Raw genomic sequence first — 57,671 nt, forward strand, 5'->3', positions numbered from 1 at the left:
TGAGCACAATCGGCTAAATCCAGACGTTTCATCATCTTTAAAGAAACCCGTTTTCTTAGCGCTCGGTGCGGGTTTGCTTAGCTTTGGCAGTGTATCAAACTCATAAGTCAACGGGCACAAGTCCGTTGATTTTATATTTAGGCTATGTGTATCACCCAACACATCGTAATAACACACCTGAGTAAAGGCTTGGGTGTCTTTGCTTTTTAGAAAGCCCGTTGCCGCTTGCGTATTGGCGGAGAACAAAACAAACAGCATCACCAATATGGAGGCGATAGCATTATGTGCAGTAACATCTGCAGCAATATCGCTTATCTTCGAACGCCAAAGCTGCATTTTGTGTTTTTGATTTTGTTTTGAATTTTCTAACAACACCGAAACCTTCCGCTTAATCAAACTGCTTTAGTTAAAATACACATTCGTGAGTAAACCACAAACTCTGCCGTCGACATTTACATTATTAACATTTAGCGCCACACTTTCTTTACTTAACTTGTCGTCTACTCAATAATTACTATCGTATGCGAGTTAAATTATTGAACTAATTACCTTAATTAATGGATAAGGCAATGACTATGAAAAAAGTAATACTTAGCCTTTGTGCGATGCTTTTAATCAGCTTTACTGCACACGCAAGTAATCAAGTGCCAATAGATAATGGACTTATCTCAATGAAAAGTCATTACGACGTTACCACTACTGCCGATAGATTGGTTGATGCCCTCAAAGAAAAAGGCATGACCACCTTTGCACGAATTAAGCATTCTGAAGCAGCCGGAAACGTCGGCATAACGCTGCGCCCGACCGAACTTGTGTTATTTGGCAACCCCAAGGTAGGTTCTCCGCTAATGGTCTGCCAGCAAAGCGCGGCTATCGACCTACCACAAAAAGCGCTTATTTCGGAAGATGAGCATGGTTTGGTTTGGCTAACTTACAACGACCCAAACTACTTAAAAGCGCGACACAACATCATGGGTTGCGATGAAGTCATCGGCAAAATAAGTAAAGCGCTGAATATGTTTGCAACCAAAGCCACCCAACCATAATTTGCTCTGCGAACAAGGAGTGTAATCTAGTTGTACTCCTTGTTTCGTCTAATCACTAAATATTAAATATAAGATCTCACTCAAATAGCCACCTCGCCGTTAACCTCACCTTATTCTACTTTTTGCTATTTTAAATTTTACGTTATGCACTGTACTTTATAGGTATCTTCTGGCTTCAATTGATACTTCCGGCATTATATTGCCATCATTTCCTTTCACTACTGCTTAAAATTCAACCTAAAAGTGGCACACTATCAAAACAAGTGTTCATGTTTTTTCTCTGTATGAAGATTATTCTCTCTACAAAGAAAGGTCGTCTTGTATAGACACTGAGAATTTTTAAAGGCAGACAACATGAAATACACTTTATTTGCATTAGCTTTAACACCTGTACTTCTGACAGGCTGTGGCGGTGGTTCAAGCTCTAGTGACCATGGTGCCCAGCAAGATTTGAACAAGGCACCAAGTGTCACTCAAAACACTAATTCACCGTCAGCTAACAGCGATATCGACACTACTATCGATAAGCTAGATAATAAACAGAACTACAATATCCCTGTTAGTATGGTGGCTAAGGCTCAATATCAAAAACTGCAGAATAAAGAAGATGCTCACTTAAAGTCTATTCAACATTCCAATGCAAAAAACATGTCATTGAAACAAAAACAAATAGCGCAAGCCGAAGTAGATAAGTGGTTAGCTGAAGATAATCACCAGCAAATCGCCATGACATTTGAAGATGCAGGCTTTACCGAACAGCAGGTATACCAACTTTGTGATACTATTCAAACCTCAAGTAGTACCATTTTTACATGTACAATTGAACCAAAATTTAAAGGTCGACGCTCTACCGTATATACCATGCACAATAGTAGCTGGTTTCGTGTAGATGCGAATACTACTGGATTTGTAAAAATGACTTACAATCCAACTAATAACAAAATGGTACTAACAAAGATTTTTTCTAGTGACGATGCCGATACACTGAAAGATATAACGAATCTTAAAACGGTAGACTTAAATGGTGTTAGTTCCTCATCAGTTTATATCACTGAAAACAAAGAGAAAAATGAAGTCACGGTCACTATTGCTCTAACCATGAACAACCCGATTATAAAAGAATTAAAAAGCATGTATCTAAATGATAATAATGCCCATGCAATTACACAGCTGAAATTATCAGACAATAAAAATTTCAGCATTGCCTTTACCAAAGGGCTAGAAACATCTGAAGCAAATGGGGATGACTTAGCGGTATTTAATAGCAATATCCAAGAAATTATTACCGTAGCAGGTCAATAATCCCAACACCAATAACCTCTATCAACATGATGACCGCTCTTTGAGCGGTCATTTTTTTATGCTAGTTAGAAATCAACCACAGCGTTTCCGCTACTGCCACCGCCGTTGCTAACAAAGCGATGGTTTTCCAAAACAACAGCGGGTTTCTCTTTATTAGTGGGCTGTCTTTTAACTCTTTTTGCAACACACTATTAGGCATATACAAGTCGGCAATAAAATCACCAAGCACTTGATAACGTCGATGTGGAAGGTGATGAGTGGCTTTACGAAACACTAAGTCAACCCAAGATGGAATGTCCGTTCGATAATCCACTAAAGAACGATATTCCCATTTAGTATGCCTTGCCGCTTGTAAATTTTGACTGGTGGTGGGTTTATAAGGCAACTCACCGGTTAGCATTTCAAAACCAATCACCGCCACTGAAAACAGATCTGACACTATGCTCGCTTTACCCGAATCGATATATTCAGGAGCAATGTAATTGACTGCGCCCAACGGGGTAGAATCGCGGGATTCGGGCGTAATTTCTTCTAGCCCTTTTACTTTTACCGCGCCAAAATCAATAATTTTCACCTCGGCTGCGGGAGTAATCATGATGTTTTCTGGCTTAAGATCTCGGTGCACCATATCTGCACGCTGGAAAACTCGCAGTGCTTTGATAATCTCATCTAACAGAGTGCGGGTTTCTTGTAAGCTTGCTTTCGGATTATCATACATCCACTGACGCAAGGTAATCCCCTGAATATACTCACATATTTGATAGACAAAACGACTGTCGTTGGGGCTTGGATATACCCGCATCACTCGCGTATTCTTGAGCTGAGCCCCTACCCACTGTTCGTTAGCAAAGGCTTTTAGATAATCAAGATCATCGCGATAATGCTCAGAGGGCGCTTTTAATACTCGTCGCTTGCTCGTCAATTCGTCTTCAACCAAATACACATGACTACGCGAACCTGAATACAGCACCTTAAGTACTCGAAATTGTTCGAGTTTATTGCCCTCTTGCAAAACAGGCGGAATCGAGCGCGCCAGCATAGAAAACTGATGTTCCGGTAAGGTGTGCGCAGGTAAGTCTTTCACATCGAACACCAATGCACTTAAGTTATCTTGGCTGCCTTGCTCAAAGGCGTCATGACAAAGTAAGTCGCAAATTTCTTGCGGTGTATATTGACTCGAACTGGCTAAGGGAGTGATATCAATAGTGTCATGTACCCCATCTGAGGTAAGGATAAATCTATCTCCTTTTTGTAAACTCACCTTCTGGTAGTCCACATCAAGGTTAGAATCCATGCCTAAAGCTCGGGTCAGGTATGCGTGATTGGCTAAGTTGGTTCTTTGGTGATCTTTGGTGAGAAGTTGCAGTTGTCCATCTCTGAACAAGTGAATACGCGTGTCCCCTACATGGAAAAGATGAGCGGTATTGGATTTAATGACCACACAACTAAAGGTTGTCACTAATCCGTTGTGAGTTAGTGCTTGCTTGCTCCCTTCTTCATACAGCCACGTATTAATAGCCGTTAAGATTTTACCTGCTGAATGTTTGATACTCCAACTACTTGGGGTGGCAAAGTAATCATTCACAAACTGCACCACGGCGGTATGACTTGCTCTTTGACTGTGGTCACTGCAACTCACGCCGTCGGCAATACAGGCCACGATTCCCTTGTGTGTGAGTTCGTCAGCACTATCAGGAATCTTTAATAAAATAGCATCCTGATTTTGCGTGCGAGCGCCAACTAGCGACGCCCCCGCATGTTGTAATTTAAGTGTAGAGATTGGCATATTCATCAATAATCACTTATTAGCATAGAGCCCAACCTTGATGTGAAAGCAGCTGTTGAATATAGCTACCATCCACCAAGATTGAGCTCTATTCCTGGCTAGTTAGAGACGTCGATTAAGGTCACACTACCGTCCTTATTCACCTCAGCAATTTTACCGGTCGGCTCCTCCATGAAAATCAAAGTCACAAAGCCCAATACGGCCGTTGCCGCAATCACGTAGAAGAAGGTTTGATAATCAACAAAAGAGAGAATGGTTAAATAAGTCACCGCGCCCACATTACCGTACGCGCCTGTCATACCGGCAATCTGACCTGTCATTCTGCGTTTAATTAGAGGAACCGTTGCAAACACCGCACCTTCACCCGCTTGTACAAAGAATGAACATAGCATAGCCGCGGCTACTGCAAGCCATACTGGCCAGTGACTGCCCACTTGCCCCATCAAGAAGTACCCAACTGCAAGACCTGCTGTAAGGATTAATAGTGTTGGTTTACGACCAAATTTATCGGAAATCCAACCGCCACCGGGACGCGACATTAAGTTCATAAAGGCATACGCCGATGCCACCATACCGGCAAGTACCGGAGTCAGTTCAAAGGTTTCAGCAAAGAATAGCGGTAGCATAGACACCACGGCTAACTCAGAACCAAAAGTTGCGAAATACAGCACGTTCAGCACCGCAACTTGCTTGAATTTATATTGGTGGATCTCTTCTACAGGCTTTTCAAATACGGTTTTATTCACTTTCCATACTTGGCTCACTTCCAACAAATAAAGCGCCGCCAAGCCTGCATAGATACAGTTTACGATAAAGTCTGACAGCATACCGATGCCGCTAGGAGACAGTTTCCATGCCAATAAACCTAACACCGCATACATAGGAATTTTCATGATCAATAGGAAGAAGAAGTCGCCCTTTGAAGTCACTTCCATTGCAGTCACATGCTTAGGTTTAAAGTAAGTCGAGCCTTTTGGTGTATCGGAAACTGAACGATAAAAGATAACCGAGAACACTAAGCTCATTAGGCCTGTAATCGCTACCGCGTAGCGCCAGCCTTCATCACCGCCAAACAAGATAGCGATAGTCGGTAGAGTAAATGCTGCCGCAGCAGAACCAAAGTTACCCCAGCCGCCATATATGCCTTCAGCGGTACCCAACTCATTGTGCGGGAACCATTCTGAGACTAGGCGAATACCAACCACAAAGCCTGCACCAATAAAACCGAGTAAGAAACGGGCAATTGCAGCCTGTATAAAGGAGTCAGCAAAGGCAAACATAAAACACGGGATGGAACACACCGCCAGTAGCGCTGAATAAACCAATCTTGGGCCAAACCTATCGGTCAGCATACCGATAACCACACGTGCTGGTATGGTAAGGGCTACGTTTAAAATCAATAAGGTTTTGATCTCTTGGGTACTCAGCCCTAGTGTCTCTTTTACCATTTGCAATAAAGGTGCAAAGTTAAACCAAACCACAAAGGTAATAAAAAAAGCCATCCAACTTAAATGTAAGACTTTCATTTTTCCGCTAAACGAAAACAGAGAAAATTTACTGTTATCCATAATATAAATCCTTTTTTTGTTGCTTAATTTAAGCGACAGCTTCCTGCTTAAAGGGTGAAAAATTGACTTGCTCGCCGTTCATTACAATGAAAGGCGCTGCAGTGACAGGCATTACGCTGCCACCGCTTCACTAACCTGAATTTGAATAGCTCCATCAATAAGACGAACCGGATAGGTTTTTATCGTGCATTCTGGTTTTTCAATGCATTGCCCCGTCTGCAAATTGAAGTGCTGTTTGTACAAAGGAGACGCCACGCAAGGCTCACCTTCAAAGCAACCTATGATGCCTCGTGAAAGCACTTGCGCTTTACCAATTGGGTCATAGTTTGAAATAGCGTACAGCGTGTTGGTGCGCTGATAGTTAAATACCGCTATCTGTCTGCCATTAACAAGAGCACAGACTCCGACATTGGGAGCGATATCTTGTATATCGCAGATCGTTTGCCAATTATTCATATTCTCTCTCCTTGATAAAAATGACGTCTATTTCGCATAAATTTATATTGTCGGTTTTAGCCACTAGTTCACCTCAACCACATCGATAATTTGTTCACTACTTTGGGTATTAGATGAGGAATCAACAGTGCTACTAGGGAATCGCTGCTCACGTTCCGACACAAAGCTCAGCGTGTCATCACGTTGCTCACTATTGATAAAATGGCTAAATCGCTTCAGTTTTTCTGGAGACTGCAAAGTGGTTTTCCACTCACATTGGTATTGAACGATAGTGTTTGCCATCTCTTTTTCAAGCTCTGCCGCAAGGCCTAGTTTGTCTTCAACAACCACTTCTCTTAGGTAATCTAAACCGCCTTCAAGGTTTTCCATCCATACCGAAGTACGTTGCAGGCGATCAGCGGTGCGAATATAAAACATCAACATGCGGTCGATATATTGAATCAGGGTGGCTTCGTCTAAATCAGTCGCCAGTAAGTCAGCATGACGCGGACGCATGCCTCCATTACCACACACATACAAGTTCCAGCCGTTTTCGGTGGCTATAATGCCAACATCTTTAGACTGAGCCTCAGCACATTCTCGGGTACAACCTGAGACCGCAAATTTAATTTTGTGCGGAGAGCGCAGGCCTTTGTAGCGGTTCTCTACATCAATGGCTAAACGCACACTGTCACCCACGCCGTAACGACACCAAGTGCTACCCACACAAGACTTCACAGTACGTACAGATTTTCCGTAGGCATGTCCGGTTTCAAAGCCGGCATCCACCAGTTTTTGCCAAATAATCGGTAAATCGTTGAGCTGTGCACCAAACAGATCCACACGTTGACCACCGGTGATCTTGGTGTACAGATCAAACTCTTTTGCCACTTGTCCTAACACAATCAGGCGATCTGGGGTGATCTCTCCTCCAGCAATGCGTGGCACCACTGAATAAGTACCGTCTTTTTGCATATTGCCTAGGTAGATATCATTGGTGTCTTGCAGCTCCATATGCTCGTTTTGCAAAATATAGTCATTCCAAAACGAGGCTAATATTGAGCCCACGGTTGGCTTACACACTTCACAACCATGGCCTTTGCCATATTGGGCTAAAAGCTGTTCAAAGGTTTTGATCTGATTGACTCGAACAATGTCGCTAAGCTCTTGACGCGAATAGGCAAAGTGCTCACAAAGGTCGTTATTCACTTCCACGCCTAAGCTCAGTAATTCCGCATCAAGCACTTGTTTTGCCAGTGCACTACAACCGCCACAACCTGTTGAGGCGTTAGTGGTCTCTTTAAGCGAAGCTATAGTGTTACAACCCGCCTGCACCGCCTGCTTGATATCGCCTTTAGTGACATCAAAACATGAACAAATCACCGCGCTATCAGGCAAGGCATCCACGCCCATTCCCGCAGACTCTTCGCCCGCAACATTGGGTAAAATCAATACCGATGGATTGGCAGGCAAAGGCATATCATTTTGCTTCATCTGCAAGAGCGTGCCATACGCCTCAGCATCGCCCACCAGCACCGCGCCAATGATCTTTGAGCCATCTTCAGAGACAATTAAACGCTTATATATTTGATCGATTTCATCACTAAAGGTGTACGACTGAGCGCCTTCAGTTTGGTCGTGAACCTCACCAATACTAGCCACATCTACGCCCAGTAATTTCAATTTGGTGCTCATATCCGCGCCAGTAAATGCTGCGCTGTCAGCCTCATTCTCATCTTGTAATAAATGCTGAGCGGCCACTTTCGCCATTTGATAACCCGGTGCGACCAAACCAAAAATCTTGCCATCCCACAGGGCACATTCACCTATCGCATACACATCTTTGGCACTGGTTTGGCAGTAGTCATCAATCACTATCCCGCCACGTTCGCCAATTTCAATATCGGCTTGTCTTGCCAGTTCATCTTGCGGACGAATGCCTGCCGAAAACACAATCATGTCGGTTTCTAGATGCGAACCATCGGCAAAATTCATGCGGTAACGGGCGTTTTCTCCTGCCACAATTTCAGTGGTGGCTTTTTCGGTGTGTACCGAAACGCCTAACGATTCGATTTTTCTGCGCAGCAGTGCGCCGCCGCCAGCGTCTAACTGCACTGCCATCAATCTTGGAGCAAATTCCACAACGTGTGTTTGTAGTCCAAGCTCTTTAATAGCATTGGCCGCTTCAAGCCCCAGCAAACCGCCACCCACAACTACGCCGCTTTGACTTAACTTGCTCGACTCTTCAATAGCATCTAAATCTTCTAAAGTGCGGTACACATGACAGTGTTCACTGTCGTTACCTGGAATGGGTGGCACAAATGGGTAAGAACCTGTCGCCAGCACTAAGGTGTCATAAGGCTCAACTCGGCCGCTCTCAGTGATGACTTGCTTAGCTTGCGTATCAAGCTTTACCACCTTGTCACTGACGACAAATTTAACCCCGTTTTCGTTGTAATATCCTTCATCGGCAAGCATCAACTCTTGCGCGCCATTGCCGGTAAAGTAAGAAGTAAGATGCACGCGGTCATAGGCAAGACGAGGCTCTTCTGAAAAGGTAATGATCTCCAAATCATCGTTTTTTTGCTGTAACAAGTTTTCGATATATTTGTGGCCAACCATTCCGTTACCAACAACGACTACTCTTTGCTTATTCATAATTTTCATTCCTTGAAATCTAAATTTATCTCACGTGAGCGTGGGGTTACGCCGTCAATGGCAACACTTGTTTGCGTTTAGTTTGCTGTAACTGATGCTGAGTCAGCTGGCTAAGCCAATTCATCTGCTCTGCAATAGACACCACTTCACCCACCACAATAAGCGCTGGGGATTGAATTTGATGTTGAGTTTTAAGTGCGGTGAGCTGATCCAGTTTGCCAATATGTACGCGCTGATTAGGCGTACAACCATTTTCAATGAAAGCAACTGGCGTTTCTTTACTCATCCCGCCCGACAGCAGTTTTTCCATCAACATATCGGTTTTACTTAGGCCCATATAAAAAACCAAGGTTTGCTTGAGCTGCGCCAGAGCATCCCAATTAATATCTAACTTCTTATCTGCATGCGCAGTAATAAAAGTACAGCCTTGCGCCAAACCACGATGCGTTAAAGGAATATTGGCATAGCTAGTACAGCCCGACGCGGCAGTAATACCGGGAATAACATCCACTTCGACACCTTGCTTGGCAAGCATTAGCATCTCTTCACCGCCACGACCAAACACAAACGAGTCACCGCCTTTCACTCGGCAAACGTGCTCACCTTTTAAGGCTGCATCCAATAGCAAATCATTAATATCTGGCTGAGTCGCACTGTGTTTGCCCTTTGCTTTGCCGACAAAAACGGTCTTTGCATCTTTAGGAAACAGGGCTCTAATTTGTTCGCTGACTAGATTGTCATACATAATAAATTGAGCTTGGGTGATCGCTCGGTATGCTTTTACTGTGAGAAGATCTGGGTCACCAGGGCCGGCTCCAACTAGGGTTACACGCCCTACATAATTTGCTTGTCTTTGCATCATATTGCTCCTCAATCTCTTCACCGCATCTTGTTTCGCGTATCGCTTATTTAAAAACGACTAATTTTGTCAGTGCTTCTGAGAGGGAGCTTGCAATTTAGATACCAACATTAAATAAACAGTCAGAAATAAATTAATAAGCCATTAATAAACAACAGGTTATGAGGTGTACATTTTATTAACTAAACCAATAAAACTAATCAACAAACATCCAGAGCAACAGAAAATGACCCTTTGCGGTGCAATAAGACTCAACTTGGTGCATATAAAAGTAAACCTCATTATTTATAACTCAAAAACAATACCACTTTAGTGGTAGATGTATTTTCAAGTATTTGATAATAAAGTGTTATTTTTATATTTATTGAATTTTAGCAACTTGGTTTGATTTTTGCTTGTTAACCAATAGAGATAAAGATACCAATTAAGGATTAGCTATGACTTCGCAAGATGAAGGATGGATCAAAACGACCTGTGCATACTGTGGTGTAGGCTGCGGAGTAGAAGCAAGGCCTAAACTGTCTGGCGAGCTTGAAATAAGAGGCGATAAATCCCATCCGTCCAATTACGGTAAGCTCTGCACTAAAGGCATTGCCCTTGGAGAGACGGTCATTCACGACGGACGCTTACTCTCTCCTACCTTAAAAACAGAGCAAGGTGATCAAGCAATCACTTGGGACGAAGCCACCGCAAAAGTCGCAGCAGGCTTTGCTCGCACCATACAAGAGCACGGCGCAGATTCGGTAGCGTTTTATGTCTCAGGACAACTGTTGACTGAAGATTATTACGTCGCTAACAAGCTCATCAAAGGTTTTATGGGTACCGCCAACATCGACAGTAACTCACGTCTGTGTATGGCCTCTTCTGTCGTGGGGCACAAGCGAGCATTTGGTAGCGATACTGTGCCGATCTGCTACGAAGATCTTGAACAAGCAGAAATGGTGGTGATAGTAGGCTCAAACCTTGCGTGGTGTCATCCAGTGTTATTTCAGCGATTACGCACTGCAAAACAGTCCAATCCAGCGCTCAATATCGTCGTTATCGACCCAAGAAGAACCGACACCTGTGATATTGCCAATACTCATCTAGCTCTGGCATCAGGCTCAGACGTTGCGCTCTTTAATGGGCTGTTGTCCCAGCTTGCTAATAGCGAGGCTCTAGATGATGCCTTTATTGCCTCGCATACCTCTGATTTTGATAGCGCAGTAAGCAAGGCGCATGCTCAATCTGATATTGAACAAATCACTCAATTAAGCTCGCAACAGTTGGAAGACTTTTACCAAAACTTCGCCAATACCGAGCGCGTGGTGACTATCTACTCACAAGGGGTGAACCAATCCAGTAGTGGTTCAGATAAAGTAAATGCCATTCTTAATTGTCATCTTGCGACTGGCAAAATTGGTAAAGCAGGCAGTGGTCCCTTTTCTGTGACTGGTCAGCCAAACGCGATGGGTGGTCGAGAAGTCGGCGCGCTTGCCAACACACTCACCGCGCACATGGAATTTGATAACCCTGAGCATATCCGCTTAGTCAGTGATTTTTGGGATACAGATAATCTAGCGACAAAACCGGGGTTAAAGGCCATTGAACTGTTTGACGCCATTGAATCCGGCAAAATAAAAGCGGTTTGGATCATGGCGACTAACCCTATGGTTAGCCTGCCAAATTCGGCCAAGATTAAATCCGCGCTGAGTCGATGTCCGCTAGTGGTGGTGTCCGACTGTATTGCAGATACTGAAACCACACGTTTGGCTGATATCGTATTGCCTGCGCAAGGTTGGAGTGAAAAATCGGGTACGGTCACTAACTCGGAGCGTCGCATCTCTAGGCAGAGACGCATTCTTCCAAGCCCAGGGCAAGCTAAACCAGATTGGTGGATCATCAGTCAAGTAGCAACAAAAATGGGTTATCAGCATGCCTTTAACTACCAACACGAAGGCGAGATTTTTCGAGAATACAGCCAATTAACGTGTGTGGGTAATGACAAAGGTCAGCGAGATTTGAATCTGATTGGCTTAACTTGCTTAAACGATCAAGGTTATAGCCACTTAACCCCGCAGCAGTGGCCCGTTAGTGCTCAGCAACAACAAATCGTTAATCAAAGGCTATTTAGTGATGGGCGTTTTTATACCAAAGATGAAAAAGCGCGATTTATCCCCGTTACTTTTAAATCCCCTATCGCTACAACAGACAAGCAAACGCCTTTAATATTAAACAGCGGGCGCGCGCGCGATCACTGGCACACCATGAGCCGTACCGGTCTATCAGCAAAACTTGCCGAACATGCCAGCGAACCTTATGTACAAATTCACCCAGATACCGCAGTCAAATTTGCCATTCAAGATGGGCAACTGGCTTGGGTTGCCAATGCACAAGGTAAGAGCTTAGTGCGCGCTTGTGTCACTACTGACGTTTCTACCCAGCAATTATTTATGCCAATTCATTGGAATGACACTACCGCTAAAAATAGCAAACCTTGCACCCTGATAGCCAACACCACAGATGCTATTTCTGGACAACCCGAATTTAAACATTCCCCGGTCACTATTGCGCCATTTATAAGTCGCAGTTGCGCCATTTTTATCTCTAATAAAACCATTTCATTGAGCGGCGTGGATTATTGGGTAAAACAAAAAGTAGCAAACGGTTATTTATATCGCATCGAATCTCACAGCTCAGTGAGCCAATTAGCTTCTCTATTAAAACCACATTTGCAAACTCAAAATCTGCGACACATCAGCAATGAATCTAGCCAAGAGGGAGCGCGTTGGATCACTTTAAATGAAGAGAGGCCGACACAACTTCTTTGCGTACAAAAGAGCTTTAATAACAATGAAATAGAAGAGATTAAACAGGCCTTTAATCAACCATTAACGTTAATTGAAGCCAACGAAATCATTCATACATCGAGCCTAAAAAAGGCTCAATTAACACCCGTATAACCTGACAGATTTTGGCGTTATTTTGCTTATATAAAAAGTAAGAATGATTAGCATTAAACACTATTGATAATCAATCTCATTTTTATCCTATGTAATAATCATCTAATTGCTTAATATATTCAAGCAAAGCAATGCCTTATCAGAATACTTAACTATACTTTTGCGTAACGTTACATTTCCTCCAACACGCAGTATGGAGGCTCGGAAAAGGATTTATACCGATGAGACTGTTTGTATTAGCAATTTTAGGGTTTAGTGCCAGTGTCTTTGCGCAAGATGATGGCACAACACAAGATGCCCAATTTGAAGTAGGTAAAGCCAAGGCAAAAGTATGTATGACGTGCCATGGTGAAGACGGCATTTCAACCTTAGATCCCTACCCTAACCTTCGTGGTCAAAAGCTTGGGTATCTGATCTCCTCCCTTAAAGATTATAAAGCCAGAGAGCGAACCAGTGGCCTAGCCATTTTAATGCAGCAACAAGCTGACTCGCTATCTGATCAAGACATTGAAGACATTTCGTACTTCTTCTCAAAGATCGGTCAAGAACCTCAGCAGTAAAGGATTAACTGATGGAAAACGAAACCACGGTGTACAGCACCAAGGTCGTCAAATATTTTGTAGTGGCGTCCGTCACATGGTCAATCATAGGTATGATTGTTGGGGTGGTACTTGCCGCACAACTGTATTGGCCGGTACTTAATTTTGATTCTGAATATTTTCAATTTGGTCGACTGCGCCCCTTACATACCTCGGGGGTAATTTACGGATTTGTGGTCAATATTTTGATGGGTGCTTCGCTGTATATTGCGCAGCGCACAGGGCAATGTGGGCTATTTAATAAAAGCCTAGCATGGATGGTATTTTGGGGTTGGCAGTTGGTTCTGCTACTGGCCGTGTTATCACTACCTCTGGGCTACACCACATCAAAAGAGTATGCCGAACTTGAATGGCCAATCGACCTTCTTATCGTATTAGTTTGGGTGCTGTACGCCATCCTTTTCTTTGGCACTATAGCCAAAAGAAAGGTCAATCACATCTTTGTTGCAAACTGGTTTTTTGCCGCATTTATTATTGTGATTGCACTGATCTTCGTCATCAATAACCTTGCGCTACCTGCCTCACTCACCAAGTCATATTCGGTGTTTGCCGGCGCGCAAGATGCCATAGTGCAATGGTGGTGGGGACACAATGCAGTGGGCTTCTTGCTGACCGCAGGCGTTATCGGTATGAACTACTACTTCATACCTAAAGTCTCTGAGCGACCAATTTATTCCTATCGCCTTTCTGTGATTCACTTTTGGGGATTAGTCGGTTTTTACACTTGGGCAGGCACGCACCATCTTATTTACTCTTCTGTGCCTATTTGGGTGCAAAATATTGGCATAGTGATGTCATTAATTTTGTGGCTGCCATCTTGGGGTGGCGCATTTAACAGTGCCATGACCCTATTGCAAAATAAGCAAAAACTGAAAAACGACTACATCATGATGTTTTTCTTCTCCGCCATCCTTTACTACTGTCTGGCGACCTTTGAAGGCCCATTACTGGCAATTCGTTGGTTTAACATGATGGCACATAACACCGAATGGATTATCGGCCACGTACACTCAGGCGCTTTAGGCTGGGTAGGCATGTCGGGTATCGCGGTGTTCTACTACTTCATCCCGAAACTGTGGGATAAAGACAAGCTCTGGTCTACTCGGCTGATCAAATGGCACTTTTGGTTAGCCCATGCAGGGGTGGCAATTTATGCCATTGCATTGTGGGTGGCAGGCATTGGTGAGGGCTACATGTGGCTTGCTCAAAATGAAAATGGCGAACTAATTTACAGCTTTGTAGAGGCGATGAACTTTAAAGCGCCATGGCTATTCCTGCGTTTCTTTGGTGGTGCCTTGTTTGTACTTGGCTTATTCCTGATGGTGTTCAACCTGTATAAGACCGTCACTACACCAAAGTTTGTACTTAAAAGGGAGGCATCATAATGAGTAAGGATTTCACACAGTCAGTTTTTATTCTGATCATTGCCACCATAGTGGTAGCCTCGTTTTCTATCTTGGTTCTGATTGTGCCAAACATAGTCAGGGGCCCGGAGTTGGCAGCAAATAGCCAAGCCAAACCTCTGACCGCGATTCAAGTAGCAGGACGTGATATCTACATCAGTGAAGGGTGTCACGTTTGTCACACGCAGATGGTGCGCCCTATAGAGCCTGAGGTAAAACGTAATGGCCGCGCCAACCAAGAACCGGATGACATCTATGAGTTTCCAAACCTTTGGGGCTCAAAACGTACTGGCCCAGACTTAACTAACCTAGGTCGAAAATATTCTGACCAATGGCATGTTTTGCATTTAGTGAATCCCAGAGACGTTATCCCAACCTCAATTATGCCGTCCTATCCATGGCTGTTTGAGCAAAAGCTTTCCGGTGATGATATTACCGATAAAATGCGCACTCTGCGCACCCTTGGGGTGCCGTATAGCGACAACGAAATTGCCGATGCTCGTCTGCAAGTTCGCGGTAAAACCAAAGGCGAAGCGCTTATTCATTATCTACAAAGTTTAGGGGTTGATACAGCAGAGGAGATCCAATAATGAGTAATTTCTGGAATCTATGGGCTGTTATCTGCACGATTGTTTTTTTGCTATTAATGGTCAGTATCATCGTCAAATATTGGCGAAAAAACCATGACGCTGATGCCAATAAGGCGTTGGGTACCTTTGATGGTATCGATGAAAATGACGCCCCTCCGCCAAAACTATTATTTATTAGTTACTTTGTGGCTTTTTGTTTATCAGTCGGGTTTTTAGTGCTTTATCCCGGTCTTGGTAACTGGGAAGGGCTAATGGGTTGGAAGCAAAGCGATGATAAATTAAGTTCACCAACCACTACCCTTGATCAACAAATTGCCTCAGTAAGCGATACTTCACTGGCTAGCCTGGCGCAAAATAGTGATATTACAGATTCAGGGCGAATACTGTTTCAAACCCATTGTGCCGCGTGTCATAGAGACAACGCTCAAGGTCAGAAGCACTTTCCTAACCTAATTGACAATGATTGGCTCTATGGTGGTAGCGATGAAGCCATTCTTCACTCCATCGAAAAAGGTCGTAATGGCGCGATGGCGGGCTACAACGAAGTACTCAACGAAGATGAAATATCAAAACTTTCATACTTCTTAGCATCGTTGAACCAACGTCATACCGATGTTCCGCCCGTGAAAGTGGAACTTGGGAAACAGCTGTTTAAACAATATTGTTCGGCTTGTCACGGCGATGGCTCTGAAGGCAACGTTGATATTGGTGTACCGGTGCTCTCTGATGATATCTGGCTACACGGTGGTAGCATCGAAGAGATCCAGCATACCATTAAGTTTGGTCTGAACAACGTGATGCCGGCCTTTGATAAGCAACTGACTCGCAACGAGATTTTAGCCATTGGCGCCATGCTAACGAAATCTCGAATCGATGCAGATGCGCACATTGCTAGCCTAGATAGTGAGGCGATTAAGCGCGGTGAATACTTAGCACATGCCGGAGATTGTGTCGCTTGTCACAGCGCCGAAGGCGGCGAACCTTTTGCGGGCGGACTGCCGTTTGTAACACCATTTGGCACCGTTTATTCAACCAACATAACCCCTCACGCCAGTGAAGGTATTGGTGAATACAGCTATGAAGACTTTAAAGCAGCATTGGTTGATGGTAAAGGTCGTCATGGCTATTTATATCCAGCAATGCCTTACACCTCATATCAATATGTTAAAGAACAAGATATGCAAGATATGTGGGAATACCTGCAGTCGATCACAGCAGTAGCAAGACGCAACGACGACAACAGCATGATATTCCCATCTAACATTCGACTTGGATTATTGAGTTGGAATATTGTCTTTATGGATACCGCACCACTTCAATATGAAGTGCCGGCAGAAATCAAAGACAGCGTTGATGATGTTGAAAAATGGCAACAAGGCAAATATTGGGTGGCAGGTTTAGGGCACTGTTCTGAATGTCATTCACCTCGAAACCTTGCGCAAGCTATCATCAGCGATCGTATCTTCCAAGGTAATATCATTGATGGTTGGAATGCGCCGGATATCACTGCCAATGAGCTGTATATCGATGGCTGGGATACGCAAGTACTTACTGACTTCTTACACACTGGACACTCCGATAAAGGAACCGCTTTTGCAGGTATGGCCGATGTGGTGAAAAACAGTTTGAGCTTGATGACCCGAGATGATGTTGAAGCGATGGCGTATTACCTCATTAAAGGTGACACCAATAACTTTGTTAGTGCGGATGCAAAACCTCTACAGCCGAAAGGCTTTGATGAAAGCGCCTACAATTCAGACATCTATCCTATCTATCAGCAAACCTGTGGAGCCTGTCATGGCGCTGATGGTAAAGGACGCAATCCAATTGCACCGGCACTGCTCAATAACGGCATTATCATGCACAGCGACCCATTTAACACCATAGCGGTCACCGTGCGCGGACTAGAGCCAACCTATTTGGTAGAAGATAAAAACTTTATGCCAATGGTGAGTTTTGAAGATGTGCTCTCTGATCAAAAACTGGCAGAGCTGATCACCTTTGTTCGCTACCATTTAGGGGCGAGAGACATTGTCGTTTCAGAAGAAGATGTCAAAGAGGTACGAGAAACTCTTGAAAAAGCAGGTTATGCAGGCGGTGTGCACACCACTCCAGATATGTACGACCAGCGAGATCGCAACATTAATATCAAATAGTATTGATATTGTGAAATAGTCACATTAAGTGATGAGAAAAACCCCAAAATTTCTTTTGGGGTTTTTTATTAGCGGAAACTTTCCATAATCTAAGCGTTGTTTTAGGAGCGGTTTCTAAAACCTTGTTCTAAAGCCCACTAGCTGTGATTATTTTTTTACTCGTTCTAGGACAGAAGAATCGGTATGTGCAAAAGCGTTGCCGTAAATATCGAGTGCGGTTGTTTGCGAGTAAGTTAATGTATCGCCATCGATTTTAATATTCATCGTAAAATCAGTCGTTGATGCATTTGCCGTCATGTAATTAGACTCTGCAATACCACGAGCGGCTACTTTTAGACTCATCTCGTTGCCCGCAGGGCCTTCAGCTGTTACACAAGTGGTTCTAGGCACACAGTAAGAGTTGTAAACCATGTGGTTGTCTTTATCGTAAATTAGGTATCCACGCTGATCGTGGAATTTTGTATCATCTAATTTACGGAAAACTTCTTGCTTGTAGTAAAGTGCTACTAGATATTGCTCGCTGGCATTTTTCGCATCAGCCGCGACTTCAAAAGTCATTACTTCATAGAAAGGGGTAATTGCAGGAGCCCCTTTACCTTGAGTTGTTCCTTCTTGTGCAGGGGAAATATCAACACCACCACTTTCCACTGATTTCCAAGTACCGACAAACTGAGCTAATGGTCCAAAATCTAGGCCATTAATAACGGTGTTATCGTGATCAGCGAGGGCGCTACAAGGGGCTAATAAAGCGAGTGCAATTATAGACTTAAGTTTCATGTCGTATCCATTTATTGTTGTTGTTAATGACCTCGCAATAGTAACGAAACCAAATAATAAATAAATTAACGAAAGCCACTTATCTGACTACAGTAGCAAACAAATATGTAACCACATATGAATGAAATAAAAACATAAACGATTATCTTTTTGTTTGCTTATTTTATCTAATCCGAAAAAAGGAAATAAAAACAAAACTTAATGTCGGCATCATATTTATCTAACATTCTTAGAGCCTAAAACTGTTGCAACACATCAGACCAAAAAATGTAAACGAATGGCAATTAACGTAACAGTTCGCTTGAAATATATGCACATACCGACTAGCTACTCAACTTACATCGAAATTTAAAGCTAGTGTACTTGGTCACTCCTTCTTGAATGTGCACATTTTTCGCTTTGACAATACGTTTTGGTAATACCCTCTAAGTTCATTACTTTCCAACATTGCAATGATATCTTGCATGTCTAGTTTTTCATCGACGGGAGTGATTAGCTAATTAATACCAATCACACTAAGTAAGTGATCAGAACTAGCGCAGGAAAAATGCTCGAGAACAAGGCAGAATTTTTCGATAAGTAGTGATTCTACAATCAAAAATTCTAACGCCGTTATCGAGCATTTTAACAAGCTAGAATGAGCAGTTATTTAGTACGATTGGTATAAAACCCTTGAACTGAACCTGATGTGCCCAAATCTAAGATATAGAAACTAGGTTAATTTTTATTATCGATAAAACAATGACCTAACTAGGGAACTTTTTCTCGGATCTTTCATCTATTATTTATCGCTTTGCTCGCAACAAGGAACAATTACATGCCAGCGCAGTCTTTCCAGCAACTACAACGCTACTTAGAAACCCAAGTTATTGGTCAGGACAATCTTGTTAAACAACTGCTTGTCGCACTTCTCGCCGATGGTCACATTTTGGTAGAGGGACCTCCTGGATTGGCAAAAACTCGCGCCGTAAAATCTTTGGCTGACTGTATTGAAGGGAGTTTTCATCGAGTTCAATTTACCCCAGATTTACTACCATCAGATTTAACAGGTACCGATGTTTATCGTCCAGAGACCGGTGAATTTCAGTTCAAGCCCGGCCCTATTTTTCATTCATTAGTTCTAGCGGATGAAGTGAACCGTGCTCCCGCTAAAGTACAAGCAGCCATGCTTGAAGCTATGGCTGAAAAACAAATCAGTGTCGGACAAACTACATATCCACTGCCTGAACTGTTTTTAGTGATGGCAACACAAAACCCCATCGAGCAAGAAGGTACCTACCCGTTACCTGAGGCACAACTAGACCGCTTTTTACTGCACCTAGAAGTGGATTATCCAAATGCACAAAGCGAGTTGGATATTTTGCGCTTAAACCGCGGCGAAGCGTTGGGTGAAGTGAGTACCTTTACCCACAAATTGTCACAGCAAGATATTTTTGAAGCGCGTCGTCAGGTACTGTCTATTCACATGGCAGAAACCATCGAGAAATACATCATACGTTTGATTATGGCGACCCGTGAGCCAAGCGCTTATAGCGAACAACTCAGCAACTGGATAGAAATGGGCGTAAGCCCGCGCGCCACCATTGCACTCGACCGTGCGGCTCGTGCCAATGCATGGCTTTCCGGGCGCGACTTTGTTAGCCCAGAAGACATCCATGCCGTCATCTACCCAGTGCTTCGTCATCGCTTATTGTTGACTTATCAAGCTCAAGCAGAAGGCATCAACGGCAATAAAGTCATCGAAGAGCTTCTGCGCACTGTAGCATCAGCATAAGGCAACAAGCATGTTTGAAGGTTTAAAAGCGCATGCTTTTTGGGGCAGGAGTGCCCATCGTTCGCATAAAACAGAGCAGACGTTATCGTCTGCTCACCTGCCCGACAGCACCAATGGCGTAACTGTCAGTATTGACGAGCTGAGTTTTTATCAACTGCACGGAAAACGCTGGCAACCACCAGCCAAAAGCCTATGGTCACAACTCAATGGGCAACATTCTAGCTCACGCAAAGGGCGCGGAATGACGTTTTCGGAAGTGCGTCAGTACCAAGCAGGCGACGATGTGCGCCAAATAGATTGGCGCGTAACCGCACGCACAGGTAAAGTGCACACCAAACTGTTCACCGAAGAGCGTGAACGCCCCGTGATTTTATTTCTAGATTTAACCCCCAGCATGTTCACTGGCACACAGTTGCTGCTTAAATCAGTACAAATGTGTCACCTTGCCAGCTTATTAGCATGGATAGCCATCGCCAACAAAGATCGCGTCGGCGCTTTCATCCGCTGCGGCAACCACATCACAGAAATAAGGCCATCCACATCTAAAGTCGCCCTACTGCAACTGCTCAATAAACTGTGTGAAGTGCATAACCAGGGGCTATATGGTCAGCTTGATAGCGTCAGTTCTGAACAAAACGATTCTATGCAACTTATCGCCAATCGCTGCAAAAAAGGTAGTGAATTAATCATTTTAAGCGATTTTTCTGCCTTCTCCGAAGCTGACATTAAACTGGTCACCCAGATATCAGCCCACAACAGAGTAAGAGCAATCCAAATATACGACCCAATAGAAATGGGGGACACCCATGCTAAAGGCGTACAAAAACTGCAAGCAAAAGAGCATATCGTTTCTGTTAACTTATCCAGTCGTAAAGCCAAAAATGCCATTAAAAATGCGTTTGAACAGCAGCAGCAATTATTGACTGAACAATTAAGTCAGTACGGTATCGCACTTTCTCAGATTTCAAGCGGTACCCCGGTTTTACAACAACTTTTACATCATTCACTTAAGTAATTATCCATGACCCAAACCAACCAAGCACACACACTCCCTCTTAAATCACTTCACCTGCCACCCGAGCCAAGCGCTTGGCCTTTGGCTTGGGGATATTGGGGGGGATTGGCGTTAATTGTGATTGTGCTACTGGCCGCTTTTATTACGCATAAGAAGATACGCAACCGTAATCGAGCTAAAAAGGCGGCTTTACACATACTCAATCAACCCGCGCATCAACTCACTATCTCGGAAGCACAAGAGTTATTGCGCCAAGCGGCATTGAGTTACTTTCCACGTGAAGATATCGCTAATTTGACCGGCGATGAGTGGCTGTCCTTCTTAGACTCGCAGTTATCTACGCCTCGCTTTATGGCTAAAAACGAACAATGGCAAATAGGACTTTATTCTTCTGGCGTGAATGAACACCACACTAACCTTGCGCTAATCGAGGACTGTGCTTATTGGCTTGAGCATGCCCTTCCTCCTAAAAGAAAATATCGGAATTGGAATGAATCATGAGCGGTTTTACCTTTGAATGGTGGTGGATGTTCCTTGCATTACCCCTGCCTTATCTCGCATTTCGCTTTCTAAAAGAACAACCAGCAAACGCACTCGTTGTCTTACCACACCTGTCGCAAACCGCGACGGTACAAGACAAAAGTACCCGACTGGCAAAAATTCTCGCTATTTTGGCATGGGTTTTATTGGTGACCGCTAGCGCGCGACCTGTTTGGTATGGCGACCCTATCGAAATACACCCTAAACATCGCGATATGATGCTGGTCATTGACCTTTCTTACTCCATGAGTCAAGAGGATATGCAGCAGGGGAATGACTACATTGATCGCTTATCGGCGGTTAAGCATGTAGTTTCAAACTTTATTGATAAGCGCTCAGGGGATCGCTTAGGGCTGGTTTATTTTGCCGATCATGCTTATTTGCAAACACCATTAACCTTCGATAGAGAAACGGTAAAAGAGCAGTTAAACCAAACGGTTCTGAAGCTAATCGGTACTCAAACTGCGATTGGCGACGGGATTGGGCTTGCCACCAAAACCTTTGTCGATAGCGATGCGCCGCAACGTGTCATGATTTTACTCAGCGATGGCAGTAATAATGCCGGGGTATTGGACCCTATTCAAGCGGCTGAAATTGCAAAAAAATATAAAGCGACGATTTACACCATCGGCGTAGGTGCAGGCAAAATGCAAGTGCAAGATTTCTTTATGACTCGCACCGTAAATACCGCTGAAGATCTGGATGAAAAGTCTTTAACCAAAATTGCAGAAATGACCGGCGGGCAATACTTTAGAGCCCGTGACGCAAAAGACTTGGAACACATCTACGACACAATCAACAACTTACAACCTATCCAAAAAGCTACTCAATCTTGGCGCCCAAGAAACGAGTGGTTTATGTGGCCAGCACTCATTGGTTTCTTGCTGGTCATGGTCACTGTTGTGATAAGGAGAAATGATGTCTAATTTTGAATTTCTTTATCCGCAAGCATTTTGGCTTGTGATACCTGTGCTAATCCTACTTACTTGGATGAAAAGTAGCTCGGCAAACTCGCAAATGATCGCTAAACATTTAGCCAAGGCGATGAGAGATAAAGTGCCACAAAAAAAATGGTCGTATGTATGGCCTTCGATATTTTCTGCGCTGTTGATCATCGCATTGGCAGGCCCAAGCTTTGAAAAACAAAACATTCCGGCCTCTCAATCTGCTCATGCACGCGTGCTAGTGCTAGATATGTCTCGTTCGGTATATGCCAACGATATAAAACCAAGCCGTTTAGACCAAATCAGATACAAAGCGCAAGATATTTTGCCTTTGTTTAAGCAAGGGCAAACAGGATTGGTGGCATTTGCAGGTGACGCGTATACCTTAAGCCCTCTCACCACTGATGCCGCAACATTGGCTAATTTGATACACAATCTATCTCCCGACATTATGCCCATTCAGGGAGCAAGAGCCGATCTTGGAGTAAAACAAGCCATCACTATGATGAAGCAAGCGGGTCTTAACAAAGGTGAAATCTTGTTATTTGCCGATGATCTTGATCAAAGTGAATTAGACAACATCAAAGAGTTACTCAACCACGGTCAATGGTCGTTATCTGTATTAGCCTTTGGCTCCAAAGACGGCGCACCAATTCCGCAAGCTGATGGCTCACTATTGACCACTTCAACTGGCGCCACTGTAATCGCGAAAACACAATTCAACCACTTAAAATCCGCCGCCAGCATCGGAAACGGCCACTTCGCCCAATATCGCCACGACAACCAAGACATCGCCAACCTAGTCACAAACTCAACCTTCGATACCTTAATCTCCGCAAAAACGGGAGACACCCATAAAAAACAGCAGGTAGAAGCAAAGATTAATAACGGCTTTTGGTTGATGCCTTTCGCTCTATTGTGCTTGTTACCTTTATTTCGTAAAGGCTTAGTGTTTTCCTCCGCGCTACTCTTTATCGGCCTAGGGTTGAACACAAATAATGCTCAAGCATCAACCTTAAATAACGCCTTCTCAAACTCAAACCAACGCGGATATTCTGCCTTTCAGAAAAAAGACTTTTCTGGTGCCACCCACTCATTTAAAGACTTTAAGTGGAAAGCAGCTGCTCAGTATAATGCGGGCGATTATGCGGGGGCGATTGATAGCCTACAGGGATTTAAGGATATCGACTCTATTTACAATTTGGGGAATGCGTACGCTCAACATGGTGACTTGGATAAAGCGATTGAAAGCTATGAAGCTGTGCTTAAGCAAAACCCTGATCATGCTGATGCGAAATATAATCTTGAACTTGTCAAAAAACAGCAACAGCAACAGCAACAGCAACAGCAACAGCAACAGCAACAGCAACAGCAACAGCAACAGCAACAGCAACAGCAACAGCAACAGCAACAGCAACAGCAACAGCAACAGCAACAGCAACAGCAACAGCAACAGCAACAGCAACAGCAACAGCAACAGCAACAAAAGTCTGGCGATAAGTCACAGCAGAGTCAATCTAAAGACCAACAAAATAACGGTCAAACCGATAAAAATAATCGTCAACAAGCTGAACAAAATCAGACATCTAGTACGCCTCAATCTAGGTCTCAAAAGCAGGACTTAGATAAGGGACAAAAAAGTAAAAAACCGGAGTCTGAACAAACACCTAAACAGAAAAGTAAATCGGGAAAAGATCAGCAAAAACAAGATCAAGTGAAGCATAGTCAGCAGGCTAAGGAATCCGAAAAGTCAACTCCTGATGGTAAAAAGACGAAGCCGCTGTCTTCGGCATCCAATGGAAAAGCTCAGCAACAGAAAGTTGATCCTGACATGAGAAAATTAGAACAAATAGAAAGTGTTCGAGACCCTAGTTATTTGCTTAAAGCACAGATGCTACTTCAAGCAAAACATAAAGAAACACCGGCATCAAATGGGAAAAGTTGGTAGCGATAATGATTAAATTTAAATCCGTTATTTCCACGTTCGCACTTACTACAGGCTTACTCTGTAGCTTTTCGTCGTGGGCTCTTAATGTCACCGCAAGTGTCAGCAAAACTACAGTCACCAAAGATGAAATTATACAATTAAAAGTGGCCGCAGATGAAAAGCTCGATAGTGATAGCATTAATCTAAATGTTTTATCTGATAATTTTTATGTTAGCCGACCAAGCTTTGGCTCGTCAGTAAATATCATGAATGGTAAACGTACCGATAGTAGCGTATGGACAGTATCTATAGCGCCACGTAAAACGGGAACACTGACCATTCCTGCTTTTAATATCGAAAATGCAAAAACAGCGCCAATTACTTTAAAAGTTACGGAAAATGCGCAAACGCCTGATACTAAAGATCTTATTGAGGTTCGTACTAAATTAGATAGAAAAGAACTCTATCCAAATGAAAGCACCACCTTAAACACTCGAATTATTGTTAAGGTTGATCCTCGCCTTTTGCAGAACCCTAATTTAACGCCACCAAAGGCATCTGGTTTGCAATTAAAAGCATTGGCAGAACCTAAGCAATATCAAGCGGTTGTTGATGGTGTAGAAGTACTTATCATAGATCAAGCATTTCGTGTGACAGGCACGACAAGTGGTGAGTTTACGATCAATGCACCAACGCTCTCTGGTGCAGTACGTTATGGAAACCGTCAAGGTAGCAGCCACATTATATCTTTAGATGACAAGCCTAAGCAGATAGCGATTAAAGTACTGCCTATTCCTGATAACTATCATGGACAATGGCTGCCAACATCTAAATTGGATCTGTCTCAAAATTGGCAGTTAGACAATAACAAAACCATCAATAGTCAATCAGTTACGATTGATGCTGGCGACTCACTAACTCGCACTATTAGCTTGACGGCAGTAGGGCTTACCTCTGCACAATTACCAAATCTAACCATAGAAAATCCAGACGCTTTTCGTGTATATAGTGAAAAACCAAGCTTTGTAGAAAATGATGACGGTAGCGTTACCATGAATACCAAGCAAGTATTAATCGCCAAACAAAGTGGCGAATACACCTTACCAGACGTCACCGTACAATGGTGGAACTCAATAACTAAGCAAGCACAAACAAGTCATGTTGATGGACTAAATATAAAGGTAAACCCTGGCGATAACCCGGAAACTCTGCCTGCGCCCACACCCACAACAAGGCCACCCATGAATTTAGATGCAAACTTAACTGAGCATCCACAAAATATGGACACCCATACTAACGACAATAAATTATGGCAATTATTAACCGCTCTATTTGCTGTGTTATGGCTATTTTCCACCATCATGTGGTTACGAGCTAGACAATACAACTCAACTCCTAAACAGCCATCTTATACAAGCCACATCGAAGGTGATCTGCAACGTCAACTTATAAAGGCGATACAACAAGGCGATTCTATAAAAGCTCAAGATATACTAGAGCGCTGGCTAAAGGCTGAAGATATTAAGCAAAAAGATACAATTGCAATAAAAGCGCAAATAACTCTTATGAATCAATCACTCATAGGAAAAGAATCGAAAGAATGGGACAGCTCTACGCTAATCAAAATGATTAAAAATGCTGAAAGTAACGGAATTAATAAAGAGAATGATCTTGCTCGTCTTTAGTTAATATCTATTAATTACCGCCTTCATTTGAGGGCGGTTTTTATTAGGACACCTAATAAAACCTTTCAACGCCCGCATATAAATAAGCCCGGTTGCGGAATTAATTGAGCCACCCACTATAAAAACCATACTTAAATCACTCTACAATGGATAACAGGGTTTCCATTATTCACCTAGACTGCAATAAATTATCGATATTGGAGTCATATGATGCCCTGTCCTCGCAGAACCCAAATTAGTATCGAAGACACCCCATATTATCACTGCTGTAGCCGAGTGGTCCGCAGAGCTTATCTTTGTGGCCATGACTCTTATTCAGGAAGAAATTATGACCATAGGCGTGCATGGGTTGAATCGCGCCTAATCAAACTTGCTAGTATATTCGCCATTGATGTCGCGGCATTTGCTGTTATGTCGAATCACCTACACGTTGTATTGCGAATTGATGTCGATATGGTCAACAATTGGAGTGACCAGAAGGTAGTGGAGCAATGGCATAAGCTATTCAAAGGTGATGAATTGACTCATAAATTCACCAAAGGTGCATTGATAGAGGAGTTTGAAATATCCACTCTCAAACATAGGATTGCAACCTATCGTAGCCGACTGTGTGATATTAGTTGGTTTATGCGCTGCCTTAATGAACCAATAGCGAGACGAGCAAATCAAGAAGATGAATGTACTGGACGATTTTGGGAAGGCCGGTTTAAGTCACAAGCGTTACTTGATGATGCTGCACTTCTCGCGTGTATGGCTTATGTGGATTTAAACCCCATCAGAGCTAAATTAGCCAAAACCTTAGAAGACTCAGAGCATACGAGTATTCAGCTTCGTATTCGTTCAGCGCTAAAAGGAGAACAACCCAAACCCCTACTGCCCTTTATAGAAAATGAATTTAATCATCAACCAAAGGGAGTTTCATTTTCACTAAAAGAGTATCTCCGACTCGTTGATACTACAGGTCGTATGCTTCAAGAAGGAAAGCCCGGAGCAATTGATGAAACAAGCGCTAACTTGCTGACAAAATTAAATATATCTCATGATAATTGGCTAAAGCTTACATCAGATTTTGGCAAGATCTTCCATGGTCCAGTAGGTTCGTTAGAAGAACTCACTTGTTATTGTGGGCATCTAGAAAAAAAGAGGCGTCACTTCTTAACCTGCTGCCAATACCTTCACGCTAGTTAGCCAATGTCCTAATCTTATATTTCCCCTTTTAGCAGAATGAGGCTATAGGTCAGTTAACTATGCTTCTAAAATAAATTTCTAGCTCAAATCCTGACAATTCTTAGCTGATGACAGAATTTACGCTCACTCCTAATGGCAATTGAACGATTCCAACAACTAAAAGCAAAAATACTATTCATTAACCACATTATTAACAGTGGGTGGCAATATTAATTGATTAAATAATGTAATTTAACAATGGGTGGCATGATTAAATAGATCACTCTGGAAGCAACCATTCAATAAACTCATCAATTTCAGGTGCTTTCGCTTCTGCTGGCCTTAGCAAATAATAGCTCTGTCCCGAAGTAACATGACTAGGGTATGGGCGCATTAGACGGTTTAATTTTAAGTCTTCTTCGGCAAGAGTGATGTCCCCAATAGCGATACCAAAGCCTTGTTGAGCGGCATTCATTGCTTGGTCTAAAGTCGAAAAGATTTGATTTCGCTGACCTTTTTGCGAGGTATTGTTGGATTTTTCCAACCATAGAGCCCAATCGCTATGTGAAGGGTTAGCATGTAGCCATGTAAAGTTAGACAGTTCACTATCATTCCACTGAGACTGATTTCCAACAACTTTATTCCAAAGTTGTGGCGCACAAATGGGAGTCAATTTCTCTTCAAAAAGTATGTGCTCACTTACTGATAATGAATGAAGCGGTCTTCCGTACACTATGACCAAATCAAATGATTCAAAATTCGGGATATGTTGATGCTTAATGCTGGATGTCAACTCAACTTCTATGTCTGGGTGGCCCTGTTGAAATGACATCAGCCTTGGTAATAACCATGAAGTCACACAACTAGGAGCATTGAGCTTTATTCTGTTAGAACGCTCTGCAACCTTTACCACGGCCTTTTTCAGACGATCTACAATGTCTGCAGCCAACGGGACAAACTTACTGCCCTCGACAGTTAGCGCTAATCCCCTAGCCTGACGATAGAACAAAGCAACCCCCGTGAACTCCTCTAATGACTGTATCTGACGACTGATAGCGCCCTGAGTCATATTCATCGCTTGAGCAGCATGTGTAAAGTTCAAATACTCCGCAGTGGCAAGGAAAACTTGCAAACTTTTCGTTGAGGGTAGTCTAGTATTCATAATAATTAGCCATGAGTTAAATACATGGCTAGTATGTGTTTATTTCGATACTTACTCAAACGGTTTTTGATTAAATTAGCCACATAAACACTGAAAACTGAATTGTTAGGCAGTTTTATTAATTTAACATTCATTTAGAGCATTTAACTCATGACATCTTTAGCCGCAAGACTCGCTCCTGAAAGCATAAAAAAACTGATACCTTATCAATCTGCTCGTCGCATTGGTGGTGCAGGTAGACTGTGGTTAAATGCCAACGAATTAGAGCATGGTATTCACTATGCTACACACACTGAAGACTACAATCGTTATCCGGATTTTTTGCCTCATGACATTGCTGTCGCGTATCAAAATTATTGCCAAACCAATGTTCCTGCTGTAGCTGTACGTGGCGCTGATGAAGCCATTGATTTACTTGTAAGAACTTTCTGTAAACCCGGCGCAGATAAAATACTTATTAGCTCACCAACCTACGCAATGTATGAGTTCTGTGCAGATGCAATGGCAGTAGAAACCATTGATGTACCATTAAAAGGTAAAGAATTTCAATTAGATGTCGAAGGTATTATTCAAAAAGCACCTCAAGCAAAAATTGTCTTTTTATGCTCTCCGAATAACCCTACTGGAAACTTATTATCACGTACTGACATAATTTCAGTACTTGAGGGAACACAACACGATGCTTTAGTTGTTATTGATGAAGCTTATATCGAATTTGAATTAGCGGAAACAGTCATTGACCTTATCGCAACATACCCAAATCTAGTTGTAATTCGTACGCTCTCCAAAGCCTTTGGACTTGCTGCGGTTCGTTGCGGTTTCATCCTAGCAAATGAAGACATTATGGAATATGTGCTAAAACTTATTCCTCCTTATCCAATGCCTGATTGTTCAGCAAAAATTGTTCTAGATGCTCTGTCAGCAGAAGGTGTTGATATTGCGTTAAAAAGCACCTCAGAGGTTATCAAAACCAAACATACTTTTATTGAAGCAATCAAAAACAATCAATGGATTGAGCATATTTATCCATCTTCAACTAACTTTGTTTTAATTCGTACAAACTCAAAAGCTCAGCTTTTCAACTACTTAAAAGAAAATGGGGTTGTTACTCGTAATCAATCTCATGAACCAGCACTAAACAACTGCGTCAGAATCACGATAGGCTCGCCAGAGTCGATGATGGAAGTCGCTCAACTCATAAACCAATACTCAATTTCATCGCTCTAAAAAGGGAAATAAGAATGAAAAAGCTCCTACTTGCACTTACTTTTGCCGCCTCACTCTGTTCTGCTAATGTTATGGCTAAACAGGTTCGTCTAGCATCAGATTTCACCTATGCGCCTTTTAACTACAAAAATGCAGAGGGCAAACCTGTTGGATTTGATATTGAAATTGCAGACGCGTTATGTGCTGAAGCAAAGCTTGATTGTACATGGGTGTCTCAAAGCTGGGATGCACTTATTCCTAGCCTTTTAGCTCGTAAATCAGATGTCATTATGGCTTCTATGCGTATTACTGAAGAACGTAAAAAACACGTATTGTTCACTGATAAATACTACCAAACACCAGCACGCTTCGTAGCCAAAGCAGATAGTAATATCAGCATGGATGAGCAAGGTCTAAAAGGTAAAGTGATTGGCGTACAACAAGGTACTATCCACGACCGTTATGTCACTGATAAATTTGGTAAAATCGCAACCATCAAACGTTACAGCGGCCAAGATGAAGTTTACTTAGATATGCAAAATGGTCGTTTGGATGTCACCTTTGGCAATGCTGACCAACTTATGCTGGCTTTCCTAGATAAAGAAGCAGGTAAAGGCTTTGAATTTAAAGGTAAAGCTGTGACAGACAAAGCTTACATCGGTGAAGGCACCGCCCTTGCATTAAGAAAACAAGACAAAGCCTTAGCAGAGAAATTTAACAAAGCTATTGCGACTATTCGTGCCAACGGTACTTACGACAAAATTGCTTCTAAATACTTTAACTTCGATATTTACGGCGCAGACTTAAAATAAAACCCAATATCCCTACACATAAGGTCTGATGCATAGCGTCAGACCTTTCTTTTTTTTTAACCATTAAACCAGACACCCATACATATCCCCTATCAATTAATCGTGACACCCATTGTTAAAAGCTTTCATAAAATAACCTAGAACAGTCTCAAAAGAGCATCACCAAAGATCTTGCCGTAATGTGCCACCCATAGAAAAATCCCTTTGAACAACCCAATCCAGCCCTTACCCCACTCTTTCACTAACATGACACCCATTGTTAAAACACATAGTTAAACAAGCTCACACAGCAAAACCAACAGCCCTCACCTCTACTGTGCCACCCACAACAATCAAAACCCCACCACTCTCATAGCCCATAAATAAAACAACACGATACGTCATTTATTTTGATAGGTTTTTCCTATCGTAATGATAGAAACGTTCAAATTTATCTATGCCGTGTCTTGAGGCAATATAACTCCATCGACGCAATACAGCGTTAACCATTAAATCAAGTAAAGAGAGTGACAAAATGATCAACACAGAAATCAAGCCATTCCAAGCTACAGCATTCAAAAACGGTGAGTTCGTAGAAATTTCAGAGCAAGACGTAAAAGGCAAGTGGGCAATCTTCTTCTTCTACCCTGCTGATTTTACTTTTGTTTGTCCAACTGAGCTCGGTGATCTTGCAGACCACTACGAAGAACTACAAAGCCGCGGCGTAGAAGTTTATTCAGTATCAACTGACACTCACTTCACTCACAAAGCATGGCACGCAAGCTCTGACACAATCGGCAAAATCAACTACTTCATGGTTGGTGACCAATCAGGCGCTATCACAAACAACTTCAACGTAATGCGTGAAGGTCAAGGTCTTGCAGACCGCGCTACATTCCTAGTTGACCCGGAAGGCGTTATCCAAGCAATGGAAATCACAGCTGAAGGCATTGGCCGTAACGCTGGTGACCTACTACGTAAAGTTAAAGCAGCACAATACGTAGCAGCTAACCCTGGTGAAGTTTGCCCAGCTAAATGGGAAGAAGGCGAAGAAACACTAGTACCTTCTCTTGACCTAGTAGGCAAAATCTAAAATTCGAACCTAAATATTATTAGAGTTCAACCGGCACGCTTTGGCTTATCTACTAAAGGTTCAAAGCGTGCCACCTTTACCTTATTAACCATCTTGCATCCCATTTTTATATTTCCCTTTTTTAGCAAGAAGGTATGACACCTTAAGCTACCAACTTTAGAGTAGGCACAATTATGTTAGATCAAGCAATGAAGCAACAGCTCAAAGCATACTTAGAAAACCTAAAAACAAACGTTCAGCTTGTACTTAGCCTTGATGGCAGTGACACCGCTAACAAGCTTCAAGCATTAGCAGAAGATATTGTTTCACTGACTAACAAAATTGAAATTGTTCGTGATGATAACGCGAGTACTCGCCAGCCAATCATGCAAGTGGTCAACCCAGAAAAAGGCACAGCCATTGGTTTTGCTGGTCTACCTATGGGGCATGAATTTACCTCTCTCGTACTGGCACTTCTGCACACTGGTAATCATCCAATCAAATTAGATGCAGAAACTATTGAGCAAATAAAAGAGCTTAATCAGCCACTTAACGTTGAAATCTTTATCTCACTATCATGCCAAAACTGCCCTGAAGTTGTGCAAGCATTCAACATGATGTCGGCAATAAACCCATTGGTGAAAACCACCATGATCGATGGCTCTGCCTTCCAAGAGGAAGTGAAGTCTCGCGATATCATGGCAGTGCCAAGCGTATTTGTGAACGGCGAGCTATTTGGTCAAGGCCGTATGTCGCTTGCTGAAATACTAAACAAAGTAGACTCAGGTGCTGCAGAGAAAAAAGCAGCAAGCTTAGATAAACAAGCGCCATTTGATGTATTAGTGGTCGGCGGCGGCCCTGCTGGCTCTTCTGCGGCTATCTATGCTGCGCGTAAAGGCATTCGTACTGGCGTAGTTGCAGAGCGATTTGGTGGTCAGGTCATGGATACCATGGCAATCGAGAACTTTATCTCCGTCAAAGCCACGACCGGCCCTAAACTTGTCGCAAGCCTAGAAGAGCATGTAAAAGAATACGGCGTTGAAGTGATTACCGAGCAACGTGCCGCCAATATTATCGATGCGCAAGAAACTGAAGACGGCTACATCCATGTTGAGCTAGCAAGCGGCGCAACACTAAAAGCACGTACAGTGATAACTAGCACAGGTGCACGCTGGCGTGAAATGAACGTCCCTGGTGAGCAAGAGTACCGCAACAAAGGCGTCGCGTACTGCCCACACTGTGATGGTCCACTATTTAAAGGTAAGAGCACGGCCGTTATCGGTGGCGGTAACTCAGGCATCGAAGCGGCTATCGACCTGTCAGGTATTGTTAAGCACGTTACGGTTCTGGAATTTGCCGATACATTGCGCGCTGACCAAGTATTGATCGACAAGGCAAACTCGACGCCAAACATTGAAATCATAAAAATGGCACAAACAACTCGTGTACTTGGTGATGGAAACCGCGTAACCGGTCTTGAATACAAAGACCGTAATACTGACGAGCTTGAGCAAATTGAACTTGCAGGCATCTTCGTACAAATTGGTTTAATGCCAAATAGCGAATGGCTAAAAGAGACTAAAGTTGAGCTATCTCCACGCGGCGAAATAGAAATCAATGCACATGGCGCAACCTCAATGAAAGGTGTTTTTGCGGCCGGTGATGTGACTACCGTTCCTTATAAACAAATTATCATCGCTATGGGAGAAGGTGCAAAAGCCAGCCTAGGTGCATTTGACCACCTGATTCGCAACCCAGCACCGGTAAAAAATACTGAAACTGCATAATAACCGAGAGCAAAAGTAAGTAATTACTATCAACAAATCCTCAACTGTAAAAGGCCTGGCATCACTCAATGCCAGGCCTTTGCTATTTTAAACTCACCAATACAACCCAATGTAAACCACTCTTATGCTTGCGTGATCTCAATATCGAAATCATCTTCTTGCTATAAACAGCGCCCACTCAATTAAGCTATGATGATAAAACCTATCTAACCGAGCGCAATAGATGACACTAGCCACAGATTTCGAACCCGTCTTTAAAGACTTCCTAATTAATAGTGCCACCCATGATCTTGCCCACGATATGTCGCATATCAAACGGGTAGTCTGCACCGCAAAAATATTAGCAAAGCAAGAACAAGCCGATCTGTGGGTAATCATACCCGCTGCTTATTTACACGACTGTTTTACTTACCCTAAAAATCACGCTGAGCGTCATCTCAGCTCACAACTTGCCGCAGATAAAGCGCTGCAATTTTTGATCTCTATCGACTATCCCGCTCACACTTATCAAGCTATTTATCATGCTATTGCTGCGCACAGTTTTAGCGCTGATATTGTGCCAACCAGTCTAGAAGCACAGATAATACAAGATGCGGATCGCTTAGATTCACTCGGCGCGATAGGGATTGCGCGCTGTATTCAAGTCAGTAGCAGTTTTGAAGGAAAGTTATATTCTGATAACGACCCTTTTGCAGAAAAAAGAGAGTTAGATGATCATCGCTATGCCATCGACCATTTCTTTACAAAGCTGTTTAAATTGCCCAAAACAATGAATACCAAAGCCGGGCAAAAAGAAGCGAATAAGCGGGCGATTTTTATGCGCCAATACTTAAATCAGCTTAGGCAAGAGATCCTCTGATCTTTAACGTCTCTCTGTCAGATACAAAATGACCGCCGACAATAAACAATATTGAGGCGGTCATTTAAAGTTCTAAATTTAACGTTATTTAAAAATAAACTTACTCAGTCGCAGCTTCCTGCACAGACAATGCCTGCTTAGTTTGCTCTGCTGTTTTCAATATTCCAAGCTCGTGCAGTAGATGTTTAACCAAAATGGCATAAATAAACATCATTGGTAATCCCGCTACAACACACAGTGATTTAATGGTGTTAATGCCGCCACCCGCTAAGAAAACGCTAAAGCTAATTAAAGCAATCGCACCTGCCCACAATAGCTTCACTTTATTATCCGGGTCGCCATTAAGCTCAAGTCTATTTGTGGTCAACATTGCTGTTGCAACACTGGCGCTCGACATTGTTGTCAACATCAAGAAGAACTGAATAATGAGGAACAGACCTAAAATAAACGATTTAGCCGGTAAGGTTTTAATCAATGAAACCACCGCAAAGGTCAATCCACCGTCACTCATCCATTGTTGAACAGGTAGTCCACCTAACATTTGCGCCCAAACTGCATAGCCACCAAAGATTGAGATAAAGAAAGCACAACCTAGCGACCCCATAGAAATGGTCGACAAAATAACTTGGCGAATAGTACGACCGCGAGATATTCGAGTGATGAATAAACCCATCATGATGAGGTAAGCGTAATACCAGAACCAGTAGTATTGAGTCCAGCTTTGTGGGAAACCACTTTGCTGTACTGGGTCAGTCCACATAGACATTCTGAAATAGCTATCGAACATCACGCCAAGTGAATCGGTAAAGTTGTTCAATATAAACTGCGGATTAGTTGAAAACAGCACAAACAACGCAAAACCAATCGCCATCAATACCGTATAGTCTGAAACTTTACTGATACCTTTGTTGAAGCCCACCAACATTACGCACAGTAGCACCACCACAAACAGTAAGATGATGCCGCCTTGCAACAACAAGCCATTTTCGATACCGAAAAGATCCGCCGCACCAGTACTTAACAACGTAACCGTTAAAGATAAAGAGCTAGCAAACGCGGCCAAAGTGCCAAAAATTGCCAGTAAATCAATCGCTTTTGCCACTACAGGGTTAGTACCTACAACCGATTCACACAAGGTAGATAACTTAAGAGTACGCTGTTTTTTAACGTAAAATGCATAAGCAAACGGAATCGCAGGGAAACAATAAATTGACCAACCAGTAATACCCCAGTGGAAAATTGAATAAGTCACCGCCCACGCCGCGGCAGAGAAACTATTAGCTTCAGCAAATAAAGGCGGAGCCTGCAAATAATACATCGGCTCGCCGATACCCCAATAAATCAGAGACGCACCAACACCGGCTGTAAAAATCATGCCGCCGTAGGTAAAGTTGCTGTATTCAGGTTTATCGTCACCTAATTTAATATTGCCGTGCTTAGAAAACGCTAACCAAAGTAGAAAGGCAACCAGAGCTAAACTGGCAATTTGAACTAACCAGCCAAACCAGTTAGTCACAAAAGTCATCGCCCCACCTGCCATTGCTTGGGATTGTTCAGGAAACAAAGCCGAAACAAACAGCAAAACAATGACGAGAATAATGGCAGGAATCGCTAAACCAAAATTAAGATTCTTCACTGTCATCTCTCCATTTAGCTAGCGCGGCAATATGAGAAGGTTGAATACCGCAGCATCCTCCAATAATAGTGGCGCCTGCTTGATACCAAGATTTAGCAAGCTCTAGATAATCCGCCGGAGAGAGTTCACGCATTGACTGAATGGTATCGTTGGCTTCATGCCCTTCAGTAATGGGAGTAAAGCTATTAGCAAAAACGCCAATCACTGCATCAACGCCAGTTTCTTTAATCACGCTATGAGTTATCGCAATGGCTTTTTCCATCACTTCTGGAACAGAGCAATTAAAGAAAATACCGTCAACGCCGGCATTACATGCGGCTTTGGCTACATCAACAACTAATTCACCAGAGCGTAATTTTGCTTCTGTTGAGGCGTCATCTTGCAAAGTGAAAGAGTAATAACAAGGCTTGTCCGTTGCTGAAAGCACCTCACTGATCATCTCAAACTAAGCAATACTCGCGACGGTTTCTGCCAGCCATAGATCTACATTTTTGTCTTGCGCATCAAACAGCGTTTGAGAAATAACGCGAGCTTCATTAACTTCAAACAAATCAGGGCGGTAACTACCAAAAGCAGGTGGAATAGAGCCAGCAACTAGCACTTTTGTCGCACTTTTATCAGCAACTTCTCTTGTTATTTCAGACGCTTTTTTTGCCAGTTCAAAACCTTGTGTTGAATAAAGCTCTTCTCCCAGATGAAAAGGGACACACGCATAACTGTTAACTGTGAGAATTTGAGCTCCCGCATCCACAAAACCTTGGTGGGCTTGGGACACATGCTGAGGTGATTCGATAAGTGCTTGAGCACTCCACAATGGTTGTGAAAAAGGTGCGCCAATTCGTTTTAGCTCTCGCCCCATACCACCATCGAGAATAGTTAAATCTTTCATTTTGAAGGTTCCATACAACTTTAACTGGAAACCTTATATTTAATACAAACTTCTCTCTTATAGATAGTGAAATACATTCAGGCGCAACATGAAGAAATTTCAGGTTAAACGCCGTTATTTCAAACAACAGCAATCATCATTCAAATTTTTCAACAAAATAAACGTTAGATAATCACAAATAAAACATAAAAACTCAAACGAGAATCGCTCTAAGTCTCAATTTTAACAAAATCGCTAATTTACTGAAAAAACCCCTTGATCTATTACAGAAATGCAACAAAATACCTTTTGTAATAAACGTATTTTTTGTAGGGCTTTATGCTTGTTAACACTCAGAAACTAGGTGAATAAAAAATAACATCTACCATAAAAAACAGATATTTCAATGGTTTATATTGATAATCTTTCCATGTTTTTTATGTGGGATTAACGCAAAAAACCGTACAATCACGAACGATAATGATATATTGTATCAATACTTGGTCGGTTATCTATTTGTGTGAATTATGTTTACATTAATGGCTAAAACTGGCTTCGCTTATAACAATAAAGGTAATGATTATGACAAAAAAACTGACAACTGCCGCTGGCTGCCCTGTTGCTCATAACCAAGATGTACTGACTGCAGGTAAACGTGGCCCTCAACTACTACAAGATGTTTGGTTCCTAGAGAAACTGGCACATTTTGATCGTGAAGTGATCCCTGAGCGTCGTATGCACGCAAAAGGCTCTGGTGCATACGGTACTTTCACTGTTACCCACGACATCACAAAATTCACCAAAGCAAATATCTTCTCTGAAATTGGTAAGAAAACAGACTTATTTGCTCGTTTTACAACGGTTGCAGGTGAGCGTGGCGCTGCCGATGCTGAGCGTGATATTCGCGGTTTCGCACTAAAATTTTACACAGAAGAAGGTAACTGGGATCTTGTTGGTAACAACACTCCTGTGTTCTTCTTGCGTGATCCTCTAAAATTCCCAGATCTTAACCATGCGGTTAAACGCGATCCAAGAACTAACATGCGTAGCGCAGAAAACAACTGGGATTTCTGGACTTCTCTTCCTGAAGCACTCCACCAGATCACTATCGTAATGAGTGATCGCGGTATTCCAGCAAGCTACCGCTGCATGCACGGTTACGGAAGCCACACGTTCAGCTTCATCAATGCTGACAACGAAAGATACTGGGTTAAATTCCACTTCAAAACTCAGCAAGGCATCAAAAACCTAACTGACCAAGAAGCACAAGATCTAGTTGGTCAAGATCGCGAAAGCCATCAAAAAGATCTATACGAAAGCATTGAGAACGGTGATTTCCCTAAATGGAATCTACAAGTTCAGATCATGCCAGAAAAAGATGCAGAAACAGTATCTTACAACCCATTTGACCTAACTAAAGTATGGCCACATGACGACTACCCTCTGCATGATGTTGGTGTGTTTGAACTGAACAAAAACCCACAAAACTTCTTTGCTGAAGTTGAGCAGTCTGCATTTAACCCTGCTGCAGTTGTACCAGGTATTGGTTTCTCACCTGACCGCATGTTACAAGGTCGTTTGTTCTCTTACGGTGATGCTCAACGTTATCGTCTAGGTGTAAACCACCACCAAATTCCGGTAAACGCACCTCGTTGCCCTGTACACAGCTACCATAGAGATGGCGCAATGCGTACTGACGGTAACTTTGGTTCAACCATCGGTTATGAGCCAAACCAACACAAAGAGTGGGCAGAACAACCTGAGTTTTCTGAGCCACCTCTTGAGCTACAAGGTGTTGCGACACATTGGGATCACCGTGAAGATGATGATTACTTTACCCAAGCAGGTAACCTGTTCCGCATCATGGCCGCTGATGAGCAACAACGTTTGTTTGAAAACACAGCGCGCGCTATGACTGGCGTATCGCTACCAATCAAACACAAGCACATCAACCACGCGCTACAAGCAGACAAAGCTTACGGCGAAGGTCTTGCTAAAGCGATGGAAATCAACATCGAAGATATCAATCTATAAGGAGTCTTATGTTTGAAGAACTCTTTCAGATCTTTAGCCTAGAAGAAAGCTTTTTGCTTCTATGGTGATAGATCTAATCTAAGGTATTTATATCTTTAGAATGAATGATCAAGCCCTGCAGGTTTCTGACTTGTGGGGCTTTTGTGTTTAAGTAGAACTTGATGATTTACGGTTCGATGTTTTGCAAAAATTTAGGGGAATAAATTGTGGGTGTCTTGATTAATTCTCTAAGGGGATAATTTAAAGCGGAATAAATTTGGCTATACCTCAGAGACAGTATCGACTCAAGGACATGATTTATATGGTTTTTTAATGAGGATGATAGTGTAATTGCGGGTATTTAGAAGCTATTAGCTTGGTGACGATACGTAGCTAAAGATTATGGGTGTCTCGATTAATTTTCCTATTTGTTTTACCTTTGCTCATAAAGTCTAACCAAAGCCAGATGGCTTTGGTTTATCACTTTAATCTGCCAAACAGCTAGCAATTATGAGCAAGAACCACAACAAACACCTGGTTCACCGTGTTTTTTCTTAGGCGCTTCTTTCTCAGTACTTGCATCTGTTTCTGTATTCTGTTGTGTTTGAAGTGCAGCGTTTGTTGCTTGCTCGTCTTTTTTGGCAAATAATTTTTTCACTGAAAATGTCATAATATAGTTCTCTTCTTTAATTAATTTTCATTCACTACACGTTATGGCAGAAACGAATGATGATTTTTTAATATGCATATAAGTTGCATCTGAAATACATGTTATATCGTATTTGATTCAGATCAAGCTTTATTTTGCCAATATCAAAGAATTCGAACGACTCAGCCATACCTTCGGCAGGGTATCGCACATATAGAAATCACCTCTGTTCCGATTAGTACTCCAGCGACAACGTTGACTTTATTTTCTTTACGATAAGTGTCCAATTCTTACTCATATGCTACTGAAATAATTGATGTCTTGTTGCGCAAAATGTTCATCTCCGACGGGTAAAACAAGAACACTTTTTACTCATAAAGATCGATAACATCATCTAGATTTAGACGCAATTACTGCGAATGTGGTTAGAGTGAATCGTGCGGTATTTAGTGTCTCGGAAAATAAGTTTTAACTATGAGTCCTTAAAATGAGTTATGTGGACACCCATAAACAATCAAAAGTGGATCATAGCGAAAAGGCTTGAAAGGTTGTTCACTACAACTCACTCTTTGGCTAAGAGACTGAGTCAGAAATCATGGGTGTCTCTCTTTTTTCAATCTGAATTTTTCATATCTAACAGACAAAAATGACAATGCCAACCTAGACTTGGTTGGCATTATTTTTTAAATCAGCATTCAGTCAGTTAAATCCCTCGATACCTAAACAACCAATATGAGTAACAAGATGGGATCAATACAAACAGCAGTATTGCGACTAAAGAAATATAGAAACTAGGATATATGAGGGTAGTTAATAACAGCAAGGTGCCAGTCACAGCTGAAACTTTGGCTATGAGTCTATGCGTTAATCTCCAATTATTGGTACTGGCCAATGTCCACGGTAGTTTGCATCCAAAGAGATAGTTGGGCTCTATCTTTCCCCAGAAATTACTCGATATGATAAAAAATAATGCGATAGAACAGACCTTTGTTTGACAACCTGCCATATTTTCAGCCATCTCATGGTATTGCGTAAGATTTGCGTAGTGATAACCCAGCATTAGGACACCCATCGCAATAATGGCCTCTTTCGTTGCGAACGTACTATTATCTAAATTCAATTTTGTTGGGCGCAGTTTAACGTACAGCATCGTTAAGAGAATACATGCCAAATAGGTAGTCGGTAAAAATATTGTCGCCACGTTTTTGGTTACATATTGGTATCCCACCCCATCTAAGGTGTATCGCATTGCCAGCATATCTGGCAGTGAGGAGTATGATAAATAGCTGATAAACAACATTAAAAAAAGAATTGCAGCGCATATGATATTTCTAATCATTTGAGGCCCTTAGTATCAATTAATGAATACATGTACGTGAGAACATCCTCCATTAAGGAGGTGTGTACCGTGTAGTAGATATTCCTTCCTTTCCTTGTCTTAATAATCAAATTGGCTGATCTGAGTTTATTTAAATGGTGAGTAACCGATGCTGGCGTGATGTCTAGTTGACTAGCAATGTCAGAAGAGCACAGTTCACCATGCTTTAGCATGTCGAGTATCTTACGGCGATGGGGATCAGATAATGCTTCAAAGATATCTTGCATGATTCTCAGTTTGATAATTAGATGACCATCTAATTATCAAACTGAGCAGGTTCACTGTATATACTTGAATTTTAAATCAAATATTTCATTTTCGGATGTGTAGGCTGCTTTTCAGCCATCGCAACGTGATGTAGTGTGGAAATAATGTGGACACCCATAATTAAATTCAAAATCAATGCATCTAGTGATCTTCAAAGGTGCTTCACTTCCAGCCCATTCTTTGACAAAACAACGGCACTATAAATCATGGGTGTCTCGATAAAACAGGCAGCATTAAACATGGATGTCCACGATAATTAATCGTAGGGGCTTGGAAAAATAACGTAAATAACGTGGACACCCACCATAAAATCAAGAGTAAATGTACAGAATTAGCTTAAGTGACGGTTACTTCCTTACTCATTCTTTGGCAAAACAACGGCACCATAAATCATGGGTATCTCGATAAAACAAAGGCAGCATTAAACATGGGTGTCCACGATAATTAATCGTAGGAACTTGGAAAAATAACGTGGACACCCACCATAAAACCAAGGGTAAACATACAGAACTAGCTTACGTGACGGTTGGCCCCTTACTCATTCTTTGGCAAAACAACAGCGCCATAAATCATGGGTGTCTCGATAAAATTCGATAAATTAAGCTAACTAAAAAGGGCCACTTCATAATAAAGTGGCCCTTTGCGGTATTACTCGATGAAAATAAGCGGTTCGCTGATTTCCTTGGTATCAGGATTCAGCAATTCCATGCCGGTGTAGGCTGGTCCTTGGCCTGCTTCTTTGTTCGGGTATTTCTCCATCATCATTTCGTGGCGTTCTCTCATTCGTGCAAACGAATTGCCGTGCATAACCATGTTCACCAACAGTGGGGATTGCTCTCTTGGATCATTGAGCAAGTCATAATAGGTTGAACCTATACCACTTGCTGCCGTTGGATCGGTATTTATCCAGTGCATTTTGTAATGCTTCTTGACCGTTGCACCCAATTTGTCTCCAGAATAAATATGAACATAATCTCGACGCCCATGCGTATCACCGTTAATCAGCAAAGAGGTTTGGTCGATACCATCAATCACTCTGTCATCTGGGATATTTTCTGTCGCGTTGCCTAATCGAGCAAAGGTAGTGTAAAGGTCTGTCACATGAATAATATCGCCAACGGTCTGCCCGGGTTCTATCATTCCCGGCCACCATGCTTGAGCGGTTACTCGCACTCCGCCTTCGGTAAAGTCTCCTTTACCGCCTCGGAATAAGCCTTCTCCCATGCCCAATCCAGCAGGAGGATTGTGCGTCATTGGCCCGTTATCCGCCATTGCGATGACTAAGGTGTTCTCTTCAATACCGGCTTTTTTCAATGTATCCATTAAAGCGCCTGCCGATGGATCAAGGTTATTCTGATACGCATCCCCCACTATGCCTCGCTGACGAGATGATTTTTGCTGTTCAGGAATAAACGAAACCCACTGTGGCCACCAAGCAACATAAAACGGCTGTTTGGCTGCGGCATTAGTTTCGATAAATTCTAAAGCTCTTCGCTCAGCTTCTTGATCAAATTGGTTATAACAATCTAACGAAACACCACACCACTCTTTTGCTTGTTGCCCTTTATGCCCTTCATAAAAAAGCACAATATCATCACTCATATAAGTATCATCTAAATGGTAAGGATCGGGAGCTAACACGGAATCTTTAAACCCTATGGTCGCATTAGCAGATTCACCTTGTTCGTTCCAAATACTGGCAACTTGGTTATAAATCGCGGCAAAAGCAACGTCAAAACCTTGGTTATGCATATACGACTCTTCTATATCACCAAGGTGCGCCTTACCAAAAAAGCCGGTCGCATAGCCCGCATCAGATAAAATATTCGCCGTTGTCACTGACTCTTCTGAAATGCCATGGTACTCAACGGGGAAACCCACTCTATACATGCCATTTCGGATAGGATGCTGTCCTGTTAAGGCTGCCGCTCGCGTTGGCGTACAAGATGGCTCAGTGTACATGCGGCTAAATAGCATTCCTTCATCAGCCATTTGATTTAGATTTGGCGTATCGTAACCACGTGATTGCTGAATAGCCGGGACACCAATCGCCCCCATAGGTTGGTCATCCCACATAAAGTGAACAATATTAGGCGGTGTTCCATACTCCTCTGCTAGCTCCGCAAGTTTGGCGTCTAAGTCTTTATCTTCAACTTCCCAAACCTTTCCATTTTGCGCTTCAAGAATATAATATTCTGCATCATGAACTACGTTTGAATTAGCTGTTGCGGTAAAAGGAAGTATAGATAATGCTATTGGTAACAGTTTAAAGTTACTCAGCCGCTTATTTGTTGAAATAGTCATTTATATACCTATTGCAAGTTGAAATATTAATATTGAAGTGACATATAATATTCCCTGTATATAATCACCACACAAAACACCAATAGAATATTGGCATTTTATGCTTGTTAATTTAAGTGATAGTGGCTATTCCATTTGCGACTAGATTAATTTTTATGTCTCATAATTAATATCATGAGACATCATCGCTAGGCGTGAATATATTTACCGTTTGCTACAGGCTGTTTAAGAGTACGAAGTATTTGAGATAAGTCTTTATCTGCATGACTAAAAAACTTATGCCAGCCTGCACACAAATAATTTAGACCTGCTTCACCCGTTGCTGTCTTTATAAAACGGTTTTTCGGGCATTCACCAAAGCAGGCAAACTGATAATCACACTGCTGACACTTTTCTGGCAGTTGATTAATTTTATCTAAGCCAAACAATGCCTGCTGACTGCCAAAGGCCAGCGTCGCAAGATCATCTTCTAAAATATTACCGGTTTTATATTCTGGATATACGTAGTGATCGCAAGTGTAAATGTCCCCATTAGGCTCCATCGCCATGCCCTTGCCGCAAACGGGCCCTAAGGTACACATTGGGTTTTGACCACCAGACCAAGCTTGAAGAATCGCTTCAAAATATTGCACATGAACGCGCCCAATATCTTTTTGGTACCACTCATCAAAAATCGCAATCAAAAAGTTACCCCAAGCAATATCACTGACACACCAAGGCTCTACAATTGAACGTGCATTCCCCGGGATAAGCGCCTTATCCCCTTGTTTTGGAATGAAAGAATCACTATTTTCTGAATCCGGAGCGCACTCTCGAAAGTCTTTTTTCTCGACTATAGGAATGAATTGCATGATAGGCGAACGTACCTCATCACGTAAAAAACGATACACCTGCAAAGGATTACGACTGGTTAAATTATTCACACAAGTCAGTGTGGTAAATTGCACCTGATGCAGGTGAAACAAATCAACGGTTTGCATTACTCTATTGAAGGTTCCACGCCCCGATTTATTGGTGCGGTAGCTATCGTGTAGCATTTGCGGACCGTCGATACTCAGACCTACCAGAAAGTTATTTTCTTTAAGAAACTGACACCATTTCTCGTCAATTAACGTTCCATTCGTTTGCAAATCATTGAGGATTTCAACATTGCTAGGGCGGTATTTCGCTTGCAACGTCACCACTTTTTCAAAGAAACTCACTCCCAACAAAGTAGGCTCACCGCCCTGCCAAGAAAATATAATCTGCGATGCATTCTGAGAAGATATGTAGCTTTTAATATAGTGCTCTAATGTTTCGTCATTAATTTCTGGCGAGCAACCTTTTTTATAATCTAACAAACCTTGTTTGCTTAAGTAGTAACAGTAATTACAATCAATATTACATACGGCGCCAATTGGCTTCGCCATAATATGCATTCTTTTTATTTCTTTTCCGTTAAATTCGTTATTTACAAAATTTAAAGTATTACTCATAACTACCTCTTAAATTTTCTAGAAAGACAATCATTTATTGTTATTTTAAATAGTTTGTTTATTGACTAATTGTGTTTCCGGAAACCAGTGACTCCAAACCATCCACGGCATTCCCGAATATAAATTTACGCGCTCAAGTTTCCCTGACGTATATGACCCGTAAGGATCGACCTCTGTTATTTCCCAGTCACGACTGTCATCAACAAAATATGCAGCGACAGTTTGATACTCTTCGTAATTTACAAAAAGAATCTTTTGGTTTGATAACTCAACAACCAACTGATTTTTCTCGGTAAAATCTTCTGTGGTCACCGCTACAGATTCATTGCCTACCTGCACACCCCAAACTTGCTCACCGGTTGCCAATCTGTCGTCTTCTAAGCTCAAGGTCGGGAACATTGGTTCGCCTTCATAATGTGGCTCTAACGCGCTATCAAATAACTTTAATGTCACATGGTCGTATAACACTGGCTCATAATTAAATACCTGCCCTTCTGGGTACAAAGCTTTAAACGACTCCCAAGGCATACGCTGCACCGGGTATTGCTCCAGTTCAGTTTGACTGTATTCAGCCGTTGCCGTCACTTGCTGAATCAACTCGCCACTATTGCGATCAGTAAAAATAAGGTTGTTGTGTACCTGCGCAATAATCTTAAAATCTGTTGGTTGACCGTTCATGTTTGGATTAAACGCCATTGGCAGGTTACTTAGTGCGCAGTAGGTCATCACCGTATCTTGCCCACCAACCACATCACCAGCAATGTGCGGCAGTTGCATCCAATCTCTTGGGTAAGCACGCGCATCACCGTTAATCTCAAGAACAAAAACATCATCATTGGATTGCAGGCGCGAATCTGCTTCTTCTACCGACATAAAGTTCGCGTTATGTTGCTGTGAGCGCAGCCAAAAATCAGGTGCAAACCAGTTAATCAGAAAGGTGCAACCAAGAATCGAAACCACATAGAGCGATAACACCATCTTGCTAAACACCTTGTTACGGGTGGACAACCACAGCGCAGCAACAGCCAGCAGTAGCATGGCAACAGTCAGTAATCCCTTATATTGAAACAAGGTAAATACCCAATCACGAGGCATATTGATAAGCTGGCCACCTTCGGTCAAGGCGACTGAACCTAGCCCACCAATCACTAAACTCAGCGTTATCAAAACCATAATTGCTTTTTTCATGTTGCCACCTCTGCTTTGCTTAATATTTGAGCTAAGTCTAAGGCGAGACTGTGGCATAGCACAGGAATAGCAACTATCACTATTAGTGATTGAGGGGAGTAAGGATTAGTCAAATAAGTCAGAGACCGATCTAGGCTGTTCGATAATGGGATGCAGTAGTGTTGTCAGCCATTTTATCTTGGCGCTGCGTCTAATCGCCGCTTTGGTCACTAATGCCATATCAAGCTTAATTTTTGGGGTTTTAGTGGGATCGCAAACCCGATAACGCAAGGTCTGATATTCATCCATTAGCTGGGTAAGAAGCACTTGATTATCCACAACAATCGAGGGCTCAAGCCTTGGCGCCAACTGTTGATACAAATTCGTATAGTCATTGAATCCTGGCACAAGGTATTTCACAAATTCACCCTGTTCGTGGCCGATGATGCTACCGGTGCCAGAGTGCAAATATTGCTCATGAAAGGCTTGGTTTCTGCCATTCATTGTTGTGATGCCAATATCTACAGCTTCATCAAGGATCAACTGCTCACTCTGTTTATTCCATTGCAACAATTCAATATGCGCGTCAGTGTGTTGACGAATTGCGCTGATGACATCCCTGCCATAAGCAATGATGTAAGGCTCCATCATATGGATGGTGATGGTATCTATATTCTTTGGCGAAAAAAGCCTTGGTTGGACAGCCTTGTGCAAAGCGGTTAACGCTTCGCTCACCCTTGGCTCTATTTCAATGGCATACGCCGTTGGGCTGAACCCATTTTCATCTCGAATAAACAAAGGATCGTCTAGATCTTCTCTTAACTGACCTAAGATTTTAGATACATACGATTGTGAAAAACCACTGCGCTTAGCCGCGGCAGAAGTAGAGCGGGTTTCCATTAGTAAAAGAAACATATCTAGCATTTTAATTTCTAGCATCTAATTCCTCGTCCATGTTCGAATTCGTATGCCAAACTTTTTGTTAGGCTAACCATCAAATGCAACCGCACGCAGATAACTAGCACCTTGAAAGAGTATACCCATTAGTTGAATCGATACTGATTACGATTTAACTTTAATCGTACACATGTCACATAACACACTGAAAATGCGTTAAAAACTAGCATGGACACCCACTCTGTAGCGATATCCATTGCACATTTAAATGCCCCTTAAACGGCAACAGCTTTCCTCAAACAACATGTGTCTAAAACAAATAGACAAAACAAAGATTAGAGCAAAATAAATAGAGACACCCATTAATGGTAGAAGCAATAACAAGCATAAGTTTCGCACTGACAGGATTTCCTATACTCTTAATTAATCACCCATTTTCAAGAGCAAAACATGTCAAATATCGTCTACATCGCCACTAGCCTAGATGGCTATATCGCTGACAAAAACAACCAAATTGATTGGCTGCATGATGTACCTAATCCTGAGCAATCGGACTTCGGCTTTGCCGATTTTATGGATAGGGTGGATGCTTTGGTGATGGGGCGCAACACCTTTGAAATGGTACTGAGCTTTGGTATTGATTGGCCCTATAGTAAGCCGGTATTTGTACTCAGCAATACATTAAAAACCGTTCCTGAAAACTTGCAAAAGACGGTGTTTTTAGTCAGTGGAGAACTGAACAAAATCATTAGTGATTTAGCACAACAAGGGTACAAAGATCTCTATATTGATGGTGGAAAAACCGTTCAAAGCTTTTTAGAGCAAGACCTTATCGATGAATTGATCGTCACTACTATCCCAGTGCTATTAGGCGGCGGCATTTCTTTATTTGGCAATCTTGAAAAGCCATTACAATTTAAACATATACAGGCACAAAGGTTAGCGGATCATATGGTAAAAAACCGCTACCTTCGTCTTCGATAAGCTCAATATAGACGAGTCATTACGGGTGTATTTCTCTATAAAAACGTAACGATGAATTAGGCTTCTTCGGCATCTAATGCCAAATAATACATATGATCGGCATAGCGTTGATTACCTATCGTCGAGGCATCAGCAATGGTTCGAATAAGCATAAAGCCTGCTTTAGTTAAGACTCTTTCAGAGGCAATGTTCCCTTCGGTAACGACAGCGGTAAACATATCTATATTTTGGGTTTTACTGGCCCAATCAATCACAGCCCGAAGCGATTCCGTAGCATAGCCTAAGCCATAAAATTGCGGTAGGAGCATGTAACCAACTTCGGCAATATCACCTTGCAAACAAAAGCCCGTTACGCCCACTTTTTCATTGCTTTGTTTGTCAGTAATAACAAGACACAACCAATGTGTCGATTGCTTGGTCCACGCTTGGGTGCGCAGTTTAAACTTGTCTTGAAGCTCTTCAATGCTTGGCACGTCATAACACAGTGCCATGACTTCTTGATTGGTATGTAAATCATGAAATATCGCCCAATCCTCTACACTTAATAGAGACAAACTGAGGCGAGGGGTTTGAATATTCACTAGAAAGCGCCTTGTAGTGCTTGCGACTGTCTTAATAAACCATAAGTTTCAATAAATCACAAACAAACAGCGATCGGAAATAAACACGCAAATTCTTCTGCGCAACTTCATCTCATCACCTATTATTTATTTAACTAATTTCCTAATGGATCAAAGATTTAGATGAAGTTTATCTTGGTATGTTTGTTGTCTGTCGTTTTGACCGCTTGTACCACCCCTAGCAATACATTGTTAGATGGCGCGCAACAGGTACAAGTGAGAACAAACAATGCACCGTTAATTCAAAACTGCGACTGGGTTGGTGAAGTCACAGGCAATGAGGGGCACTGGTATTCATACCTCTTTTACGGCAATGATGTGCTGGTTCGCGGAGCCATCAATGACATCAAAAATAACGCCTACAAAATACAAGCCAACACCGTCGTCTTACTAAGCCCGCACTATTTTAAAACATCAGCCACCTTAATTGGTACGGCCTATCACTGCCCGCAGCCTTAACTTTGTCGCGCGAGATTGCCATTAACTCTCCTCTGAATCTTGCGCTTTGGCGGCGTCTCTTACCGCCCAAACACACAGCGTCATCATGGTGAATGGAATCGCAGCGGCGATATATTCCACCCAACCAAATTTCGCCAATACCGGCGACAAAATGATATGACCAAAAATAGATAAAAAAGCGACAATGAGCATCGCAACAATAATTCTGAGCTGACTTTTATACGCTTTAGTTGCCACTTTAGATCCTTCTATGCTCAAGTATGACATTGGGTTTTCTACATTCGAAAAACGATAAATCTTGCCAGTATTCATACTAGATTAATCACACATCCTCTCAATCAAAATAGCACTAAGTTGTTATCTATATTCGAAAAATTAACTTTATCCTCTTTGTTATCCCGAGCATCAGTGAAATGGTTTACACTGACTAGACTTAAAAAGAAGGTCAACTCATAAAAGGAACATTAAACCCATGACAGCGACCAACCGCCAACTTGTATTAGCTTCTCGCCCTGTAGGTGCCCCTACTGCTGAAAACTTCCGTTTAGTTACCACCGAATTACCTAAAATCGGTGAGGGTGAAGTGCTACTGCGCAGTGTGTATTTATCTCTCGACCCCTACATGCGCGGAAGAATGAGCGATGCTAAATCTTACGCAAATCCCGTTGCCATTGATGATGTCATGGTAGGTGGCACTGTTTGTCAGGTTACGCAATCAAACAATAGCGAATTTACTGTAGGTGAGTGGGTACTCGCATACACAGGATGGCAGGATTACGGAGTATCTAACTGTCAAGGGTTAGTAAAACTGGGAGTGAATCCTGAGCACCCATCATTTGCCCTAGGCGTGATGGGAATGCCCGGCTTTACTGCCTATATGGGGCTATTAGATATTGGTCAGCCTAAAGCGGGAGAAACCGTCGTGGTAGCCGCAGCAACTGGCGCGGTTGGCTCTATGGTAGGGCAAATTGCTAAAATCAAAGGCTGTCACGTGGTAGGTATTGCTGGCGGTGAAGATAAGTGCCGTTTTGCGGTTGATAAACTCGGCTTTGATGCTTGTATCGACCACAAAGCGGATGATTTTGCCGAGCAACTCACTAACGCCTGTAATCAAGGCATCGACGTGTATTTTGAAAACGTAGGCGGTAAAGTCTTTGACGCCGTTATGCCTTTGCTAAATAGCTGTGCGCGCATTCCTTTATGCGGCTTAATCTCACAATACAACGCCACATCTCTGCCGGATGGCCCAGATAGAATGTCCGCACTGATGGGACAACTATTAGTCAAACGCATTAAGATGCAAGGGTTTATCATATTTGATGACTACGGCCATCGCTACCCAGAATTTGCCCAGCAAATGATGACATGGTTAAGCGAAGGCAAAATCACCTACAAAGAGCATCTAGTCGAAGGGTTAGAAAATGCCCCGCAAGCCTTCATCGGACTACTTGAAGGTAAAAACTTTGGCAAGTTAGTGGTGCAAACGAACCAACCTATCTAATTGCTCTATCTCGGCAATGGTATTGCTTAGCTCAAGGTTAATCACTATGGCTATAACTGGCCTTAACCTTGAGCTAAAAATTAATGAAATCAGCCACTTTCAAACACATTCTCCAGCAAACAAGACTTGAGCGTATGCGTAGTAGGATCTGTTTTATTGGTACTGTCGTTGGCGTATTCAATTTCACTCAATAGGCCATCGCCTTTAATGGTGATATTTTTAATCCCCATTCGCTTTAGATCTTCCACAGAGTAATACCAGCCATCGGTTTTTTGCGCCAGTTGACAGCTGTTTTTTATGGTTTGTCCATAGCTAGTAATGTTCTGATCAACACCAACAGTGTTAAAGAATCGCTTTTCTTTTTCTCGCAGTATAGAAATGTAATCCATAAATACCGCGCGCGAACTCTTTGGTATGCTGTTAGCCCAAAATTCATCGGATTGCATTGCGCCGCCATGCCAACCTAGCAACGAATTCGCATCAATAGTGACACTTTTGGCGGCGGGAAGCACATAGTTAGCGCAGGCAGAAAAGCATAACTCTCTCACTTCCACATCCCAGTTTTGTTCTTTGATAAAGAAGCCTAATTCTATGCCCGCAGATATGTCACCACCTTGACTGGTGATGGCTAGTTTTTTCACTTGTGTGTTGCTTTCTCGAACAGCTCGCAATGCTTCAAGCACCGCCTCTCCTGAAATCATGCCATCATAAACGAGCGTATCACCATCAACGAAAACAGTATGATCAGGGATATAGATAGGAATGCTTTGACAGCCCGCAATAAGAAATATCACGCTGCAAGTTATTGTTTTTGCGCACTTCATGCCACCTTCCTTTATTTTCGTTCAATCCTTCATCCTAAAGACTAGGAAAATCAGGGGCAAAAATAGTATGAAAAAGTTACGATTTGCTCACAATTAAACCAACAAAAAACACATGCACCATAAGCACATGTGTTTTGAAAATCACATAAAGACTGTGTTTGTCTTAGTCGATAAGAGAGCGAACATATTGTTCAATGTCTGCATCTTTGCAGTTATTAAAAAAGCACTCTTGGAACTGAGTGCTGCCTACGGCTTGTTTTACCAACTGTTGGTCGATAGCACGCAGTGACGAAACAACATCCTTACAAACTGCTGATTTTACTTCATTTAAAATCGCCGCATTCGCTTGTTGCGGTGCCACACGTTCAATTGGGTAGCCTTCGCCACGAGCGCCAGTGAACGCTTTTTCGAAAATATAACGAACATTAAGCTCACCCGCCCAACCAAAGCCTTTAGCAAACGCTAAAGCAATGGCATTGCCGTTATTGATTTGATTAAACAAGAACGCATCTGAGGGTTCTAAACAGTAGCCACACACAACACCAGGGTGCAGGTTGCTTGCCATTAACGCACCTTGACCAGTTCCGCAGCCTGTAACCACAAAGTCTACCGCTTTTGAGTTAAGCAGGATGCTCGCCATAATACCAAGATGAATGTAAGTGAGGTGATGATCGTTTTCATCAGTCATACCCACGTTGAACACATCGTGTCCTAAACCACCAGCCACATTATTAAGCTCGGTTGCCACCATGGCATTTTTTTGAGCTTGGCTATTTTCCATCATCAGTGCGATTTTCATTTGTTACTCCTGCAGTAAACTGCGATAAATTTTTTACTTATATCATTCTAAACTTAACGAGATAGCCAACCGCCATCGACGGCAACAGTATAGCCATTCACATAATCCGACGCGGCCGAGGCTAAAAACACACAAGGGCCGGCAATGTCTTCTGGTTTGCCCCAACGACCTGCAGGTATTCGCTCTAATATCTCTTGATTACGTTTTTCATCAGCGCGTAAAGCATCGGTATTGTTGGTCGCCATATAGCCCGGAGCGATAGCATTAACATTAATATTATGGCTAGCCCACTCATTCGCCATAGAACGTGTTAACCCCATCACCGCACTTTTAGATGCGGTATAAGAAGGCACTCGAATGCCACCTTGGAACGAAAGCATAGAAGCGATATTAATAATTTTTCCGCCACCACCTTGAGTCATCATCTGTTTTGCTACCGCTTGAGACAGAAAAAACACCGATTTTAAATTGGTATTTAACACATCATCCCAATCTTGCTCTGAAAACTCGATAGCATCATTGCGGCGGATAATTCCAGCGTTATTCACTAGCACATCAATGCGCCCCAACTCAGTCACAGCGCGATCGATAATAATGGGAATATCATCGAGCTTAGAAAGATCGGCCTCCACTTCAACAAAGCGACGTCCAAGCTGCTCAATACTTTGCTTAGTCTCTAATGAAGTTGAACGATTTACACCAACCACATCACACCCAGCACTGGCTAAACCAATAGCCATCGCTTGACCTAATCCAGTATTACAGCCTGTCACTATGGCGACTTTGCCTTGCAAACTAAAAGAATCGAGAATCATTTGTTGCCCTCAAGAAGAATATTTTTTAGTGGGTGTCTCTTTAATGAGGCTACTATAGCAGTTTTTGAAACTGCATTTCAATTATAAATGAAACGTTATTTTATTTTTTGAAAGCAAAGAAAGTGGGCAACCTGTAAAGACACATAGAAGAAAAAGAGTAATAGCCGAAGAATACAAAGATGCTTTTTGTCTAATCAGCGTCTTTGAAACAATGATTTGATGCATAAAACAGAAACAAACGTTTCTGATAGATTAACCTGTACCCCTCTCATAGGAAGCCAAATCAATAATCACTACAAACTTTGTGACATACCCCAACCTACTGTTCATCAACATAAAAATTTAATACCACAGACATAAATCACACTCTATTATATTCACCATATGAATATAATTTCTTATCGAAGGCGCGAAGGGATTTTTTCGGGGTTAAGCATGTGTTCAATGCTGCCCTCTCTGATCAGCCACATTCGCCTATAGACCCACGCACTACTAACGCTCTTACCGATTAAAATGAATCAAAAGGATATCAATGAATGATTAGAAGAAAACGACTGCCTGCACTGTTGTTGACAGCATTAAGTTTAGGTTTGACAAGCACAGCCGCTCAAGCAACGTTTCAGTCTTCATTAGAAAATGGATTAACGTTCTTCTCTGATGGCACTCAGATATTGAAAAGTGAAAGCAACACTGTGATTAAATTTAATGACGGTAATGTTGCCGATGATGAACAGGTTATTTCTAATTACGTAAACAGCGCTAATAGAGGCGTAATTTCTTCCGTCGTGCGTGATAACGATAACAGTGCCATTGATTTTAACCGTGTGATTATTACAAGGCCAATGTTAGGCACTGGAGCGTTAGATAATATTGCAGGGACAGAAGTAACCATCGTTTATAGTAATACTGGCAACGTTCTTGAAACCTACGATAGTGCTGGTGAAGTTAGAAAGTACACGCATATAGATGAAAACACTACCCATGTAGACAGCTCTATATATGGCTACGCTAGAAATAACGAAGAATGGTTAAGCAACGTATTTGCTATGGTTAACCCGACAAATTAAGTTGCAAGTCAACGTTATCCATTTCAAATACTAACCTCGTTTTTTATCGGGCTTTCCAAAAGAGTATTGCTCCTTTGTCGTAAATTTTTCGGCGAAGGAGCAAAGCATCCATACGGATTTTTATGCCTCTACCTCAAGCTTTTCTATAACCCAATTGTCAGGGTTCAGGCACTAAATGCTCGGAACTCTAAGCAAAATAAAGCATACTGCCACGCATCATACCAAGACAAACTCATTGTTAGAGCAAGCATGAACTCAATCAATCTCAGTAAACCTTTCACCCTTACCAATGGCCAAGTGATTAAAAATCGCTTATTTAAATCAGCGATGAGTGAGCAACTTGGTGACAAGCAGCATAATCCAAAATCTGGCATAGCCAACCTATATCAACGCTGGGCAAAAGGCGGGATTGGTCTATCGATGACAGGTAATGTGATGGTGGATAGAAATGCCCTTGGTGAACCTAAAAATGTGGTTTTAGATGAGCAAAGCGACTTATCGCAATTTATTGAGTGGGCCAATGCCGGAAAGCAAAATGACTCGCAGATATGGATGCAACTCAACCACCCCGGCAAGCAAATTCCTAAGTTCCTATGTGATAAGCCCGTTGCCCCTTCGGCTATTTCGTTAGGCGGTGGTCTAGAGAAAGGCTTTAATACGCCGCGTGCATTAACTGAAGCCGAAATTTACGAGATCATTGCTAAGTTTACAACCAGCGCCAAACTAGCCAAACAAACAGGTTTCACCGGAGTGCAGATCCATGGTGCTCATGGGTATCTTGTCAGTCAGTTTCTATCGTCACGTCACAATCAACGAGATGACAAGTGGGGCGGTTCATTAGAAAACCGACTCCGCTTTGTATTAGAAGTGTACCAAGCGATTCGCAAAGAGGTCGGTGATGATTTTCCTATCGGAATCAAACTCAATAGCGCTGATTTCATGAAAGGTGGCTTTACCGAAGAAGAGTCGATGCAGGTTGTGCAGGCTTTAAGTGCAAACGGCATAGACCTGATTGAGATCTCCGGTGGTACTTATGAAAGCCCGTCAATGATGGGGGCTAAAAATAAAAACGAGCCTGTAAAAGCCAGCACAATAAAGCGCGAAGCCTATTTTATGGATTATATGGTTAAGGTCAGAAAATTGGTCAGTACACCACTGGTGGTAACAGGCGGTTTTAGAACCGCGCCAGCAATGAACGAAGCATTAAGTACATCAGCGACGGACTTTATCGGTATTGCGCGCACCATGGCGGTAGACCCTGACTTCCCTAACAAGCTCATCGAAGACTCTAACTATGGAATGCCTTTAACCGTACCAACAACCGGTAAGCCTGCGCTTGATAAAATGGCGATGGTAGGATTGGTATGGTACGAACACCAAATGTGGCGTATTGCCGAAGGCAAAAACAGTGATCCGAAATTAAGTGCGCTTAGTGTTGTAGTAAAAACCATTTTCAGCGCGGGATGGCATGCCTTCAAAAAACGCAGAGCATAGACCCAGAATTTAGAGAATAAGTGCAACTCCTCAAATGACAGAGCTTAAGCAAAGCTCTGTCAATCAAAGGTAAAGCCAGCCAATAACCCTCCCCCTCATATGTAATCCAAGCTAATCATGACCTACAAATACGCTTGTTTCTTCAATCAGTGATATACAAAAAATAGCCACCATAGAACTAATGATATGCATTTCAATTATTATTGATATTAGTAATAGGCATTGGTGCTTACCCTCAGTACGCCATAAACTCATTCGTACTTGCTAAGACAATGATTGCAGTTCATTGATAAGCATAAAATTTGAATCAACTACTATATTGAAAATACCAACAGTGGTTGCATCCTACTTAGAACGAATTGAGGTATTGAATAGATGAAAAAGTTTCTACTAGCACCAATCGCAGTAAGTATCTTAGGCCTGTCAACTATGGCATCTGCTGAAGTAAACATTAGCCGAGACAACTATATTCAAGCAGAAACCTCTAAGTATTTTGCAGTCACTGAAGCTAAAGCAACTGATGGCGTCAACAGTTGGAGACACTTTCGCACTCCGCCGCTCACTGAAGATCAGCCTATCGTGCGAATGAACCGCGACACTATATACTCGACAGCGGTCATTGATACCGAAAAAGGCGCCACGCTGACACTACCTGATTTTGGTGACCGCTTTGTAATGGTGCAGTTTACCGATGAAAACCACCAAACTTTTGACATGGTTTACACCAAGGGCAATGAAACCCTAGAAGTGCCAGACTCGACAAAATTCATGTTCGTGGTAGTTCGAGCTTATCTGCCAAATATTCATGACAAACAAGAAATCGCCAAGCTTAACAAGCTACAAGACCAGCTAGTTATCAACGCAGGCTCAAAAGATGACTACCCTATTTATGGTGGCTACGACTTACCTACTCTCGCCGCAAAGCTTGAGCCGGTGAAGAAAGTGATCTTAACGGAGATCGCTGCTGAAGGTGTGGCTGACTCAGAGAAGATGTTTGGTACTGGTGAATACACAACCGCCGAAAAACGCATCCAAGGCGCTGCTTACGGATGGGGCGGAGCAACATTCAAAGACAATATTTACCAATATTCACCAAACTTTGAATCGACCCAGTGCCACTCAGTGACATTTGCAGATCCAAAAAATAAAGGCTTTTGGTCATTTACCGTATATAACGAAGATGGCTTCATGTTCAATGACGATGCAAGCGCTAACAGCGGTGTAGCCCAACCAAATACAGACGGAACCTACACCGTGTACTTTGGATGTGACGAAGAAAAATACGGCGCGAATAACATTCCGTTAGATGGTTTAAAAGACGGTCAAAAATGGAATGTGCTAGTGCGTCACTATGCACCTACTACGGAGTTTTTGTATAAGGGGATTGATCCGAGTAAGGGGATTAAGCCTGTGAAATAGTCAAGGTAGCTAAATCCACTGATAAAAATGGCTTTTCCTGCAATAGGGTTTTTATTCTCTTATTGCAGGTTTAGTCGTTTTGGCAAATTACGCTGGCTACCGTCCTACTACTGTAATAATTCTCCAATATAATCACCCCATCTATATTTGAAGTAACTAATCGTCGAGTAAAGTACTGGTATGATTTTTCCCAGATGGGTGTTGTTATGGACTCTGAGCTAACTTATAAATGCCCCAAAATTACTTAGACTAAATACTCTACTAGATTCAAAGGGCGTGCGTTTACCCTACTAAAACTTATTCGATTGAGTTGATAACTGTTCACTCCCGTCATTAGGCGACATCTTGCTATCCAATTTCTCTCTATGTGTCATAAGTTATTGATTATAATTCTATTTTATATGAAAATAACTGCGTTTTTGAAGGGTGAAAAACGACAATTTGTCGTCTAATAAGCGTTAACTGGCAAAAGGAGTATTGAACATTGGAAGAACTGATAGCCCAATATACGGGTGCTAATGAAGATCAAAGACTGACAAGACAGTATATTGCTCAGTTAGAGTTTGACACCACAATGCACAAACTCGAACCTTATTTGTCAAAAGGCAAATCGGTATGTGAGCTGGGAGCCGCTACGGGTCGTTACTCTTTAAGTTTTGCAAATATGGGTTGTGATGTAACAGCTGTAGAGCTTGTGCCTGATCAAGTCGATATTCTAAATACCAAAGCTAAATCCGAGGGTATCGACTTAAGAGTGTTTGAGGGAAATGCGTGTGACGTTTCATTTATTGAGAGTAGTTCTCAAGATGTTTGTGTGATCCTAGGGCCCTTATATCACTTGAAAACTCTGCACGAAAGAGAGCTGGCGATAAAAGAAGCTTTGCGTATTCTGAAGCCAAATGGGGTGTTAGCTGTTGCCTATATCTCACGCTTTTTTGTCGCGGGCATGTTCGCTCAACAATTTCCGGAATTGATTACCCCCGAA

The 57,671-nt window shown here is 42.3% G+C and carries 48 protein-coding genes and 1 pseudogene (2 of these 49 running past the window's edge); 27 read left to right on the forward strand and 22 right to left on the reverse strand.

What is annotated here, in order from left to right; genetic code table 11:
• Nucleotides 1-375 carry the 5' portion of a hypothetical protein gene (locus QV280_RS16670; RefSeq protein WP_367869553.1) on the reverse strand. 75 nt of this gene lie to the left of the window's left edge, so 375 of the gene's 450 nt are visible here — the first part of the coding sequence; it begins with the start codon at nucleotides 373-375; the stop codon falls past the left edge of the window.
• 194 nt (nucleotides 376-569) lie between these two features.
• Here QV280_RS16670 and QV280_RS16675 point away from each other — a divergent pair, with 194 nt between their 5' ends.
• Nucleotides 570-1,046, forward strand: a complete 477-nt coding sequence (locus QV280_RS16675; RefSeq protein ID WP_216643770.1) for a DUF302 domain-containing protein — start codon at nucleotides 570-572, stop codon at nucleotides 1,044-1,046.
• Nucleotides 1,047-1,400: 354 nt separating this feature from the next.
• Nucleotides 1,401-2,348, forward strand: coding sequence for a hypothetical protein (locus QV280_RS16680; RefSeq protein WP_152820119.1), 948 nt, complete (start codon nucleotides 1,401-1,403; stop codon nucleotides 2,346-2,348).
• A gap of 61 nt (nucleotides 2,349-2,409) precedes the next feature.
• Here the strand turns inward: QV280_RS16680 and QV280_RS16685 are convergent, their stop codons facing one another.
• The 5 genes from QV280_RS16685 to cobA form a co-directional block, all read right to left on the reverse strand.
• Nucleotides 2,410-4,140, reverse strand: a complete 1,731-nt coding sequence (locus tag QV280_RS16685; protein ID WP_152820120.1) for a bifunctional protein-serine/threonine kinase/phosphatase — start codon at nucleotides 4,138-4,140, stop codon at nucleotides 2,410-2,412.
• A 92-nt stretch (nucleotides 4,141-4,232) separates the two neighbouring features.
• The gene (locus tag QV280_RS16690) at nucleotides 4,233-5,702 is read right to left on the reverse strand and encodes a NarK family nitrate/nitrite MFS transporter (protein WP_023404575.1); all 1,470 of its coding nucleotides are present in this window, start codon (nucleotides 5,700-5,702) and stop codon (nucleotides 4,233-4,235) included.
• 111 nt (nucleotides 5,703-5,813) lie between these two features.
• Complete coding sequence (nirD, locus tag QV280_RS16695) at nucleotides 5,814-6,158, reverse strand: nitrite reductase small subunit NirD (protein WP_152820121.1); 345 nt, start codon at nucleotides 6,156-6,158, stop codon at nucleotides 5,814-5,816.
• 63 nt (nucleotides 6,159-6,221) lie between these two features.
• Nucleotides 6,222-8,795, reverse strand: coding sequence for a nitrite reductase large subunit NirB (gene nirB, locus QV280_RS16700; protein ID WP_152820122.1), 2,574 nt, complete (start codon nucleotides 8,793-8,795; stop codon nucleotides 6,222-6,224).
• A gap of 46 nt (nucleotides 8,796-8,841) precedes the next feature.
• Nucleotides 8,842-9,654 (reverse strand): uroporphyrinogen-III C-methyltransferase, encoded by an 813-nt coding sequence (gene cobA / locus QV280_RS16705; protein ID WP_152820851.1) that lies wholly within the window; start codon nucleotides 9,652-9,654, stop codon nucleotides 8,842-8,844.
• Between the two features lie 437 nt (nucleotides 9,655-10,091).
• Here cobA and QV280_RS16710 point away from each other — a divergent pair, with 437 nt between their 5' ends.
• From QV280_RS16710 to QV280_RS16730, 5 genes are all read left to right on the forward strand, one after another.
• Nucleotides 10,092-12,596: a molybdopterin oxidoreductase family protein gene (locus QV280_RS16710; RefSeq protein WP_152820123.1), complete on the forward strand. Its 2,505-nt coding sequence runs from the start codon at nucleotides 10,092-10,094 to the stop codon at nucleotides 12,594-12,596.
• 221 nt (nucleotides 12,597-12,817) lie between these two features.
• Nucleotides 12,818-13,156, forward strand: a complete 339-nt coding sequence (locus tag QV280_RS16715; protein WP_152820124.1) for a c-type cytochrome — start codon at nucleotides 12,818-12,820, stop codon at nucleotides 13,154-13,156.
• Between the two features lie 11 nt (nucleotides 13,157-13,167).
• Entirely contained in the window at nucleotides 13,168-14,580 is a 1,413-nt protein-coding gene (ccoN, locus tag QV280_RS16720) for a cytochrome-c oxidase, cbb3-type subunit I (protein WP_152820125.1), read from the forward strand.
• Nucleotides 14,577-15,188 (forward strand): cbb3-type cytochrome c oxidase subunit II, encoded by a 612-nt coding sequence (locus tag QV280_RS16725; RefSeq protein ID WP_174375522.1) that lies wholly within the window; start codon nucleotides 14,577-14,579, stop codon nucleotides 15,186-15,188. Before ccoN ends, QV280_RS16725 begins: the two co-directional genes overlap by 4 nt.
• Nucleotides 15,188-17,344 (forward strand): c-type cytochrome, encoded by a 2,157-nt coding sequence (locus tag QV280_RS16730; RefSeq protein WP_152820126.1) that lies wholly within the window; start codon nucleotides 15,188-15,190, stop codon nucleotides 17,342-17,344. The genes QV280_RS16725 and QV280_RS16730 overlap by 1 nt, the downstream gene beginning before the upstream one ends.
• Before the next feature lie 147 nt (nucleotides 17,345-17,491).
• On the opposite strand, the gene QV280_RS16735 is transcribed toward QV280_RS16730, so the two are convergent.
• Entirely contained in the window at nucleotides 17,492-18,121 is a 630-nt protein-coding gene (locus QV280_RS16735) for a heme-binding beta-barrel domain-containing protein (RefSeq protein ID WP_152820127.1), read from the reverse strand.
• Between the two features lie 817 nt (nucleotides 18,122-18,938).
• On the opposite strand from QV280_RS16735, the gene QV280_RS16740 reads away from it, so the two are divergent.
• The 7 genes from QV280_RS16740 (at nucleotide 18,939) to QV280_RS16770 (ending at nucleotide 27,194) form a co-directional block, all read left to right on the forward strand.
• Nucleotides 18,939-19,895 (forward strand): AAA family ATPase, encoded by a 957-nt coding sequence (locus tag QV280_RS16740; RefSeq protein WP_023404222.1) that lies wholly within the window; start codon nucleotides 18,939-18,941, stop codon nucleotides 19,893-19,895.
• A gap of 10 nt (nucleotides 19,896-19,905) precedes the next feature.
• Complete coding sequence (locus tag QV280_RS16745) at nucleotides 19,906-20,910, forward strand: DUF58 domain-containing protein (protein ID WP_152820128.1); 1,005 nt, start codon at nucleotides 19,906-19,908, stop codon at nucleotides 20,908-20,910.
• A 6-nt stretch (nucleotides 20,911-20,916) separates the two neighbouring features.
• A complete protein-coding gene (locus QV280_RS16750; RefSeq protein WP_023404224.1) occupies nucleotides 20,917-21,411 on the forward strand; it encodes a DUF4381 domain-containing protein in 495 nt (164 codons plus the stop codon).
• Nucleotides 21,408-22,376 (forward strand): vWA domain-containing protein, encoded by a 969-nt coding sequence (locus tag QV280_RS16755; protein WP_152820129.1) that lies wholly within the window; start codon nucleotides 21,408-21,410, stop codon nucleotides 22,374-22,376. The genes QV280_RS16750 and QV280_RS16755 overlap by 4 nt, the downstream gene beginning before the upstream one ends.
• Nucleotides 22,369-24,342 (forward strand): VWA domain-containing protein, encoded by a 1,974-nt coding sequence (locus tag QV280_RS16760; RefSeq protein ID WP_447026283.1) that lies wholly within the window; start codon nucleotides 22,369-22,371, stop codon nucleotides 24,340-24,342. The genes QV280_RS16755 and QV280_RS16760 overlap by 8 nt, the downstream gene beginning before the upstream one ends.
• A gap of 5 nt (nucleotides 24,343-24,347) precedes the next feature.
• Nucleotides 24,348-26,006, forward strand: coding sequence for a BatD family protein (locus tag QV280_RS16765; protein ID WP_152820131.1), 1,659 nt, complete (start codon nucleotides 24,348-24,350; stop codon nucleotides 26,004-26,006).
• Between the two features lie 207 nt (nucleotides 26,007-26,213).
• Nucleotides 26,214-27,194, forward strand: coding sequence for a transposase (locus QV280_RS16770; protein WP_216643771.1), 981 nt, complete (start codon nucleotides 26,214-26,216; stop codon nucleotides 27,192-27,194).
• A gap of 259 nt (nucleotides 27,195-27,453) precedes the next feature.
• Here the strand turns inward: QV280_RS16770 and QV280_RS16775 are convergent, their stop codons facing one another.
• On the reverse strand, nucleotides 27,454-28,335 hold the full coding sequence (locus QV280_RS16775) for a LysR substrate-binding domain-containing protein (RefSeq protein ID WP_023404229.1): 882 nt from the start codon (nucleotides 28,333-28,335) through the stop codon (nucleotides 27,454-27,456).
• A 150-nt stretch (nucleotides 28,336-28,485) separates the two neighbouring features.
• On the opposite strand from QV280_RS16775, the gene hisC reads away from it, so the two are divergent.
• From hisC to QV280_RS16800, 5 genes are all read left to right on the forward strand, one after another.
• The gene (hisC, locus tag QV280_RS16780; protein WP_152820132.1) at nucleotides 28,486-29,562 is read left to right on the forward strand and encodes a histidinol-phosphate transaminase; all 1,077 of its coding nucleotides are present in this window, start codon (nucleotides 28,486-28,488) and stop codon (nucleotides 29,560-29,562) included.
• 14 nt (nucleotides 29,563-29,576) lie between these two features.
• The gene (locus tag QV280_RS16785; protein ID WP_023404231.1) at nucleotides 29,577-30,353 is read left to right on the forward strand and encodes an ABC transporter substrate-binding protein; all 777 of its coding nucleotides are present in this window, start codon (nucleotides 29,577-29,579) and stop codon (nucleotides 30,351-30,353) included.
• A gap of 514 nt (nucleotides 30,354-30,867) precedes the next feature.
• Nucleotides 30,868-31,425 carry an alkyl hydroperoxide reductase subunit C gene (gene ahpC / locus QV280_RS16790; RefSeq protein WP_023404232.1) on the forward strand — a complete coding sequence of 186 codons (558 nt, stop codon included), beginning with the start codon at nucleotides 30,868-30,870 and terminating at the stop codon, nucleotides 31,423-31,425.
• Nucleotides 31,426-31,598: 173 nt separating this feature from the next.
• Nucleotides 31,599-33,191 carry an alkyl hydroperoxide reductase subunit F gene (ahpF, locus tag QV280_RS16795; RefSeq protein ID WP_152820133.1) on the forward strand — a complete coding sequence of 531 codons (1,593 nt, stop codon included), beginning with the start codon at nucleotides 31,599-31,601 and terminating at the stop codon, nucleotides 33,189-33,191.
• 223 nt (nucleotides 33,192-33,414) lie between these two features.
• Nucleotides 33,415-34,050: an HD domain-containing protein gene (locus QV280_RS16800; protein ID WP_152820134.1), complete on the forward strand. Its 636-nt coding sequence runs from the start codon at nucleotides 33,415-33,417 to the stop codon at nucleotides 34,048-34,050.
• Between the two features lie 100 nt (nucleotides 34,051-34,150).
• Here QV280_RS16800 and QV280_RS16805 read toward each other — a convergent pair whose 3' ends face one another.
• Complete coding sequence (locus tag QV280_RS16805) at nucleotides 34,151-35,686, reverse strand: BCCT family transporter (RefSeq protein WP_367869554.1); 1,536 nt, start codon at nucleotides 35,684-35,686, stop codon at nucleotides 34,151-34,153.
• Nucleotides 35,673-36,575: pseudogene (locus QV280_RS16810) on the reverse strand (homocysteine S-methyltransferase family protein). Before QV280_RS16810 ends, QV280_RS16805 begins: the two are co-directional and overlap by 14 nt.
• Nucleotides 36,576-37,136: 561 nt before the next feature.
• On the opposite strand from QV280_RS16810, the gene QV280_RS16815 reads away from it, so the two are divergent.
• Entirely contained in the window at nucleotides 37,137-38,588 is a 1,452-nt protein-coding gene (locus QV280_RS16815) for a catalase (RefSeq protein WP_152820136.1), read from the forward strand.
• 487 nt (nucleotides 38,589-39,075) lie between these two features.
• On the opposite strand, the gene QV280_RS16820 is transcribed toward QV280_RS16815, so the two are convergent.
• The 7 genes from QV280_RS16820 to QV280_RS16850 all read right to left on the reverse strand — a co-directional run bounded on the left by QV280_RS16820 (nucleotide 39,076) and on the right by QV280_RS16850 (nucleotide 46,746).
• A complete protein-coding gene (locus QV280_RS16820; protein WP_023404238.1) occupies nucleotides 39,076-39,237 on the reverse strand; it encodes a CCGSCS motif protein in 162 nt (53 codons plus the stop codon).
• Nucleotides 39,238-39,919: 682 nt separating this feature from the next.
• On the reverse strand, nucleotides 39,920-40,555 hold the full coding sequence (locus tag QV280_RS16825; protein ID WP_052029610.1) for an SdpI family protein: 636 nt from the start codon (nucleotides 40,553-40,555) through the stop codon (nucleotides 39,920-39,922).
• Nucleotides 40,552-40,821: a metalloregulator ArsR/SmtB family transcription factor gene (locus tag QV280_RS16830; protein WP_023404239.1), complete on the reverse strand. Its 270-nt coding sequence runs from the start codon at nucleotides 40,819-40,821 to the stop codon at nucleotides 40,552-40,554. Before QV280_RS16830 ends, QV280_RS16825 begins: the two co-directional genes overlap by 4 nt.
• Nucleotides 40,822-41,509: 688 nt before the next feature.
• Nucleotides 41,510-43,165 carry a sulfatase-like hydrolase/transferase gene (locus QV280_RS16835; protein ID WP_152820137.1) on the reverse strand — a complete coding sequence of 552 codons (1,656 nt, stop codon included), beginning with the start codon at nucleotides 43,163-43,165 and terminating at the stop codon, nucleotides 41,510-41,512.
• Between the two features lie 188 nt (nucleotides 43,166-43,353).
• On the reverse strand, nucleotides 43,354-44,640 hold the full coding sequence (locus tag QV280_RS16840) for an anaerobic sulfatase maturase (protein ID WP_253912533.1): 1,287 nt from the start codon (nucleotides 44,638-44,640) through the stop codon (nucleotides 43,354-43,356).
• Between the two features lie 45 nt (nucleotides 44,641-44,685).
• Nucleotides 44,686-45,828 carry a DUF3179 domain-containing (seleno)protein gene (locus QV280_RS16845; protein WP_172972799.1) on the reverse strand — a complete coding sequence of 381 codons (1,143 nt, stop codon included), beginning with the start codon at nucleotides 45,826-45,828 and terminating at the stop codon, nucleotides 44,686-44,688.
• 105 nt (nucleotides 45,829-45,933) lie between these two features.
• A complete protein-coding gene (locus QV280_RS16850) occupies nucleotides 45,934-46,746 on the reverse strand; it encodes a LysR family transcriptional regulator (protein ID WP_152820140.1) in 813 nt (270 codons plus the stop codon).
• A gap of 408 nt (nucleotides 46,747-47,154) precedes the next feature.
• Here QV280_RS16850 and QV280_RS16855 point away from each other — a divergent pair, with 408 nt between their 5' ends.
• Nucleotides 47,155-47,688 carry a dihydrofolate reductase family protein gene (locus QV280_RS16855; RefSeq protein ID WP_152820141.1) on the forward strand — a complete coding sequence of 178 codons (534 nt, stop codon included), beginning with the start codon at nucleotides 47,155-47,157 and terminating at the stop codon, nucleotides 47,686-47,688.
• A 56-nt stretch (nucleotides 47,689-47,744) separates the two neighbouring features.
• On the opposite strand, the gene QV280_RS16860 is transcribed toward QV280_RS16855, so the two are convergent.
• Nucleotides 47,745-48,269, reverse strand: coding sequence for a GNAT family N-acetyltransferase (locus QV280_RS16860; protein WP_367869555.1), 525 nt, complete (start codon nucleotides 48,267-48,269; stop codon nucleotides 47,745-47,747).
• Nucleotides 48,270-48,431: 162 nt separating this feature from the next.
• Between QV280_RS16860 and QV280_RS16865 the strand changes: the two genes are divergently transcribed.
• Nucleotides 48,432-48,767 (forward strand): DUF4156 domain-containing protein, encoded by a 336-nt coding sequence (locus tag QV280_RS16865; protein ID WP_152820142.1) that lies wholly within the window; start codon nucleotides 48,432-48,434, stop codon nucleotides 48,765-48,767.
• Nucleotides 48,768-48,788: 21 nt separating this feature from the next.
• Here QV280_RS16865 and QV280_RS16870 read toward each other — a convergent pair whose 3' ends face one another.
• Nucleotides 48,789-49,079 carry a hypothetical protein gene (locus QV280_RS16870; protein WP_253912534.1) on the reverse strand — a complete coding sequence of 97 codons (291 nt, stop codon included), beginning with the start codon at nucleotides 49,077-49,079 and terminating at the stop codon, nucleotides 48,789-48,791.
• Nucleotides 49,080-49,239: 160 nt separating this feature from the next.
• Between QV280_RS16870 and QV280_RS16875 the strand changes: the two genes are divergently transcribed.
• Entirely contained in the window at nucleotides 49,240-50,268 is a 1,029-nt protein-coding gene (locus tag QV280_RS16875; protein ID WP_152820143.1) for an NADP-dependent oxidoreductase, read from the forward strand.
• An 89-nt stretch (nucleotides 50,269-50,357) separates the two neighbouring features.
• Here QV280_RS16875 and QV280_RS16880 read toward each other — a convergent pair whose 3' ends face one another.
• The 3 genes from QV280_RS16880 to kduD form a co-directional block, all read right to left on the reverse strand.
• A complete protein-coding gene (locus QV280_RS16880) occupies nucleotides 50,358-51,092 on the reverse strand; it encodes a hypothetical protein (protein WP_152820144.1) in 735 nt (244 codons plus the stop codon).
• 163 nt (nucleotides 51,093-51,255) lie between these two features.
• Nucleotides 51,256-51,891, reverse strand: coding sequence for an RpiB/LacA/LacB family sugar-phosphate isomerase (locus QV280_RS16885; protein ID WP_021713861.1), 636 nt, complete (start codon nucleotides 51,889-51,891; stop codon nucleotides 51,256-51,258).
• 53 nt (nucleotides 51,892-51,944) lie between these two features.
• Nucleotides 51,945-52,706, reverse strand: a complete 762-nt coding sequence (kduD, locus tag QV280_RS16890) for a 2-dehydro-3-deoxy-D-gluconate 5-dehydrogenase KduD (protein ID WP_152820145.1) — start codon at nucleotides 52,704-52,706, stop codon at nucleotides 51,945-51,947.
• Nucleotides 52,707-53,242: 536 nt separating this feature from the next.
• Here kduD and QV280_RS16895 point away from each other — a divergent pair.
• The 4 genes from QV280_RS16895 to QV280_RS16910 all read left to right on the forward strand — a co-directional run.
• Nucleotides 53,243-53,773, forward strand: a complete 531-nt coding sequence (locus QV280_RS16895; RefSeq protein ID WP_152820146.1) for a hypothetical protein — start codon at nucleotides 53,243-53,245, stop codon at nucleotides 53,771-53,773.
• Between the two features lie 249 nt (nucleotides 53,774-54,022).
• Nucleotides 54,023-55,267, forward strand: a complete 1,245-nt coding sequence (locus tag QV280_RS16900) for an NADH:flavin oxidoreductase/NADH oxidase family protein (protein ID WP_152820147.1) — start codon at nucleotides 54,023-54,025, stop codon at nucleotides 55,265-55,267.
• Nucleotides 55,268-55,642: 375 nt separating this feature from the next.
• Nucleotides 55,643-56,686, forward strand: a complete 1,044-nt coding sequence (locus tag QV280_RS16905) for a DUF1254 domain-containing protein (RefSeq protein ID WP_152820148.1) — start codon at nucleotides 55,643-55,645, stop codon at nucleotides 56,684-56,686.
• A 484-nt stretch (nucleotides 56,687-57,170) separates the two neighbouring features.
• On the forward strand, nucleotides 57,171-57,671 hold the 5' portion of the coding sequence (locus QV280_RS16910) for a class I SAM-dependent methyltransferase (RefSeq protein WP_152820149.1). Its footprint extends 297 nt past the window's final position; the window shows 501 of its 798 coding nt (coding positions 1-501); its start codon is at nucleotides 57,171-57,173; its stop codon lies off the right edge, out of view.

The sequence above is a fragment of the Vibrio sp. B1Z05 genome (assembly GCF_052955985.1).

Excerpts from the sequence above, each read along its gene's own strand:
- ccoN (WP_152820125.1), top strand. The coding sequence starts at position 13,168 with ATGGAAAACGAAACCACGGTGTACAGCACCAAGGTCGTCAAATATTTT.
- ahpC (WP_023404232.1), top strand. The coding sequence starts at position 30,868 with ATGATCAACACAGAAATCAAGCCATTCCAAGCTACAGCATTCAAAAAC.
- QV280_RS16830 (WP_023404239.1), bottom strand. The coding sequence starts at position 40,821 with ATGCAAGATATCTTTGAAGCATTATCTGATCCCCATCGCCGTAAGATA.
- QV280_RS16850 (WP_152820140.1), bottom strand. The coding sequence starts at position 46,746 with ATGCTAGAAATTAAAATGCTAGATATGTTTCTTTTACTAATGGAAACC.
- QV280_RS16740 (WP_023404222.1), top strand. The coding sequence starts at position 18,939 with ATGCCAGCGCAGTCTTTCCAGCAACTACAACGCTACTTAGAAACCCAA.
- QV280_RS16845 (WP_172972799.1), bottom strand. The coding sequence starts at position 45,828 with ATGAAAAAAGCAATTATGGTTTTGATAACGCTGAGTTTAGTGATTGGT.
- ahpF (WP_152820133.1), top strand. The coding sequence starts at position 31,599 with ATGTTAGATCAAGCAATGAAGCAACAGCTCAAAGCATACTTAGAAAAC.
- QV280_RS16745 (WP_152820128.1), top strand. The coding sequence starts at position 19,906 with ATGTTTGAAGGTTTAAAAGCGCATGCTTTTTGGGGCAGGAGTGCCCAT.
- QV280_RS16875 (WP_152820143.1), top strand. The coding sequence starts at position 49,240 with ATGACAGCGACCAACCGCCAACTTGTATTAGCTTCTCGCCCTGTAGGT.
- QV280_RS16750 (WP_023404224.1), top strand. The coding sequence starts at position 20,917 with ATGACCCAAACCAACCAAGCACACACACTCCCTCTTAAATCACTTCAC.
- QV280_RS16760 (WP_447026283.1), top strand. The coding sequence starts at position 22,369 with ATGTCTAATTTTGAATTTCTTTATCCGCAAGCATTTTGGCTTGTGATA.
- nirD (WP_152820121.1), bottom strand. The coding sequence starts at position 6,158 with ATGAATAATTGGCAAACGATCTGCGATATACAAGATATCGCTCCCAAT.
- QV280_RS16900 (WP_152820147.1), top strand. The coding sequence starts at position 54,023 with ATGAACTCAATCAATCTCAGTAAACCTTTCACCCTTACCAATGGCCAA.
- QV280_RS16800 (WP_152820134.1), top strand. The coding sequence starts at position 33,415 with ATGACACTAGCCACAGATTTCGAACCCGTCTTTAAAGACTTCCTAATT.
- QV280_RS16680 (WP_152820119.1), top strand. The coding sequence starts at position 1,401 with ATGAAATACACTTTATTTGCATTAGCTTTAACACCTGTACTTCTGACA.
- QV280_RS16820 (WP_023404238.1), bottom strand. The coding sequence starts at position 39,237 with ATGACATTTTCAGTGAAAAAATTATTTGCCAAAAAAGACGAGCAAGCA.
- cobA (WP_152820851.1), bottom strand. The coding sequence starts at position 9,654 with ATGCAAAGACAAGCAAATTATGTAGGGCGTGTAACCCTAGTTGGAGCC.
- QV280_RS16710 (WP_152820123.1), top strand. The coding sequence starts at position 10,092 with ATGACTTCGCAAGATGAAGGATGGATCAAAACGACCTGTGCATACTGT.
- QV280_RS16815 (WP_152820136.1), top strand. The coding sequence starts at position 37,137 with ATGACAAAAAAACTGACAACTGCCGCTGGCTGCCCTGTTGCTCATAAC.
- QV280_RS16770 (WP_216643771.1), top strand. The coding sequence starts at position 26,214 with ATGATGCCCTGTCCTCGCAGAACCCAAATTAGTATCGAAGACACCCCA.
- QV280_RS16870 (WP_253912534.1), bottom strand. The coding sequence starts at position 49,079 with ATGAATACTGGCAAGATTTATCGTTTTTCGAATGTAGAAAACCCAATG.
- QV280_RS16785 (WP_023404231.1), top strand. The coding sequence starts at position 29,577 with ATGAAAAAGCTCCTACTTGCACTTACTTTTGCCGCCTCACTCTGTTCT.
- QV280_RS16715 (WP_152820124.1), top strand. The coding sequence starts at position 12,818 with ATGAGACTGTTTGTATTAGCAATTTTAGGGTTTAGTGCCAGTGTCTTT.
- QV280_RS16730 (WP_152820126.1), top strand. The coding sequence starts at position 15,188 with ATGAGTAATTTCTGGAATCTATGGGCTGTTATCTGCACGATTGTTTTT.
- QV280_RS16855 (WP_152820141.1), top strand. The coding sequence starts at position 47,155 with ATGTCAAATATCGTCTACATCGCCACTAGCCTAGATGGCTATATCGCT.
- hisC (WP_152820132.1), top strand. The coding sequence starts at position 28,486 with ATGACATCTTTAGCCGCAAGACTCGCTCCTGAAAGCATAAAAAAACTG.
- QV280_RS16675 (WP_216643770.1), top strand. The coding sequence starts at position 570 with ATGACTATGAAAAAAGTAATACTTAGCCTTTGTGCGATGCTTTTAATC.
- kduD (WP_152820145.1), bottom strand. The coding sequence starts at position 52,706 with ATGATTCTCGATTCTTTTAGTTTGCAAGGCAAAGTCGCCATAGTGACA.
- QV280_RS16885 (WP_021713861.1), bottom strand. The coding sequence starts at position 51,891 with ATGAAAATCGCACTGATGATGGAAAATAGCCAAGCTCAAAAAAATGCC.
- QV280_RS16865 (WP_152820142.1), top strand. The coding sequence starts at position 48,432 with ATGAAGTTTATCTTGGTATGTTTGTTGTCTGTCGTTTTGACCGCTTGT.
- QV280_RS16690 (WP_023404575.1), bottom strand. The coding sequence starts at position 5,702 with ATGGATAACAGTAAATTTTCTCTGTTTTCGTTTAGCGGAAAAATGAAA.
- QV280_RS16765 (WP_152820131.1), top strand. The coding sequence starts at position 24,348 with ATGATTAAATTTAAATCCGTTATTTCCACGTTCGCACTTACTACAGGC.
- QV280_RS16735 (WP_152820127.1), bottom strand. The coding sequence starts at position 18,121 with ATGAAACTTAAGTCTATAATTGCACTCGCTTTATTAGCCCCTTGTAGC.
- QV280_RS16685 (WP_152820120.1), bottom strand. The coding sequence starts at position 4,140 with ATGAATATGCCAATCTCTACACTTAAATTACAACATGCGGGGGCGTCG.
- QV280_RS16895 (WP_152820146.1), top strand. The coding sequence starts at position 53,243 with ATGATTAGAAGAAAACGACTGCCTGCACTGTTGTTGACAGCATTAAGT.
- nirB (WP_152820122.1), bottom strand. The coding sequence starts at position 8,795 with ATGAATAAGCAAAGAGTAGTCGTTGTTGGTAACGGAATGGTTGGCCAC.
- QV280_RS16880 (WP_152820144.1), bottom strand. The coding sequence starts at position 51,092 with ATGAAGTGCGCAAAAACAATAACTTGCAGCGTGATATTTCTTATTGCG.
- QV280_RS16775 (WP_023404229.1), bottom strand. The coding sequence starts at position 28,335 with ATGAATACTAGACTACCCTCAACGAAAAGTTTGCAAGTTTTCCTTGCC.
- QV280_RS16835 (WP_152820137.1), bottom strand. The coding sequence starts at position 43,165 with ATGACTATTTCAACAAATAAGCGGCTGAGTAACTTTAAACTGTTACCA.
- QV280_RS16840 (WP_253912533.1), bottom strand. The coding sequence starts at position 44,640 with ATGAGTAATACTTTAAATTTTGTAAATAACGAATTTAACGGAAAAGAA.
- QV280_RS16825 (WP_052029610.1), bottom strand. The coding sequence starts at position 40,555 with ATGATTAGAAATATCATATGCGCTGCAATTCTTTTTTTAATGTTGTTT.
- QV280_RS16905 (WP_152820148.1), top strand. The coding sequence starts at position 55,643 with ATGAAAAAGTTTCTACTAGCACCAATCGCAGTAAGTATCTTAGGCCTG.
- QV280_RS16755 (WP_152820129.1), top strand. The coding sequence starts at position 21,408 with ATGAGCGGTTTTACCTTTGAATGGTGGTGGATGTTCCTTGCATTACCC.